Genomic DNA, 56159 nt, shown 5'->3' with positions numbered 1-56159 from the left:
CGATTCGCATGACCCGGCAGAATCAATGAGAACGTGGAGCGCAGATATGTCTGAACAATATTTCCAGCCCCTCGGGGGCAATGTCATGCCGCGCTGCGGCGGTATCGCGACGATGATGCGCCTGCCGCAGGTAGCGAACGCCAAGGGTCTCGACGCCTGCTTCGTGGGCGTGCCGTTCGATCTGGGCACCTCGAACCGCACGGGCGCGCGCTTCGGTCCGCGCCAGGTCCGCACCGAGTCGGTGCTGCTGCGCCCCTATAACATGGCGACGCGTGCGGCGCCGTTCGACTCGCTGCAAGTGGCCGACATCGGCGACGTGGCGATCAATCCCTACAACCTCGCCGATTCGATCACGCGCATCGAACACGCGTACGACGCCATTCTCGAATACGACTGCCGGCCGATCACGCTCGGCGGCGACCACACCATCACGTTGCCGATCCTGCGCGCGATCCATCGCAAGCATGGCCCCGTGGGCCTGATTCACGTGGACGCGCATGCGGACGTGAACGACACGATGTTCGGCGAGAAGATCGCCCACGGCACGCCGTTTCGCCGCGCCGTCGAAGAAGGGCTGCTCGATTGCAACCGTGTGGTGCAGATCGGTCTGCGCGGCACGGGCTACGAGGCCGAGGACTTCGACTGGTGCCGTCAGCAAGGCTTCCGCGTCGTGCAGGCCGAGGAATGCTGGAACCAGTCGCTCGCGCCGCTGATGGAAGAAGTGCGCGCGCGCGTGCAGGGCGGCCCGGTCTACCTGAGCTTCGATATCGACGGCATCGACCCGGCCTACGCGCCAGGCACCGGCACGCCCGAAATCGCGGGCCTGACCGTGCCGCAGGCGCTCGAAATCATTCGCGGCACCTGGGGCATCGACATTGTGGGCGCGGACCTCGTGGAAGTCGCGCCGCCGTATGACCCGTTCGGCACCACGGCGCTTTTGGGCGCGAATCTCGCGTTCGAAATGCTTTGCGTGCTGCCGGGCGTGAAGCGCCGCGCGTGAGCGGGCAGCAGGGAAGCCGCAGCGAGACAGAAGCGAAGCAGAAGCGAAGCAGCAGCAGAGCAGAATCATCAGGAGACTTGTTGTATGACACCACACGAGCATGCCGGGTACGCGGCGACCGGGGACGAGGGCATCGAGATCGAAAGCCATTCGATCGACTACATCCCCGAAAGCGAACGCCACGCGAAACTCGGTAGCCAGGGGCCGTTCTGGTTCCTCGGCAACTTCCACTTCTTCACGATCTCGATCGGCTTCGTGGGCCCGAGCATGGGGCTCTCGGCTGGCTGGACCACGCTTGGCGGCGCGCTCGGCATCATGTTCGGCACCACCTTCATGGCGTTTCACGGCTCGCAGGGGCCGGAAATGGGTCTGCCGCAGATGATCCAGTCGCGCGCTCAGTTCGGCTATCGCGGCGTGGCGCTCGCGCTGCTCGCAACGCTTTTCGTGTTCGTGGGCTTTAACGTCGTCAATGTTTCGCTGATCATGAGCGGGCTGAAAGAGGTGTTCGGGCTGAGCCCGGCGCTGGTGGCGGTGGTCGCGGCGGTTGCGGGCGGGCTGCTCGCGGTCTTCGGGCACGACGTCATGCACAAGGCGTTCAAATGGGCGCTGATCGCGACGCTGCCGCTCTATGCGCTCGTGACGCTGGCGCTGCTGTTCGGCGTGGGCAAGGGCGGTGACGGCGCGGCGAGTGCTGCAAGCGCGGTGAGCGCGGCTAGCGCGCATGCGGGCTTCAACTGGGTGGCGTTCATCACGCAGTTCGCCATCGGCGCGAGCTATAACATCTCGTATGCGCCGTACGTGTCCGACTACTCGCGCTATCTGCCGAAGCACACGAGCCGAGCGAAGCTGATCTCGGCGATTTTCCTGGGCGCGTCGCTCTCGGGCGCGTGGATGATTGGCCTGGGCGCGTGGCTCGCGCAGCAACTGCGGGCAACGGATGCTCTCGTCGCGCTCAACCAGGTGGGTGCGAAGCTGTTCCCGGGCTGCGGCGCGATCCTCGTGGTGGTGTCGGTGGCGGGCTTCCTGCCCATCATCGCGCTGAACACCTATAGCGCGATGCTCACGCTCCTGACTGGCGTGGACTCGTTTCGCAAGATCCAGCCCACGCGCCGCGCGCGCGTTGGCGCGGTGCTCGCGATCAGCGCGATCGTGCTCGTGTGCACGCTCTCGATTCCGGGCAACGGCGTGGCGCTGCTCAACACGTTCCTCGTGCTGATGCTGTATTTCCTCGTGCCCTGGACCGCGGTGAATCTGGTCGACTATTTCTTCGTGCGCAAGGGCCGCTACGCGATCACGCACTTCTTTACGCCGAACGGTATTTACGGCGCGTGGCAGGCGCGCGGGATTGCAGCGTACCTGGTGGGCTTCGCGGCGATGATCCCGTTCTTCTCCATCGTCGACAACGAGTCGGGCAAGGAGATTTTCGCGGGTTACTTCGCGCACCAGATGAGCGGCATCGATCTGGCCTGGCTCGTCGGTCTGATAGTTGCGGGAGCAACCTATTACATGCTCAGCCGATCGCTCGACCTCGCAGCCGAGGAAAAAGTGATCCGCACGATCGGCGAACGTGACATCCTGGCGATGGCGCGTCAGTTGGCGGAGCATTGAACGTTCGAAGCCGGCTTTTGCGCGAACCGTGAAGGAACCGCGGTGATATGCTCGCCGCGTTTTTTATGTGCGCCCGGCATGGGCGCATTCCAAACGGCATCGCGGCGACCCCGCCACCAAAAAAGCGGAAAAATTGTTGCATCGGCGGTCGACAGTGGTGCCAAAAAACGCGCACCGTTCAATTTCGGCGCGCGTTTCATGGCGGAGCTGCAATGCAGCCCGCTAAAGGAACGGCTCAAGACTCGTCACTCAAGCCGCCACAGCCAAACGCCGCGCACGCGCCATGTTGATCGCCGTATCTTCGATCATGTCCTCCTGCCCCCCCACGAGGCGCTGGCGGCCCAACTCGACGAGGATGTCACGGGCAGGCACGCCGTACTTCGCCTCGGCGCGTTTCGTGAACAACAGGAACGACGAATAAACGCCGGCATAACCGAGCGTAAGCGCGTCGCGGTCCACGCGGATGGGCGTGTCCATGATCGGCAGCACGAGGTCTTCGGCCACGTCGGAGATCGCGAACACGTCCACGCCGGTCTTGATGCCCATGCGCTCGCACACGGCCACGAACACTTCCATGGGCGTATTGCCTGCACCCGCGCCCAGCCCGGCCGCTGCGGCGTCGATTCGGCGCGCGCCAGCCTCGATGGCCGCGAGCGAGTTCGCAATGCCCATGGCGAGATTGTGGTGGCCGTGAAAGCCCAGTTCGGTCTCGGGGCGCAGTGCGTCGCGCACGGGCTTGAGCCGCGCGGTCACATCGTGCGGGAGCATGTAGCCCGCGGAGTCGGTGACGTAGATGCAGTTCGCGCCGTATGATTCCATCAGCTTCGCCTGCTCGACCAGCAATTCTGGCGGGGCCATGTGCGCCATCATCAGGAATCCTGCCGTGTCCATGCCGAGCTCGCGCGCGAGGCCGATATGCTGGCCGGAAACGTCGGCTTCCGTGCAGTGCGTGGCCACACGGATCGTGTTTACGCCAAGCGAATACGCCATGCGCAGATGGTCGACGGTGCCGATGCCGGGCAGCAGCAGTGCCGAAACTTTTGCCTGCTTCAGTTCGCCGATCACGGCTTCGAGGTAGGCTTCGTCGCTATGCGCGGGAAAGCCGTAGTTGACCGATTCGCCGCCCAGGCCGTCGCCGTGCGTGACTTCGATAAGCGGCACGCCCGCGGCGTCGAGTCCGCGTGCGATGCTGCGCATCTGGTCCAGCGAGATCTGGTGGCGCTTCGGGTGCATGCCGTCGCGCAGCGTCATGTCGTGCACGGTGATGTGCGTGCCCGCGAGCGGGTGCAGGGGGGCGGCGTTGCTTGCTGCGTTGGTGGTTTGCATCGTGACTCCCATCGTGTTGGTTTCAGGCGGTCGTGGCGGCGAGCATCTGCTCGGCGAACACTTCGCCGGTGCGGGCGGCGGCGGCCGTCATGATGTCGAGGTTGCCGGCGTAGCGCGGCAGGTAATCGCCCAGGCCCGCCACTTCCATGAATACGGAAACGCGCTTGCCGTCGAATACCGGACCGTTCTTGAGCGTGTAGCCCGGCACGTAGCGGCGCACTTCTTCCACCATCTTGAGCACCGAGGCGGTGATGGCTTCGACATTGGGTTCGTCCTCAGTGAGGCAGTGGATCGTGTCGCGCATGATGAGTGGCGGCTCGGCCGGATTGATCACGATAATCGCCTTGCCGCGCTTCGCGCCGCCGACGATTTCGATCGCGCGCGCCGTGGTGCGCGTGAATTCGTCGATGTTCTTGCGCGTGCCGGGGCCGACTGAGCGCGAGGACACCGTCGCGACGATCTCGCCGTAGGCTACGGGCTGCACGCGCGCGACCGCGTGCACGATGGGGATGGTGGCCTGGCCGCCGCAAGTGACCATGTTGACATTGAGCGTGTCGCCCAGGCGCTCGCCCAGATTCACGGGCGGCACGCAGAACGGACCGATGGCGGCGGGCGTGAGGTCGATCACGCGCACGCCGCGTGCGGTCAGTTTGTCGGAGTGCTCGCGGTGCGCGTAGGCCGAGGTCGCGTCGAAGGCGATGCGGATCCCATCGGCTTCCAGGTGATGCAGCAGACCGTCGATGCCTTCGGACGTTGTCTTCAGGCCCAGTGCCTGGGCGCGCGCGAGTCCCTCGGAGGTCGGGTCGACGCCGACCATCCAGACCGGTTCGAGCACGGCGCTGCGGCGCAGCTTGTAGAGCAGATCGGTGCCGATGTTGCCGGGGCCGATCAGCGCGCATTGAATTTTGCTCATGGATTTTTCCTTGTTCATGGGGTCTTCAAAGCAATTCGGATTCCAGATGATTGACGCTTCGTTCAAACGAAGCACACCTTGCAGCCGCCAATGCCTTCGATACGCATCGAGAGCCGGTCGCCCGCACCCACCGGAATCAGCGCGGCCAGCGCGCCCGAGAGCACGACTTCGCCCGCGAGCAGCGGCATGCCGAGTTCGCCGAGCGTGTTGGCGAGCCAGGCCACGGCGTCGGCGGGGTGGCCGAGCGCGGCCGCACCCACGCCAACGCCTGCGTTGACGCCGTTTTTCTCGATGCACATGCGGCACGCGTCGAGGTCGACGTCATGCGGTGCAACGCGTTCGGAGCCGAGCACGTAGACGCCGCTCGAGGCGTTATCGGCCACGGTGTCGCCGATGCGGATTGCCCAGTCGCGGATGCGCGAATCGACGATCTCGAAGCACGCGCCCACGGCTTCGGTTGCTTCGAGCACCGCTGCGCGGTCCACGCCCGGGCCGCGCAGATCGCGGCGCAGGTAGAACGCGATCTCGCCTTCGGCGCGCGGCTGGATCAGCGTGTTGGCCGGAATCGCCGCACCGCTTGCGTACTGCATGTCGGAGAGCAGCATGCCGAAGTCGGGCTGGCGCACGTCGAGCATGTCCTGCACGGCCTTGCTGGTGACGCCGATCTTCTTGCCGACCACGGCAGCGCCCGCTGCCATGCGGCGCGCGATGTAGTGCTGCTGGATGCGGTAAGCGTCGGCGAGCGCGAGTTCGGGCAGGCGCGAGGTGAGCGGCGCGATCGGCCTGCGTTCGAGCCAGGCCTCATAAAGCGCGTCGCCTGACGCGGCGTGTTGGGCAGGGGTCATGTCGGTGGCGTTCATCGTGAATGAGGAAAAAAAGCCCGCATACGCTCAGGCATGGGCTTGAGGCATGCGGGCAAGCTCGCGAAAGGAACGCTTCAGACGCCGTCGCCGCGGATCGCGTCCGGCGAGTAGTAGGCTTCGTTCGTCTGCGTGGTGGGTGTGAGGACCGGCATTGGCTCCTGGTTCGACAAGCGGTCGGCGTAATAGGCGCCAGAGATCAGGTCGTGATAGAACACCGAGGTCGAATAGAAGGTCTTGGCGTCGAAGGCGTAGACCGTGGGCGCGAAGTTGGTGCGCCACAAGGTGCCGCGCGCGTCATAGTTGTCGGCGGCCACGGCAGCCCAGGTGTCCTCGTCCAGATAGATCACGCGCTTGGCGTACTGGTGGCGGAAGCCCGGTTTCAGCGTGGCCTGGAGCACCCATGCGCGGTGCAACTCGAAGCGCATGTACTGCATGTCTTCATGGCCCTTCGTGAGCAGCGCCGCGTACTTGACCGACGGATCCATCAGCTTGTAGTTGTCGTACGGTACGTAGACTTCGCGCTTGCCGACGATCTTCCAGTCGTAGCGCTCGCCCGAGCCGTTGAAGAGACGGTCGTCGTCCACGGTGCGGAAGCCGCCCGGCCCCTGGGGCTGGTCGAAGCCGAACTCCGGCGACTGGCGCACGCGCCGCGTGCCCGGGTTATAGGTCCATGTGCGGCGAGTGTCCGAGCCGGTCTGGTCCCACATTTCGTAACCCGTAATGATCGTGCCGCGGTCGGAAAGCGGCAGTGCAACGGTCATGCGGAAGAAGCTCTTGCCATTGAGATTGCTTTTGGGATCGTATGGCTCGCCTGCGCGCGGGCCATAGATCGAATACTTCACCTTGCCCCATGCGATATTGCCGTCCGGGTAGACCACGGCCTGGTCGTAGGTCGCGTTCTCCGACTCGATCATCGAGGAGAAGCGCAGATTCCACATGGCCTCCACGCCGTTCTTCGGCACCGGGAAGGGCGCCCCGGGCGGGAAGTCCTTCAGGCCGTTCTGGTCTTTCGTCATCGTGGTGTTGGGCGCGTATTCCTTGATCGCCTTGTACGTGGACTCGGGCGCGCCGAAGTCGCGGTGACTCGGGTAGACGGTGATCTTGAACGTATCCGGGTACTTCCTGAAGAGCGCCTTTTCGCCGTCGGTAAGTCGCGCTGCGTACTGATCCATGTTTTGCGCAGTGATCGTGAAGAGCGGCTTGTCGCTCGCGTACGGGTCGGGGTAGCGCTCGCCCGGCTTGTAGTTCACGCTCGACGGCGCGCCGACCCACTTGCCTGTCCAGGCCGGGATCGTGCCGTCCGCGTTGCCGGCGCGCTCGGCGCCGAACGGCGTGAGCGTGGTGTCGAGCTTGGCGATGTCTTCGGCGCTCGTCTTCGCGAACGAGACGGTGGCAAGCGCGACGCCTGCGGCGATGGCGCAGGCTTGCATGGCGTAGTGAAAAGTGCGACTCATATCCATTCCTCTTGCAGTAAAGATACGGCTGGATCAAACACCTCGAAAGCGGGCGCCGAACCGTACGGCGCCATGGCTTCAGAAGGAGTACGTAGCGGTAGCGAGAACGTAATCGCGATCGGCTAGCTGACGCATGTTGGGGTCGGGCTTGCCCAGAAACTTCGCGTAGACCAGCCCGATCTTGAGGTTCGAGAGGCGCGTGAAGTTCACGCCCACCGTGACGCGGTGGTCGCCCACGCCGGTAAGCGAACCGAGTGCGCCCGCGAGCGCGGAGGTGCCCGTGAAATCGTCGGAGTAGGTGAGCGGGACGTCGAGATCCCAGCCATTGAAGACGTTCTTGTAGCTGAGCGTCCAGGCCACTTCGAAGGCCGCTGCGTTGCGCGAGTTTGCGAGCGTGGTCGAGCCGTACACGGGCGTGACGTTGCCGGTATGCATGTACGACACTTCGGCAACCAGCGTTTGCGAGGCCGCGAGCCACGTCGGCCCGATCGCATAGATCGCGGAAAGGTTCGACTGCCAGACGTCGCCGCGCGTGGCCGTCGGGCCCGTGGGCGCATTCACGAGCACGGCCGCGCCCTGTCGGTACGAGGTTTCGCCGGCGATGTTCGCGCCGGCCAGGTCTGTCGAGAAGCTCAGGCCGGTCAGCTTGATGTGATCGAAGTACTTTTGCTGGTACTGGATCGTCGGGTAGTAGCTGAACACGACACTCGGGTTCATGTCGTTGTAGTGCAGGTAGTACGCGCCGATCTCGCTGGAGCCGGCCACGCGCCAGCGCGCACCCACGCCCCACTGGTCGTAGTTGCTCGGCTTGATGTCGCCGCCGCGCGGAATGATCATCCCGCCCGGCCCGATCAGGAACTGCGCGCCTGGCCCCACGATGTCCGAGTAGCTGAAGTAGCTGCCCGGCGCGGTGAGCTGGTTGTGCTGGAACGCGAACTGCCAGTAGGCCATCACGCTGAAGTCGGGGGTGATCTGCCATTGCGAGGAGATCTGCGGAACCGGCAGCAGGATGTCCTTCACTTCGGCGCCTGCCACGTACGACTTGGTGGCGTCGGCGGGGCCTTGCGCGCCCGCGATGTTCGGGAAGAACACGCTTTCGCCCCACGCCAGCACCTGGTCGCCCACCTTCACATTGAGGTTGGTCTGGCCGATATGGAAGGTGTTGTACACGTAGGCCGCGAGCAGTTGCGGCCGCGCGCCGGCCCAGTAGCTCGTGTCGCCCGTGAACTGGTTGTAGGTGCCGGAATGGTTGACCGTGAACGGCGCGTCGTTGTAGTTCGGACGGTGATAGACCTGGTCGTAGAACGCATCCGCGCGCACGAACACGCCCCAGTCGTCGTGCTTGAGGTTGACCTCGCCCAGGATGTTGACCTGGTTCTCCATCAGCTTGCCGGCCTTCTGGAAGTTGCGGTCGCCGTCGTCGCCGTTGATGTTGGTCGGGCCGAGCAGATCGCCGCTGGCTGCGCGCGTGCGCATGCCGAGCCCGTAGCCGAGCGTGAAGTTGTAGTCGAGCGTGGTGTTGTTGCCGAAGTCGATCTGGTCACCCGCCCACGCGCTCGTTGCGGCGCTCACGCACGCGGCTGCAAGGGCGAGCCGGCAGGCGGCGGTGATCGGTCGTAACGCACGCGGTGTGTCGATTCTCATTGTGTCTCCTCTGTTGGCTCCGTGATGGCGCTGTGCTGGCTCTTTCGTGGCTCGTGCGTGGCTCTAATGGCGTTGAAATGTTCTGCCGCGGCGCTTCGAAGGTTCGTCCCTGAGGCCGTCTTGCGAACCGGGGGCTTTGTTGTCGACAGAGGTTAGGGCGCTTGTGCGTGGTGAGAATCGTCAATACGGACTAGTTGGTTCCCCTCAGTGTCGGGAACGTGGCCGCGCCGCGTGCGCTTACCGGTGCTTATGCCTGACCGAGCGCCTTGCCAGCTTCGGTGCCCGCGAGAAAGGCGGGCACCTCGCCGCCGCCTTCGAGCACGAGATTCGATCCCGATGCATACGACGCATGCGCGGAAGCGAGAAAGAGGCAGGCATTGGCCACGTCCGTGGGCGTGGCGAGGCGCCCTGCGGGCACGGTGGCCGCCGCTGCGTGCAAACCCGCTTCGCCTACGTGGTCCGCTGTGGCGGCATCGGTGTGCACGAGGCTCGGGCTCACCGCCGCCACGCGCACCTTGGGCGCCCATTCGACGGCGAGCGAGCGCACGGCGTTGATCACGCCGGCTTTCGCGGCCCCATAGGCGGCTGTGCCGGGCGAAGGCCGCAGGCCGCTCACGCTGCCCACGAAAAGCAGCACGCCGCCTTCGGCCTGACGCTGCATCACGGCGTTGGCGCGCTGTGCGAGCCACAGCGGCGCAATCAGGTTCAGCCGGATCACCGACTCCGTGAAGCGCGGCGACGCCTGCGCGGCGAGCGCGAACGGCGCGCCGCCCGCGTTGCTCACGACCACGTCGAGCCGGCCGGTCTCGGCCTCGATGCGCGCGATGAGCGCGTCGATGGCGTCGATGTCGCGCACGTCGGCGGCGAGCGCGCGCAGCGGCGGCGTAGTGGGGGTATCGGCGTCCGTGCTGTCGTCGGTGAGGTGGTTTGTGTGGGCGTCCGCGTTTTCCGCCACGCTGCGTCCGCAGACGTAGACGGTCGCGCCCGCGCGCTGGAACGCCTGCGCGATCGCCGCTCCGATGCCCCGCGTGCCGCCTGTCACGAGCACGGTCTTGCTGCTGAAATCAAAGGGTGCCATGGGCCTCGTCTCCTGAATGCGCCGATCGGCGCCGATATGGGCGGGTAAGTGTCGAGGCGATGGTAGGGGAAATGCCGGGGCGTTTCTTAGTCTGAAAAGACGATGCGGCGCACGTTCGCGCCCCCGATGATCGGCATGAGAACTGGAGACAAGCGCATGACGACAACGCCGAACATCGCTCTACCCGCCGGCACCATCGGATCTTTCACCGATGTGCCGAGCGGCCTGAGGCTGCATCATTTCGAAGCCGGCAGCGGCGAGCCCGTGGTGTTCATCCACGGCAGCGGCCCCGGCGCGAGCGGCCTTAGCAACTTTCGCCATAATTACGCGCCCATCGCGGCGGCGGGCCACCGCGTCATCGTGGTCGACCTGCCGGGCTACGGCGCGTCGTCAAAGCCCGCCGACGCCGAATACACGCTCGACTTCTTCGTCGCGGCGCTGCGCGAGCAACTCGTGGCGCTGGGCGCGGGCCGCGCCACGCTGCTCGGCAATTCGCTGGGCGGCGCGATTGCGCTGAAATACGCGCTCGATTATCCGGACGACGTGAAGGCGCTCATCATGATGGCGCCCGGCGGCGTGGAGGAGCGCGAGACCTACTTTCGCATGGAAGGCATCCAGAAGATGGTGTCGCTCTTCACCAATCGTCAGATGAACCGGCAGACCATGCGTTATCTGCTGGAACTGCTGGTGCACGATCGCGCGCTCGTGACGGACGCGCTCGTGGAAGAGCGCCTGAAGGTCTGCGAAACGCAGCCGCCCGAAGTGCTTTCGACCATGCGCGTGCCCAACCTCACGGAGCGCCTCGTGGAATTGCGCTGCCCGGTGCTGGGTTTCTGGGGCACGCAGGACCGCTTCAATCCCGTGAGCGGCGCGATGCAGTTTCTCGAGCAATGCGAGGACGCGCGCTTCGTGCTGATGAATCGCTGCGGGCATTGGGTGATGGTGGAGCACCGCGAATATTTCAACCGCGAATGCGTGGATTTTCTCGCCGATCTGCGCAAGGGCGCCGGTCACGCGGAACGCACGAGCAAGACACGAGACAAGGAGACGACATGAGCAACACGCTCGCACAGCAACTCTTCGACCTCAGCGGCAAGGTCGCCGCGATCACGGGTTCCGCGCGCGGCATTGGCGCGCAGACCGCACGCACGCTCGCCTCGGCGGGTGCGGCCATTGCGGTGCTCGATGTGTTGCCGGAAGGCGAGGCGCTTGCGGCCGAGATCGTCGCGGCGGGCGGCAAGGCCCATTTCTGGCGGCTCGACGTGACGCAGGAAGCGGACGTGCAGCGCGTGTTCGGCGAGATCGTCGCGCGCTTCGGCCGGCTCGATGCGCTGGTGAACAATGCGGGCATCGAAGGCGCGAACGTGCCCACGCACGAGATCACGCTCGAGCAGTGGCGTCAGGTGATGGACGTGAATGTGACGGGTGTATTCCTGTGCACCAAGTACGCGATTCCAGCCATGCAGCAGGCGGGCGGCGGCTCGATCGTGAATGTCTCGTCGATGTACGGGCTCGTGGGCGGGCCGGACGTGCCTGCGTATCACGCCTCGAAGGGCGCCGTGCGCCTGATGGCGAAGACCGACGCGATGCTTTACGCCGCGAAGAACATTCGCGCGAATTCGGTGCATCCGGGTTACATTCGCACGCCGCTGCTCGAAGAGGCGTTCCGGAAGATCGGTGACCCCGACCAGATTTTCGGGCAATTGGCGCAGGCCGTGCCGCTCGCGAAGATCGGCGACCCGCAGGACATCGCGTCGGGCATCCTGTATCTCGTCTCGCCGGCGGGCCGTTATGTGACCGGCGCGGAACTCGTGATCGACGGCGGCTATACCGCGCGCTAGGAGGCTGCACGATGAGCGACACCGAACACATGAAGGCGCGCCTGCGCGAATACGTGGAGGCGTTCAACGCGAACGACGCGGCGCGCGTCACTGCGCTGTTCGCCGACAACGCCACGGTCGAAGACCCCGTGGGCTTGCCGCTCAAGCGCGGGCGCGCGGAGATCGACGCATTCTATGGCCACGCCACCACGGTGGGCGCGCGGCTCGAACTGGTTGCGCCGCCGCGCGGCTCGCATGCGAACGCGGCCACCATCACGTTCAAGGTGCATATCGCGGGCCCGGATGGCCCGGCGCATATCGACGTGACCGATGTGATGGAGTTCGATGCGCACGGCAAGATCGTGAGCATGCGCGCCTACTGGGGCGCGGATGACTATCACCGCGCGAGCGCGCCTTGAGTTCGTTCTGAGCAGGTGAACGGCGGCGCGCGCAGGAGATCTGCGGTCCGCCCGTTCCGCCCGCTTACTCTTCCATCAAGCGCGCGCGCACCTTCTTGCCCTTCAACTTCCCCGCGTTGAGCTTGCTCACCGCCTTGCGCGCGATGCTGCGCTCGACGGCCACGTAGGTCGAAAAATCCGTGACGTTGATCTTGCCGATCTGCGCGCCGCTGAAGCCGGCTTCGCCGGTGAGCGCGCCCAGCACGTCGCCGGGGCGGATCTTGTCCTTGCGTCCGCCGAGAATCTGCACGGTTTCCATCGGCGGCAGCAAGGGCGCGTCGCTGGCGGGCGTGAGCGACGCGAGCGGCTGCCATTCGACTTCGCGCTTGAGCGCCTGCTCGATGCCGCCCACGCGGCCCATTTCGTTCATGCTCGCGAGGCTCAGCGCCCAGCCGTCCTGGTCCGCGCGCCCCGTGCGGCCGATGCGGTGCACGTAGACCTCGGGGTCGGGCGTGACATCGACGTTGATCACGGCTTCGAGCTGCGCAATGTCCAGACCGCGCGCCGCCACGTCGGTGGCCACGAGCACCGAGCAACTGCGGTTCGCGAACTGGATCAGCACCTGGTCGCGCTCGCGCTGATCGAGCTCGCCGTGCAGCGCGAGCGCATGAAAGCCCTGCGCACGCAGCACATCGAGCAGATCGCGGCATTGCTGCTTGGTGTTGCAGAACGCGATCGTGCTCACGGGGCGGTAGTGATTCAACAGCATGCCTACTGCGTGCAGGCGCTCGTCGTCGCTGACTTCATAGAAGCGCTGGCGGATCTTGCTGTCGTCGTGGTGCTCTTCGAGCTTCACTTCCTTGGGATTGCGAAGGAATTGCTGGCTCAGCTTCGCGATGCCTTCGGGGTAGGTGGCCGAGAACAGCAGCGTCTGGCGCTCCTTGGGGCATTGGCGCGCGACCTTGGCGATGTCGTCGAAGAAACCCATGTCGAGCATGCGGTCCGCTTCGTCGAGCACGAGCGTGTTGAGCGCGTCGAGCGAGAGGATGCCGCGCTCGAGGTGATCCATGATGCGCCCCGGCGTGCCGACGATGATGTGCGCGCCGTGCTCGAGGCTCGCCGTCTGCGGCTTCATGGGCGTGCCGCCGCACAGCGTGAGCACCTTGATGTTTTCTTCGGCGCGCGCGAGCCGGCGGATCTCCTGCGCGACCTGATCGGCCAGCTCGCGCGTGGGGCAGAGGATCATCGCCTGCACGTCGAGCCGGCGCGCATCGAGCTTCGCGAGCAGCGCGAGCGAAAAGGCGGCGGTCTTGCCGCTGCCCGTCTTGGCCTGGGCGATGAGGTCGTGGCCCGCGAGCGCGATCGGCAGGCTGGCGGCCTGGATGGGCGTCATCTCGACATAGCCGAGCCGCGTGAGGTTCTCGAGCGCGGCGGGCGCGAGCGCAAGCGCGCTGAAGGGCGTGGCGGTGGGTGTGTTCGTCATTCGTGGTCTCGCCCCCGGGGGCAGATGCGGCGCGGCGCTAGCCCGAGGGGCGCGCCGCGGCGGGGATGGATCGGGCTGCGATGGCGGCATCGCGCGTGGCGCAATTCTAGCCGATGCGTGCGGGCGCGCGTTTCGTTTGTGGAAGGTCAAGGGGATGGCGCTTTCTCGCGTGCTTATGCGCGGCGAATCGGTGTGCCAGCCGAATTTAGGAATTTTCGTGTTCCAGGATATATATAGCTTATAGAGGATAGATGCCGGGTAACTTGTACAAGGCATCGGCATGACCATTCCCACCAAACGGTTCCTCACACTCGGCCTGCGCGGGCGCGCCGTACCCGAACGCATGCGCGTCGACCGCGGCGGAAACATCCTGTACGAGTCCGTCTTCACGCCCCGGCGCGTGCGCGGTCATGAGGCCATCGGGCAGCTGTTCGAATACCGCATCGAAGCGGTGACGACCCACCCGGCCGCATTGCGCATGGCGGCGGGCGGCAACGACGAACGGATCAGACTGGACGACGGGCAGCTTGTCGAGGGCGTGTCCAGCGAGCACGGGGAAACATCGCTGGTGCTGAGTCAGGATATGCAGGTCGCGGAAGTTCATTTGCTGCGAAACGATGGTTCGGTCATCGCGACGTATCAGCCGATGTTGACAAGAGTGACGGATACAGCCTTCAAGTCTCAAGGGAGTACATCATCGTAAGCAGTGAACGTAGTGCAGATAGTGACGACGTGCAGAAGGTTGGTCCATACATCCTGAGGAAGGTAAAGCCGGGATTGACCTCGGCGGGCATTGAACCGACCTATGCCACGTACACGCCTGACAGGTGGGGCTTACGCTATTCGGATCTCGACCCGGATCGAAAAGGACAGCTAATGTATCCGCTTGCGCGTGAGTACGCACGTGCGATGCAGGATCTGTTGCTCGATCGGATTCAATGGGGGGATGCGTATTTCGGGGACGAGGGGTTGACGCCTGTGCTTCGGTTGACATGGCCGATCGATAAAGGTCAATTCAAGCTGTTTGCCGAATTGCTCAAGCCTGTCATGAAAACTCCGTTGGCGAGTCCTGCCGGTGGATTCGGAGCGCCTCTTGAGATTGTGCCAACGCTCGTTCCATATGAGCCGAAGAATAGCCTTGAACAAGGAGCATTTGCGCCGACCTCATGGCAAATGAAAATTAACCTGTCCTGCATGGAATCAGTATTTCATATCAAGAAGGTTGCAAAGCGTGGTGACCCCGAGCGTCATGGGCAGACTACACCTCTTCAGCAGTTCGCCGACACGATCTACCATGAGTCCCGGCATTGCCAGCAAAACTTCTGGATCTATGTGTTGATCTTCAAGCATCTAGATAATTTTTCAGAAACACCAAACATTTCCTATTGGCCAGAACTGGCTAGTGGTCGAAAAAAACTACGCGAGCTTAGGATCTATCGCGACTACCTCTTTCCCGACGAGCTTAAACAGCGCAACGATGCCAGGCGCGGTTGGCATGCCAATCCAGGAGCGGTGCGATGACAAACCACTTCGAACACACCGTCGCACAGATCAGCCATGTTTCATCGGCCACTGGCTACGAAACCGTTGCACAGTGTGGCGCACGATCCCGGCCCAACGCAGGAAAGCGGTGCGATCCCACGGGTAGCGTCGACAATCACAAAACAAAATTGACCCGCACATGGACCACGCAAGAGATTGCGCTGCTCGGGACCATGTCCGACGCCCAGGTCGCGAGGCAAATCGGCGGCGTTTCATTTTCGACGGTGCAAAAGAAACGGCGGGAACTGGGTATTTCTCCAGCCGCGCCCGCGCATCTCCCATGGCCGCGGGAGCATATCGCCTTGCTCGGTGTAATGGCCGATAGTGAATTGGCGCGGCTCACTGGCCGCTCGACACGAGCCGTCAATCAAAAGCGCAACAAGCTCGGCATTCCCCCGGCGCTCGCATCGGCTTGAGCGCTTGCCTCACCCGCGCGAATGTTGCGCGCCCACCTCTTCGAGATCGAGGTCGCGCTCGATCATATGCAGCATCGCATCGTCGATGAGCCCCGCGCGGTGCAGGCGCAACACTTCCGCGCGGCCCGCGCTCACGGCGGCAAGCACGACGTCGTAATGCGCGGTGCGCACATCGTTCGGCAGTGCGGGTGCGCTCTCGAACGTGCGCGAGAGATTGGCCCGATACGTGTACTGCTCCAGCAGACGCGGGTGAATCACGCTGCCGTCCGGCCCGTGCACGAGCGGCTGGATGGCTTCAAGCTGCACTGCGAGCAGCTTTGCCCATGCTTGCGGCTCGGTGAGGTAGCGGGCGTTGGCGTCTTCGTCCTGCAGCGGTTTGACGAGCCGGATCAGCGGGCCAATGGTGAGGCCTTGCAGCAGCACCGTGAAGAGAATCACCGCGAACGCCGCGAACAGGATGAGATCGCGCCCGGGCAAGGATTCGGGCAGCGTGAGCGCGATGGCCAGCGTGACCACGCCGCGCATGCCGGCCCAGCTCACTACGGCGGCCGAGCGCAAATCGGCGGCCGCGATGCGGCGTGGCGCAAAGCGATGCACCAGCACGCGGATCGTCTCCAGCCCGAACGCCCACACGCAGCGCGACAGCACGACCGCCGCAACGATGGCGAGCGCGGCCGGGCCGAGTTGCGCGAACGCCTCGCCCGCGCCGCCGAGCCGGTGGATCACGCCGCGCAGCGATAGGCCGATCAGCACGAACACCAGCGCTTCGAGCACGAACACGAGCACCTCCCAGAACGCCGTGCCGCGCATGCGCACGCGCGCGGAGAACACCTCGTGCTGATGCCAGCCCAGATACATGCCGCACGTGACGGTGGCGATCACGCTCGATACGCCGGCCATTTCGCCGGCGATGTAGCTGAACCACGCGGCGCTGACGCTGGCGGTAATGATCAGATAGTCGTCGTCGAGCAGCCGCAGCAGGTTGATGGTGAGATAGCCGACGAACCACCCGATGGCGATGCCGCCTAGCGCGAGTCCCGAGAAGCTCAGCACGGCGCCCGACGTGCTGAACGCGCCCGTGAGCGCAGCGGCCACGGCGAGGCGGAACAGCACGAGGCCCGCCGCGTCGTTGAGCAGGCTTTCGCCTTCGAGCAGCACCATCAGGCGGCGCGGCAGCGCGAGGCGTTCGAGCACGGCTTTCGCGGCCACGGCGTCGGGCGGCGAGACCACTGCGCCCAGCGCGAAGCACACGGCCCACGGCAGCCCGGGCGCCATCCAGTGCGCGACGAGGCCGACAGCCCAGGTGGTGAACGCCACGGCGCCAATCGCGTACAGCAGGATGGGCGTGATATGCCGCTTGAAGTCGGCCCAGACGAAAAAATAGGCGCCGTTCATCAGGAGCGGCGGCAGGAACACGATGAGGACGAGGTCGGGATCGATGACGACGGGCGGCAGCCCCGGTGCGAACGCCATCGCTGCGCCGCCCACCAGCAGCGCCGCGGCGGGCGGCAGGCGCAGGCGTTTGGCAAGCAGCTCCAGCGCGATGATGGCGATGAGCGAAAGCAGCACGAGCTTGAATGCCGAGACTGCCGACATGGTGTCCCCTGTGAAATGCCGGATCGATTCGATCGATTCAATGGATCGGCGAGGCGGCTTCAGCCTTCGGCAAGCACCTGCTTGATGGCGTTCTCGAATGTTTCGACGGGCTGGCCGCCGCTCACCAGATACTTCTGGTTGAGGATGATGGCCGGCACCGACTGGATGCCCATCGCCTGCGCGTGCTGTTCTTCCGCGCGCACTTCGTCGGCATAGGCGCCGCTTTGCAGCACGGTGCGCGCCTCGTCGGCGTCCAGTCCCACCGATTGCGCGGCCTGAACCAGCATGTCGTGGTCGCTCGTGTCCTTGCCTTCGCCGTGATAGGCGCGCAGCAGCGCGAGCTTGAGCGGCAACTGCTTGCCCCGAAGGCTGGCCCAATGCAGCAGGCGATGCGCGTCGAAAGTGTTGTAGACGCGCGTGCGCGGCCCGAACGTGAAGCCCACGCTGGCGCCGCGCTCGCGAATCGCCTCCTGCGTTTGCGCGATTTGCTCCGGCGTGCGGCCGTATTTCTTGCCGAGGTAATCGACGATGGTTTCGCCGCCCGGCCCCATATCAGGATTCAGTTCGAAGGGGTGGACGGCGAGCGTGGCGTCGACGGTGTCGTGCAGATTCTTCAGCGCCTGGAGCAGCGAGGACAGGCCGATCGCGCACCAGGGGCAGGCGATATCGGAGACAAAGTCGATTTGCAGCGCTTGTTTCATGGCGTTTCCGAGGGAGGGGAGGACGTATGCCCAGGATTCTCGCACGTCCTCGCCGACCATGATGCAAGCCGCGCCGCTCGCGCGAGCGCCTAAGCGTTCACATCGACGACGAGCCTGCCGCGCACGCGCCCTTCGAGCAAATCGCTCGCGGCCGGAATGGCGTCGGCCAGACCGATCTCGCGCGTGATGGTGTCGAGCGCGTTCAGATCGAGCGTTTCGGCCAGCGCCTGCCACGCTTGCTGGCGCTCGGCGAAGGGCCGCGTCACGCTGTTGATGCCGATGAGGCTCACGCCGCGCAGGATGAACGGCGCAACCGTGGCGGGCAAGTCCATGCCTTGCGCGAGGCCGCAGGCCGCCACGGCGCCATCGGCGCGCAGGCTCGCGCACACGTTCGCGAGCGTATGGCCGCCGACCGAATCGACGGCCGCTGCCCAGCGTTCCTTTTGCAGCGGCTTGCCCGGCTCGGCAAGCGTCGCGCGGTCGATGACCTCGGCCGCGCCCAACTGCTGCAGATACGCGGCTTCCTGAAGCTTGCCGGTCGAGGCCACCACGCGATAGCCGCGTCGTGCCAGCAGCGTAATCGCGAAGCTGCCGACGCCGCCGCTCGCGCCGGTCACGAGCACGTCGCCATGGTCCGGGGCGATCCCGTAGCGTTCGAGCGCGAGAATGCAAAGCATCGCAGTATAGCCCGCCGTGCCGATCGCCATGGTCTGGCGCGCGCTCAGGCCACGCGGCAGCGGAATCAGCCAGTCGCCTCGCACGCGGGCCTTTTGCGCAAGACCGCCCCAGTGCTGCTCGCCCACGCCCCAGCCGTTGAGCACGACCGTATCGCCCACGGCATAGCGCGGGTCGGCGCTTTGCGCGACGGTGCCGGCGAAATCGATGCCCGGGACCATGGGAAAGCTGCGCACGACCGGGCTCTTGCCGGTGATCGCGAGCCCGTCCTTGTAGTTAAGCGTGCTGTATTGCACGTCGACGAGAACATCCGCGTCGGGCAGGCGCGATTCGTCGAGTTCGGCAACGCGCGCCGCGTATGATCCGGATTCCTTATCAACCAGAATGGCTTTGAACATGAGGGCCTCGGTGATGAAATGAAAGAGAAAAAGGGCGCGTGGCGAAGCGTTTCGTTGATCCGCTACCGCGTGGCATTGAGTCCGGCGATGAAACCCCGGAAAAACGTATCGAGCGGCGCGGCGTTGCGCACGAGTCGCGCGCGCAGCACCGCACCTTCCCAGCCGATCCAGAAGAATGCGGCCTGGGCGTCGAGATCGGTCGGCTTCGGAATCGCGCCTTCGCGCCGCGCCTCGCGCAGGCACGCGACCACGCGCGCCTGCCAGCCTTGCAGCACGCCTTCCAGGCGCTCGCGAAAGTCTTCGGGAAGCACGTCGACCTCCACCCCCAGGTTCCCGACGAGGCAGCCTCGCGTGAAGTCATGACGCGCCATGCCCGACTTCGCGTCTTCAACGAATGCGCCGAGCCGCTCCAGCGCGGGACGCGTTGCATCGAGCAGCCAGTGGTCGAGCTTCGCGCAGAAGTAGCGATCGTAAGCGGCCATGAGGTCGCGGCCGAAAGCTTCCTTGCTCTCGAAGTAGTGATAGAACGAGCCCTTCGGAACGCCGGCGCGCTTGAGCATGGCGTCGAGCCCGGTGGCGGCGAAGCTTTGCCCGGTCAGCATTTCCAGGCCCGCGCGAATCAGCAGATCGCGCGTGTCGGCATGAGCGCGCGGGTCTTTCGGCGGGCGGCCGCGGCGCGGCTTGACGGTCGGAGCATTCACGAACGCGATATTAGACCGATCGTCTCAAAAATTCAATGCCTGCGTTTCAGGGCGTCCACCTGTGCACCACAACACTGCTGCCGTTGTAATTGTCCTTCGTAATCACGTACTGGCCCGTCGAAGTCAAATACGCACGCAGGCCATACATCGAATCCACGTCGTTGCCCACATCCATGGCGCCGGGATTTGCATTGATCAGCGTGGTGACCTGCTGGCCTGTCGTGAGATCGAACACGTCGACATTCGGCACGGTATGCACATAGCCGACGAACAGATAATTGCCCGCTGCCGCCATCGACTTGGGATTGGCGCTGGTGAGGTTGATGACCGGTCCCGGCGTGCGATTGCCCGCACCCCAGCCGTGATACACCTCAATATGGCCGTTCATGGCGGTCCAGTCCCAGCTTCCGGCCAGCCCTTGCGCGAGGATCATCGTGTCGCTTTCCGGCTGATAGACGATGCGCGTGATCGGCCGCGCGCTCACGGGCGTCGAAATGGTGATGGCGGGACCCCATGAGGGTTTGCCAGTGCCGTCGAAACCGGTGAGCGGGTAACGGTAAATGTGGTTCGTGCGGTCGAGCCCGGCCCACACGTCGCCCTTGCTGTCGATGCAGAAGCCGCCCGTGACGGAGATCGTCGTCTTGAACAGCGGGCCGGGCAATGAACCGTCGGGAATCGCGATGTAGCCGCTTGCGGGATTGAAGTGGAAGAAGTAGAAGATCGCGGGATTCTGCCCCGACGCCACGAGAATGCGGTTGCCGCCCACCGAGACGAGCTGGCCGAAGTGCTCGTCGCGTTGCGTGTCGTTCATGTTCAGGCGCGGATCGTTCGGGTAGGTGAGCGGATCCACCGTATTGGCGACGAAGGTGCCGCCCGCCGTGCCCGTGAAGATCGCCGTGCCGGTGTAGAACAGCGCGGCGTCGGTGGCCGGATCGGGCGCGGCCACGCCTTCGAAGTTCAGCGCCTGGAGCTTCCAGAGCAGATTGCTGTTGGGATCGTAGGCGTGAATGTCGGTGCCGCCGTTGCGGCCGAGGTCCCATGCGCCGCCCCACGGATTGTTGAGCACATAAAGGTTGCCGGCCGTGTCCTTGCCAATGCCCGTGATGCGCGTGAAGCGTTTGGCGCCTACCTGTCCCTTGGTGCCAGTCGTGGTGTCGAGGTAGCCGCCCGTCACACCGAAGATGCCCGTGAGCGTGGGCGTGCCCGCGAGGCTATAGAGCTTGATGTTCATGTCGGGGCCTTCGTCGCCCACCATCAGCAGTCCTGTGGATGCATCGAAGTAGAGCGCGGAGGGCTGCGCGCCCGCCGGCATCTGGATCGTCTGCAATTGCGAGCCCGCGGGGCTGAATTCAACGATCGTTCCCGCGCCCTTCTGCGCGACCCAGACGTTGCCCGCGCTGTCGAGCGCGAGCGCGCCCGGGCTCGCGATGGGGATGTCGCGCTGCCATGCGCCATCGGTCGTGAAGATGCGCACGCGGTTGCCGGGGAAGTCGCTCGCGTAGAGCAGCGCGTTTTGCGTGGCCAGGCCTGTGATGACATCGGCGCGGCTGACCGATGTCGATGCGCTCACGCTGATGGTGAGGTCGCGCTGGCCGCTCGCGCGGTTGTAGCGTCCGACCGTGCCGCTGCCGTAGGCGGTGCCGGCCTGCATGGCCGCGAAGATCGAGGTGGCGTTGCCGGTGATGGCGCCGCCCTGGAATTCGTTATGCAGGCCGATCGAGCCGATGCTCTTGCCGTTCTGATAGATGGCCATGCCGCCTTCGTTCTCGTCCCAGAACGATGCGGTGTAAATGACGCCTTCGGGCGCGACCCACATCGAGCGTGCGCCATTGCCCACATGTGCCGCGAGTGTGCCGTAGGTGTTGGCGAGCCAGTCGGTGGTGTATTGCTGCGCCTGTGCGTCAGGGGCGAGCGCGGCGGCGAATACGGCAAAAATGGCGGCCGACAGCAGCGCGCCAAGGTGCTTTTTGTTCTTCTTCATGAAAAAAACTCCGGATACAACGAGTTCGAATGTCGTCGACGGGCTGGGCTTGCCGGCTGCGACAGGGCAATGCGCGATGCATGTTGCTTAACGAAATCAGCGGCACTGGCTCATGTTTCTAAATATTCGTGTCACTGGTTTTAATCGGCGGCTGGATTTTTTTTCCTTTAATCGATCGGAGCGGCGACAGGGTGCGTAAGCAATTGACGTGCCCGGGCCGAAGGCAAAACCAGGAAAGGCATGCGGCCCGACGTAGGGTATATTCCGGGGTTATCAACGGGATTTAACTCATTGGACATGCGCGGATTTTCTATTGCATTTCGTTTACGCCAATTTTTCGCGTGAAGAAATGTTGGCGGACCGATGCTCCGGCGCGGGCCGTTTCGATGCAAAATGCTTGCTTTTGGCAGGTCCGGCCATAGGTATGGAATCCATGTCTGAAAACAGGGACAGCAAGCCAGTGAAAACGGAATTCGTCGAAGCGAGCAGCGCCCGCCCGGACCTGCTTTGCTACCTTGTGGCCATCGCCGCGTCGTCTTACGCGTTGACTCAGGAATGGCGCGTCGATCACGTCGTCTCGTGCTGCCGCGAATGGCTGCAAAAGGGCGGCCTGACGATGCATTGGCTCGATCGCGTTCGCCTTGGCCAGCTGGCGCTCAAGATCGCAAGCCGCGATCTGCTTGGCGCGGGTATTGCCGTGCGGCTTTCCAGCGTCTCGGTGCTGTTTACGAATGAGTTGGAGCTCAACGAGGCGTCGACCATGGTGCAGCGCATGATGTCGCTGTGCCAGGCCCAGCTCTGAATTTGTGGCTTTCGCAAAACGCCACGTCCCGCGAAACAGCAGCAAGCCGCCATAACCCGCCTACTCGACGCTCAAGCGCGCCCCGATCCGCCCGGCGGCGGCCCGAAGATCGTCCAGATGGCGCGCGGCCATATCCTCGACCTTGAAAAGCCGTTCGAACCAGACGATATTGACGCAGCCAGCAATCGAACCATCGGGCGCTTCGATCGGCACGGCAAGCGCAGACAAGCCGTCGTTGTATTGCGCCCGCGACTGGGTATACGACCCGCCAAAATTGCGCTCACGCGATCCATACCCGCGCCGCCGCGTTTCGTTGACCAACTGCCGGACATAACGCCCGTCATGCGCCCGCTCGTCGCCTGGCCGCTGGCCCGAGCGCAACGCTTCGAGCAGCGATTCGCGCTCCGCATCCGGGCAAAACGCCAGATACGCGCGTCCGACTGCCGAGCGCAACATGTTGATCTCATAGCCGAGCTTGTCGCGGTTGACGAGAAAGTACGAGCGTGTGCGGTTCGACTCGCACAGCGCCATCGTCGTGCCGCGCCGCACGGCGAGATCCGATGGCCAGAGAATGCGGCTCTGCAACCGGTCCAACTCCGGCGCCGCGCATTCGATCAAATGATCCACGCGATCGATGCGCCGCGCGCGCGCCTGCAACGTGTAGCTCGGGCGAAACAGCCCGTCGGCCAGCCGCTGCCAGATCAGCCCCTGCCGTTCCAACGTCAGAAGAATGCGCAGCAGCGTGGCCTTCGGAATGCCTGTGTGCAGATGCAAATCGTGCAGGCTCGCGGCCTGCAACTCTTGCAGGGTCTTGAGCGTGATGAGGCCTCGTTCGAGCGCGTCGATCGTCTTGACTTTCGGGGACCACATGGCTGAATCCGTTGCGTTTCACTGGGTGAAATCATCTCAGAAATTGCTGGGTTGCGCATCCGGGCTGTTCTACGCTTGCCTTAACTCAAGGAGACAAGCGATGGAGACAGTCAAGAACATCTTGTTCATCATGTGCGACCAGCTGCGCTGGGATTACTTGTCCTGCTACGGCCACCCGACGCTGCAAACGCCCAATATCGATGCGCTTGCGCGGCGCGGCGTGCGCTTCGAGCGCGCCTACGTGCAAAGCCCGGTTTGCGGGCCGTCGCGCATGTCGTACTACACGGGCCGCTACGTGGCGAGCCACCGCGCGTACTGGAATTTCGTGCCGCTGCCCGTTGGCGAGCTGACGCTCGGTGACTACCTGCGCACGCGCGGCATGCGTGTCGCGCTGGCGGGCAAGACGCACATGGTTGCCGACAAGGCCGGCATGCAGCGCCTCGGCATGACCCATGAATCGCCGGGCGCGGTGCTCGTGGAGGAGTGCGGCTTCGAGCCGTTCGATCGCGACGACGGCATTCACCCCGGCCTCTTCGGTGCTCGCGTCGAAACGCCGTATTGCGATTACCTGCGCCGCAAAGGCTACGAGGGCGACAATCCCTGGCATGACTATGCAAATTCGGCGCAGGGAGAGGACGGCGAGATCCTGAGCGGCTGGAAGATGCGTCACGCGTCCAAACCGGCGCGCGTGAGCGAGGAGCACTCGGAAACACCCTATATGATCGACCGGGCGATGGCGTTCATCCGCGAGCAGGGCGACGCGCCCTGGTGCCTGCACCTGAGTCTGATCAAGCCGCATTGGCCGTACATGGCGCCCGCGCCGTACAACGATATGTATGGCCCCGAGGACGTGAAGCCCGCCACGCGCACACTGGACGAGCGCGAGCATCCGCATCCGGTGTTCGGCGCGTTCATGCAGCACGACGAGAGCGTGAGCTTCGCGCGCGACGAGGTGCGCGAGACGGTCATCCCGACCTACATGGGGCTCGTGAAGCAGATCGACGACCACCTCGGCCGCCTGTTCGCGTTCCTGCGCGAAACCGGCCGCGACCAGGACACCATGATCGTATTCACGAGCGACCATGGCGATTACCTGGGCGATCACTGGCTCGGCGAGAAGGAGCTCTTTCACGATGCGTCGTCGCGCGTGCCGCTCATTGTCGTCGATCCGCGCCCCGAGGCCGACGCCACGCGCGGCACGGTCGAGCGGCGGCTCGTCGAGGCCATCGACCTGCTGCCCACGTTCCTCGATGCGGCGGGCGTGGAGATTCCCGGTCATATCGTCGAAGGGCGCTCGCTGCAGCCGCTGCTGCATGGCACAACCGGCGTGACGTGGCGCGATGCCGTTTTCAGCGAGTTCGACTATTCGTTCCGTTCGCGCACGCGCACGCTGCTGGGCCGCGATCTCGACGGCTGCCGCTGCTTCATGGTGTTCGACGGCCGCTGGAAATACATCCATTACGATGGCTTTGCGCCGCAACTGTTCGACCTCGCGGCAGACCCCGACGAGCTGAACGACTTGGGCCGCGATGCACAACACGCGGGCGTGCGCGCCGAGATGCACGAGCGTCTGTTCGACTGGCTGCGCCACCGCACCTTGCGGCAGACCGCGCCCGCGCGCTTCGTCGAGCGCTGGACGGAAGTGTCCGAGAAGGGCGGCATTCTGCTCGGCGACTGGTAGCGGCGGACGGTGGCAGGAAGGGGCGCCGCGCCCCTCTCAGCGGTAGAGCAGGTAAAAACTATTCGTACATGCAGGAGACATCATGTATCGCCTTATCGCAGCCCATCTCGTGGCGCTGGCGATGGCGTTGCCGGTCATGGCGCATGCCGCCACGACGCTGGTCGTCAACGCCTTTTTGCCGCCACAGCATATCTTCAACGTCGAGGTCATGAGGCCGTGGGCCGAGGACGTCGAGCGCGTCACCCAGGGGCGCGTGAAGATTGTCTTTCCGCCCACCAGCATCGGCTCGCCGCAACAGCAATGGGACGTCGTGCGCAAGCGCATCGTGGATGGCGCCTACATTTTCAACGGCCTCATCCAGAATAAGGCAAGCCTCGTGCAGCTCGCGCATCTGCCGCTCGGCTCCTCGTCCGCCGAGGGCATGTCGGTCGCGCTCTGGCGGACTTACGAAAAGTACTTCGAGCAGGCCGGCGAGTATCGCGACGTGCATCTGCTCGCGCTCGTGGTGTTTCCGGCGGGCGAGATCTATAGCCTCAAGCAGCCCGTCACGTCGCTTCAGGCGATACATGGCGTGAAATACTGGGCACTGCCAGGGGTTGCCTCGACGCTGATGGATCGCGGCGGCGCGGGCGTGGTGGCCACCCCCGCCGCGAAAATGAGCGAGCTGGTGGCGGGCGGCACCGTTGACGGCTTCGTCGGCATCCCCGAGATGGACGCTGCGCGCTTCAACGTGGTCCGCTATGCGCGCTATGAAACGACCGTGCCGGGCGGCATCACCGCGCCGAGCTTTTCGCTCTTCGTGAACCGGCAGGTGTGGGCGTCGATCTCGCCGGCCGACCGCGCGGCCATCACCGCGCTTTCGGGCGAGGCGTTCGCGCGCCGCATGGCCGTGATCGACGCGTCCAATGCGCTTGCCCGCAAGGAGGCCGTCGCGAACGGGCTCAAGCTGATCTCGCCGTCACCGGACTTCGTCGGCGCGCTCCGTGCGCTGGCGCAGCCCATGGACGCGCAATGGATCACCCGCGCGGACCGGCTGCACGTGGACGGCGCGGCCGCGCTCGCCTACTACCGCAACGAAGCAAAGCAGGAGGCAAAATGAGCCTCAGTCAACCTTCCGATGTTTTGCACCCGTCCGTAGCGATCGTCCCGGACGCACGCGAGAGCCTTGTCTCGCGCTGGCTGCGGCGCGTGCTCGGCAGCGTGGTCGCGCTCGTGCTGCTCTCGATCATGGGGCTCACGTTCTGCGATGTGTTCATGCGGTACTGGTTCTCCGCGCCCATCCGCGGCGCCTCCGAGATCGTGCGCTTTGCCATGGCGATCCTCATTTTCTCGGCGTTTCCGCTCGTCACGCTGAGCCAGCAGCACATCACGGTGAACCTGCTGCACGGGCGCTTCGGGCGCCTCGGCAACTGGCTGCAACATCTGTTCGTGCTGCTCGTGAGCGTGACCGCGGTGGGCATCATGACCTGGCAGCTCGCAAGCGATGGCGCCGATCTCGCGAACAACCGCATCACCACGACCGTGCTGGAGTGGCCGCTCGCGCCGCTCAGCTACTACATGAGCGCACTTTCCGGCGTCACGCTGATCGTGCTGCTCGCGCTTACCGTCGATCACTTCGCCGCGCTCGGCCGCAAGGAAACGCCATGACACTCGCACTTTCAGGCTTCGCCGCCGTTTTGCTGTTCGCGTTCGTGGGCGTGCCGCTCGGCTTTGCGATGCTCGGCATCGGTGTGGGCGCTTTCGCACTGATCCGCGGCTGGGAGCCCGCGCTCGCGATGGCCGGCATGACGATCGCCGACCTCGCCGCCAACGAGAATCTCTCCGTGCTGCCGATGTTCATCCTGATGGGCACGTTCATCTACAAGGCCGATCTGGCCGAGGAGCTCTACGACGCGGCTAACGCCTGGATCGGCCATTTCAAGGGCGGCCTCGCGCACGCCACGGTGCTGGCCTGCGCCGGCTTCGCCTCGATGTCGGGCAGCTCGATCGCCACGGCGGCCACCATGACCAAGGTGGCGATGCCGCCGATGCGCCGCCACCGCTACGCGGACAGCCTGGCCGCGGGCTGCGTGAGTTCGGGCGGCACGCTGGGCGCGCTGATTCCGCCGAGCTTTCCCTTGCTCATCTATGGCGTCCTGACCGATCAGGATATCGGCAAGCTGTTTATCGCAGGGATCGGCCCGGGATTGCTGCTGGGCTCGCTGTTTCTGCTCTCGATCTGGTGGACGGTGCGGCGCGATCCCGCCAAAGGTCCGCGCGGCGAGCGCGTGGACTGGCCTACGCGCTTCGCCAAGCTCGGCAAGATCTGGGGCGTGCTCGCGCTGTTCCTGATCGTGGTGGGCGGCCTGTATGGCGGCATCTTCACGGCCACCGAGGCATCCAGCGTAGGCGCGACCGGCGCGCTCGTGTTCGCAGGACTGCGCCGCAAGCTGAGCTGGGCGCTGTTGTTCGAGTCGCTCGTGGAAGCGGGCAAGACCACCGCGATGATCTTCGCCATCGCCTTCGGCGGCATGGTGTTCGCCAACTTCATCACGCTCTCTGGCCTCACCGCCACGCTGGTTGCCTGGATTCACGCGCTGCATTTGCCGCTTATCGGCGTGATTGCGGTCATCACCTGCATCTACATCGTGCTCGGCTCGCTCATGGAAGCGCTCGCGATGATGCTGCTCACCATCCCCGTGTTCGCGGCGGTGGTGCAGCCGCTCGGCGCGAACATGATCTGGTTCGGCATTTACGTGGCGATGATGATGGAGATCGGCATGATTCATCCGCCCGTTGGCATGAATGTGTTCATGGTGAAGACCATGCTGCCGGAATTGTCGATTCGCACCATTTTCCGCGGCACCGTGCCGTTTCTCTGCGCGAACATCGTCGCGCTCGTGGTGGTCATTCTCGTGCCGGGCGTGGCGCTCGGGCTGGTTCATCTCATGCGTTGAAGGCTCACCGCCAGGCGCGCGCCCGGCCGTCTACCCGTAGTTGTCCTGGGGTGGGCGCGCCGCGCCCGCACGGGCCGCGCGCTGCGCTCGCGGTGCCGCGGCTGCCGTGCGCGGCGGCCGGCCGGACCCGATTGTTTGCGATTCGCGAATGACGTATTCGGACCTTATCCGGTACTGATTTCGGGTGGCTTGCGACTATCTTTGCGACGTCGATGTCGAGCGCGTCCAGGTTAATGGCGCACCTCGCGTCGGCCACCGCTTTCGAACATGACCGATGGTTCGGCGCCCGGCCGGCCCAAGGAGACAGAGATGAAATCGAACACATGGGACACGGCTTACGAGCGCCGTGCCGTGACATTGCTGGCGCTAGGCTTCGGCCTCGTGGGCCTCGACCGCTGGCTGATCGCGCCGCTGTTCCCGTCCATCATGCAGGACCTGAACCTGAACGCCCAGGACGTGGGCAACTGCATCGGCATACTCGGCCTTTCGTGGGGCGTGTTCGCGGCGGTCATGGGCGGCATGTCCGACAAGGTGGGCCGGCGCAAGGTGCTGATTCCGGCGATCATCGCTTTCTCGCTGCTTTCGGGCTTTTCCGGCCTTGCGGGCGGCTTCGCGAGCCTGCTGGCCGTGCGCGCGCTGATGGGCGTGGCGGAAGGCTCGTTCTGCCCGACGAGCTTCGCGGCCACGGCCGATGCCTCGCACCCCAAGCGCCGCGGCTTCAATCTCGGGCTGCAGCAAAGCGGCTTCGCCTTGTTCGGGCTCGCGCTCTCGCCGATCATCGCCACGCAGTTGCTGGGCGTGATGAGTTGGCGCTGGGTGTTCGCGCTCGTCTCGGTGCCGGGGCTCATTCTTGGCCTGCTGATGTACCGCGTGATTCGCGAACCGAAGGCCATCGCGACGCCTGAATCCGGGGAGCTCGCGCGCGGCCACTGGCGCGACGTGATCCGCAGCCGCAACATTCCCGTGGCGATGGTGGCGCTATTCTGCGCGATGACGGGCGTGTTCGTGCTCGGCGCGATGCTGCCGCTCTACCTCACGCAGTACCTCAAGCTCGACACGCAGCACATGGGCGTGGTGGCATCCGCCATCGGCTTTGGCGGTTTCGTCGGACAGTTCGGCTTGCCGGGGCTCTCCGATCTGCTGGGCCGGCGCCTCGCCAGCGTCATCGGCTTTGTGGGCACGGCCGTCATGCTGATCGTGTTTCGCGGCCTCGGCGCGCAGCCGCTGGAACTCTTCGCGGTGCTGTTCGCGGCGTCGTTCTTCACGCTGGGTCTGGTTTCGCTGCTTTCCGGGCCGGTTGCCACCGAGGCCGCGCCGCTCGGCATGGTCTCGACCTCGATCGGCCTCGTCGTGGGCGCGGGCGAAATCTTCGGCGGTGGCGTGGCGCCTGCGCTGGCCGGCTTCGTGGCGGCGCATTTCGGTATCCAGAACATCTTGTGGCTGCCGACTGGCGCAGTCGTGCTGGGTGTGCTGGTGAGCCTGCTGCTCAAGGAAACGGCGCCGGCCGCGCTGCGCCGCGGCTTGGCAGCGACTGCTGCCGCACCCATCCCGGCTGCCGGCCAAGCCGAGTAGTAGCGGGGGGCCATCCACGTCGTCCTCTCTAGCCGCGCCGCCGATGCCGCAGCGGCGTGGCGCAATGGAGCCGGGCCCTATACTTGGATGGCCCGAACCGATAAAGAAGAGAGGAGCATGGACCGATTCTTGAGTATCGAAGCGTTTGTACGCGTGGCGGAAACGAGCAGTTTTGCTGAAGCGGCCCGGCAGATCGGCGTGACCAGTTCGGTCGTGACGAATCGCATCCAGCAACTGGAGAAGTTCGTCAACGCGCCGCTCTTTCATCGCAGCACGCGACATGTGCGCCTCTCCGAAGTCGGAGAGGCGTTTTATCGCGAATGCGCGGAGGTAGTGGGGCGCGTGAACGAGCTGACCGACCAGATGCGCGAGCTGCGCGCCACGCCCACGGGGCGGCTGCGCATCCAGATACTGCCGGGTTTCGCGCTGGGTCATTTCGGTGCGCCGCTTGCCGAGTTCAATCGGCGTTACCCGGGCATCCAGCTCGATGTGATCGTCAACGACCGCGTGGTGGATCCGATCGAAGAAGGCTTCGATGTGGCGTTCCAGATCTTTCCGCCAATTTCCGAGTCGCTGATCGAGCGCCGCCTCTTTACGGTGCGGCGGCTCTTTGTCGCCACGCCCGCTTACGTGGCGGAGCACGGCGCGCCTGAACATCCGCGTGAATTGCTGCAGCACACCACGGCGCTTTATTCGGGCTATCCGTCGCGCAATCGCTGGACGATGACGCGTGACGATGAGGTCGTGGAGCTGGAGTTACCCGGCATGATCCGCTCGAATTCGGTGCATTTGTTGCGCGATTACGCGCTTACGGGCGGTGGAGTGGTGTGCCTGCCCACGCTGGTGGCAAGCGCCGCGCTGCTCGATGGCTCGCTCGTGCCGATCCTCACCGATTACCACCTTTCCTCGTTGAGCTTCGCGGCCGTGTATCCGTCCACGCAGCGCCAGGCGCTGAAGGTGAAGGCGCTGGTGGAGTTCCTGGCGGAGTATCTGGGCCCGGAGCCCGCGTGGGACGTGCCGCTGATCGAGCGCGGCTGGGTGCGTTAGCCGCATTCGCGATTATTTGCGAAACGCGAATGCCGTAGTCGGCCGGGCGCTGGTTGTTGTCCGTGCGCAGCGCTCCTAAAGTTGAACGCAACGATACCTTCCAAAACAGGAACAGGAGACAGCCATGACCGATACGTCATTTCACACCGTCTTCGGCTCGCTCGAGCAATACCGCAAAGGCGAGATCGAAATCACGAGCGGCGACGCCCGCCACTATGTTTTCTCGAACGTCTTCGAAGTTGCCGCGCAGTCGGCGCCCTACGAGAAGGTCGTGGTCGGCAAGAACCTCGAGTATGTGATCGAGGTGCTGCGCGCGGAAGGTCAATCGCGCTGGTTCGCCTGCGCTCACGATGAGTTCGTCATCCTGATGGACGGCGAAGTGCGCATCGACTTCATCAAGCTCGATAACCCGCCGAAGGCCGGCACGGGAACGGTCGCGGCAGGCGAGGCGCCCGCGGGCCGCAAGATGGGCCATGTGGTGCTGCGCCGTGGCCACCAGGCCCTGTTGCCGGCCGGTTGCGCCTACCGCTTCAGCGCGAGCAAGAGCGGCGTGGCGCTCGTGCAGACCATGGTCGGCGCGCTCTCCGTGCAGAAGTGGGCGGATATCTGCCTGCACTGAATCCGCACACACGAACCGATCATCGCAAGGAGACACAGACATGGCCAGCCTCGACAACCACGATCACATCGCAAGCTTCGCCGCCGACACCGTATGCGCGAGCGAGCCCGACGCCGTGACCGGCTACTGCCGCTTCAAGCTCGGCGCCTTTGAATTCACGCGCGACGAATATTTCGTCAAGGTGCTGTGGCCCGCGAAAGGCCAGACCCGCACCCACGCCATTCCCGCCGACGCCTTCCTGCGCGCGATGATGCGCGATGTGGCATGGGGCTTCTTCTACGGCTGGGTGAACTTCGACCACGTGTTCGGCACGCGCAACCACTACGGCAAGGTGGACGTGTACGCGGGTTCGTTCAACGGCATCATGAAGGAAGCTGGCGTGGACTATATCGAGACCTTCGAGACGCCCACGATCATGGCGACCTTCAAGGCGATCCTGCACGACTGGACCAACGAAGGCTTCGACCCGTTCGCCGCGCCCGAGGAAACCGGCACCGCGTTCGGCCGCAAGCACGGCGACAACGATGCCGCTATCGAGCGCACGCGCATTGCTACGCGCCGCATGCCGGGCCTCGAAGGCGACTCGCCGCTGCGCGACGACCTGCCCGTGAACCGCGCTTTCGCCGATGTGCCCCAGGACGATCCCGAAGTGCATGTCGAGCCGGGCTTCGAAGGCGAGCTGCACGCGTTCAACCTCTTCAAGTACCTCTCGCGCTCGGACGTCACGTGGAATCCCTCCGTGACTTCGGTGTGCGGCCAGAGCCTGTTCTGCCCGACCACGGAGGAGTACATCCTGCCGGTTTTCCACGGCAACGACCGCGTCGAATGGTTCCTGCAGCTCTCGGACGAAATCGTCTGGGACATCGGCGACAAGAACACGGGTGCGCCGCGTGCGCGTATCACGATGCGCGCCGGCGATATCTGCGCGATGCCCGCCGACATTCGCCACCAGGGCTACTCGACCAAGCGCTCGATGCTGCTTGTGTGGGAGAACGCCACCGCCGACTTGCCCAAGCGCTACGAGAGCGGCGATCTCAAGCCCTATCCGGTCGAGTTCTGAGCGCGTTGTGACGTTATCCAGCATGCCAAAGCATCAATCGAGGATTTAAATCATGCAAACGCAATTGTTCATCGACGGCCGTTTCGTTGATGCCGTCGAAGGCGGCACCATCGACGTGCTCAATCCGCACGACGGCTCGCTGATCACGAAGATCGCCGCGGCCACCGCCGCCGATGTCGATCTGGCCGTGGCCGCCGCCACGCGCGCGTTCCCGAAGTGGGCGGCGCTGCCCGCCGCCGAGCGCGGCCGCCTGCTGCTGCGTCTGGCCGACGCCATCGAAGCGAACGCCGAAGAGCTCGCGCAACTCGAATCGCTCGACACCGGGCACCCGATTCGCGATTCGCGTGCACTCGACGTGCCGCGCACGGCCGGGTGCTTTCGCTACTTCGGCGGCATGGCCGACAAGCTGCAAGGCTCGGTGATTCCCGTCGAAACGGGCTTTCTCAACTACGTGCAGCGCGCGCCCATCGGCGTGGTCGGTCAGATCGTGCCGTGGAATTTCCCGCTCATGTTCACGAGCTGGAAGATGGGGCCGGCGCTCGCGGCCGGCAACACGGTCGTGCTGAAGCCTTCGGAAATCACGCCGCTCTCCACGCTGCGCATTGTCGAGCTGATGGCGGAAGTGGGCTTTCCCGCAGGCGTGGTCAATATCGTGCCGGGCTATGGCCACACGGCCGGGCAACGGCTCGCGGAACATCCCGGTGTGGGCAAGATCGCCTTCACGGGGTCGACGGCAACGGGGCGGCGCATCGTCGAGGCCTCGCAGGGCAACTTGAAGCGCGTGCAGCTCGAACTGGGCGGCAAGGGCGCGAACATCGTGTTCGACGACGCCAATCTCGACGCTGCCATCAACGGCGCGGCCTGGGCGATCTTCCACAACCAGGGGCAGGCCTGCATCGCGGGCTCGCGCCTCGTGCTGCACGAGCGCATCGCCGATCAGTTTCTCGAACGCTTCGTCGACCTCGCGTCGTCGATTCGAGTGGGGAATCCTTTGGATTCCGAAACGGAGATGGGGCCGCTTACGTCGCTGCAGCATCTGGAGCGCGTGAAAGCCTATGTGGACGTGGCGCGCGAGCAGGGCGGGCGCGTGCTCACGGGCGGCAGCGCACCGCAGCACCCGGCGCTTGCGAACGGCTACTACGTGCGCCCCACGGTGATCGAGGCGAAGACGCCGAAAGATCGCATCGCTCAGGAAGAGGTGTTCGGCCCGTTCGTGACCGTGCTGCGCTTCAAGTCCGACGAAGAGGCGCTCGCCATCGCCAACGGCACCGAGTACGGTCTCGGCAGCGGCCTGTGGACGCGCGATCTTTCGCGTGCGCACAGCCTCGCGGGCAAGATCAACGCGGGCATGTGCTGGATTAACTGCTACAAGCGCGTGAACCCGGGCAGCCCGTTCGGCGGCGTCGGCCAGTCGGGCTATGGGCGCGAGATGGGCTTCGAGGCGATGCACGACTACACGGAGGCCCGCTCGGTATGGGTCAACGTGGACGCCCAGGTGCCGCCGCACTTCAAGCGCTGAGGCACATATGGATCGCTTCGTCTATCAAGGCTTGCCGTCGCGCGTGGTGTTCGGCTGGGGCAACCTCGCGCGGCTGCCCGAGGAAGTGGACCGTCTCGGCGCGCGCCGCGCGCTGATTCTCTCGACGCCCGAGCAGCGTCCGCTCGCCGAGCAAGTCGCGCGTCTGCTCGGCGAGCGCGCCGCAGGGATTCACGCCGAGGCGGTCATGCACGTGCCCGTGGAAGTCGCGCGGGCCGCCTGCGAAAAGGCGGCGGCGCTCGATGCGCAATGCTGCGTGGCCGTGGGCGGCGGCTCGACCATTGGCCTTGGCAAGGCCATCGCGCTCGAATCGTCGCTGCCGATCGTCGCGGTGCCCACCACCTACGCAGGCTCGGAGATGACGCCGATCTACGGGCTCACCGAAGGGCGCCTGAAGAAGACCGGGCGCGATTTTCGCGTGCTGCCGCGCACGGTGATCTACGATCCGTCGCTGACCGTGTCGCTGCCCGCGGGCATTTCTGCGGCCTCGGGCATCAACGCGATGGCGCACGCGGTGGAGGCGCTCTACGCGGAAGATGCCAATCCCGTGATCAGCCTGATGGCCGAGGAATCGATTCGCGCATTGGGCGAGTCGCTGCCGGCTGTCGTGCAGCGTCCCGACGATGCGGCGATGCGCAGCCGCGCGCTCTACGGCGCGTGGCTCGCGGGCAGTTGCCTCGGCGCGGTGAGCATGGCACTGCATCACAAGCTTTGCCACACGCTCGGCGGCACGTTCAATCTGCCGCACGCGCAAACGCATGCAATCATGCTGCCGCATACGGCGCACTACAATCGCGCGGCCGCGCCGCGGGCGCTCGAACGCGTGGCGCGCGCGATCGGTGCGGAGCATGCGGCACAGGCGGGGCCGCGGCTGTATGAATTGAACGCGTCGCTGGGCATTGCGACTGCGCTCAAGGACATTGGCATGCCCGAAACCGGCCTCGACGAAGCGGCCGATCTGGCGTGTACCAATGCGTATCCCAATCCGCGCGAGCTGGAGCGCGAGGCGATCCGCGCGCTGCTGCAGCGCGCGTGGGAAGGGGCCGCGCCCCAATAGCCGGACCAGGCTGTGCGCGCGGCGCGCGAGGACAACGAAAGGAGACAACCATGTCGATACATGGAAACGAGGCCGAGCGGGCTTTGACGGAACAGGTCGTGGCACGCTTTGCGAACACGCCCGACGCGCGCCTGCGCACCCTGATGCAAAGTCTCGTGCGGCATCTGCACGCTTTCGTGAGTGAAGTGGAGTTGACCGAGGCAGAGTGGTTCGCGGCCATCCGCTTTCTCACCGAGACGGGCCAGATGTGCGACGGCGTCGTGCGTCAGGAGTTCATTCTGCTGTCCGACACGCTGGGTGTGTCGATGCTGGTCGACGCGATCAACCATCGCTACGAGACGGGCGCGACCGACACGACCGTGTTCGGCCCGTTCTATATCGAAGGCATGCCCGAGCGCGCTTACGGCGAGAACATGGCGTTCACGCCGGGCGTGCCCGCGCTCGTGCACGGCCGCGTGCTGTCGACCGAAGGCGAGCCCGTGGCGAACGCGCTGCTCGACGTGTGGCAAACGGCGGACAACGGCATGTACTCGGGGCAGGACACCGAGCAGCCGCATGGCAACCTGCGCGGCCGTTACCGCACCGACGCCGAAGGCCGCTACGCGATTCGCACCATCGTGCCCGTGTGCTACCCGATTCCAACCGACGGCCCGGTGGGCCGCATGCTCCAGGCGACGGGGCGGCACCCGTGGCGGCCCGCGCATCTGCACTTCATGATCACGGCGCCCGGTCACAGCACGCTCGTGACGCACCTGTTCAACCAGAACGACCCGTATCTCGACTCGGACGCCGTATTCGGCGTGAAGCCGTCGCTGCTAGTGGACTATTGCGAGCGCGCGGCAGACGACGCGAAAGGCCGGCAGTTCGGCTTCGAGGGCGGCTTTCGCGAGGCCTGCTACGACTTCGTGCTGGAGCGCGCATGAGACCGTTGACGCGCTACTACGCGGTGTTCGCCACCGACAAGCCGGGCATGCGCGAGGTGCGGGATCGAATACGCGCGGTGCATCGCATCTATCTGCGCTCGGCGCCGCAACACGGCGTGTTCGTGAGGCTCGGCGGGTCGACGTTCGCGCCACGGTGCGATGGGCACAACGGCACCCTGCTCGTGGTCGAGGCCGAAGCTTACGACGATGTGATGCGCTTCATGCGCGACGATCCGTATACATTGGCGGGCGTGTTCGAGCGTGTCGAGATCCGGCCGTGGGACTGGAATGTTGGCAATCCTGAGCAAAGGGTTTGAGTGATGAGCGATCGCTTTCTGTGCTGCGTCGACGACGTGCCGGACGGCGGTGCACGCGTCGTAGACGGCGCGCCCGGAGACGGTGCGGTTGTCGTCGTGCGGCGCGGCGCATCGGTGTGGGCCTACGTCAATCGCTGCCCGCATTTCTCGGTGCGGCTCGATTTCGAGCCGGGCGAGGTCTGCACGTACAGATCGAAAGTGCTGATGTGCGCCCATCACAGCGCGCTGTTTGCGTTCGAGGATGGCCGCTGCATCGAGGGGCCGTGCCGGGGCGCCGCGCTGACACCCGTTCCGGTGCGCGTCGTTGGGGGCGATGTGTGGTCCGGCGCAGCTGGGTGAGCGGGGTCAGCGAAGCGTTCGAGCCATGCCCACGGGAAAATGCCGCGGTCGTGGCCGTCGCTAAAGACGAGTTGGAGGCCATAGCCCATTGAAACCATGCCGGTCAGCGTGAGATTGTCATGGGCCGTCTCGCCAGAGCTTGCGCGCAGCGGTTCATGTGCGTTTCCACTCATGCGAGCGCGGCGGCATCCCGCGCAGGGACATGCGCGCCGCAGGCTCGCGAGCGGGAGGCGCTGGCGCAGGCCGCCCCGCCATACGAGGACGAGCGCGCCCGTTTCGTCATGCATTTCGATGGGCACGTTCATGAGACGCCGCCTTCGAACTGCGCCGTGAGTTGCTGCAAGGCGATCCGCACGGCCTTGCGCACTTCGGGGTCGCGGTCGTCGAGTGCTGCCTGCAATGGCGCAAGGCTCGATGCCGAGGGCAGTTCGCCCAGTGCAAGCGCGGCCTCCTTGCGCAGGTTGCTGATCGGATGCGCAAGCAGCGCGCTCACGGCGGGCGCGGCGTGCACATCGCCGATGCGCCCCAACGCGCGCGCCGCGCGCAGGCGCACCTGCCAGTAGTCGTCGTCGAGCGCGTGGATGAGCGCGTCGCGGGCGGCGGGCAGGCGCAGTTTCCCCAACGTGGTGGCGGCTTCCTCGCGGACTTGCCAGTCGGCATCGGCGAGCGCGTGCAGCAGCGCCGTGCCCGCAGCGGTCTCGTTCACAGCGGCGAAGCCGAGCGCGCCCACGGCAGCGCGCCGCACTGCGCCGTGGGCGTCGGCGGCCGCGAGCGCCGCTAGCGGCGCGACAGCGCGCTTGTCCTTGAGCCAGCCCAGCACGGCCACGGCTTCGAGGCGGACCTCGGCATCGGCGTCGGCGAGCGCGGCGTGTGCGGGTTCGAAGGCCGCCGCGTCGCGCAATTCGCGCAGGCCGCGCAACGCCGCGCGTCGAGCGAACGGTTCGGGCCGCGCCGCCCAGCGCCGCAGCACCCGCGCCGAGCCGGGCGCCCTGAGTTCGGCGAGCGCTTGCTGGGCCGCTTCGCGCACGCCCGGGTCGGCGTCCAGCAGCGTGGCGCAGAGCGCCTCCACCACGTCCTCCTGTTCCCACGATGCCAGTACGAACGCGGCTTCGCGGCGAACCTCGGGCGCGGGGTCGTCGCGCAGCGCCGCTATGAGCGGCGCAAGCAGCGCGCTGTGTTCCAGCTCGGCGAGATCGAGCACGGCGATGCGTCTCACGGCGGCGTCGGCAGCGGCGAGACGCGTGAGCGCGCCGGCCGCTTCGGGCGGCGGCATCGCAGGCAATTGAATAGAATCGGTCATGGCTGTTTTTCGATATGGAATCCGAAATTAATGCGGGAGATAGAGTCAAAACATAATCGCGCCGCAGCTACCGCAGCAGGTACGGGATCTCCACCTTCACCGCGCCCGTGGGGCAGTCGCGCTCGCAGGGCATGCAGTACCAGCATTCGTCGAATTGCATATAGGCCTTGCCCTTCGTCATGTCGATGGCCAGCAGGTCCAGCGGGCAGACGTCGACGCATACCGTGCAGCCTTTGTCGGCGATGCAGCGCGATTCGTCGATCGTGACCGGCGCGCTGCTGCGCTGGAAGATGTCGTGGGGCGCGTAACTCATGAGTTTTTCCTCACTGCATTCGTTCAAGAATGGGCCCGAAGCGGCGCTCAAAGCGCTTGAGCCGGCTCGCGCTCGCGCTGGATGCGCATGCGGCTGTATGCGCCAAGATCGGCGGCGTCGACGGGCACGATATAAGGGGCGACGGTGCGCTTCTCGCAGGTCATGCGGCCGCTGGCGTCCTTGCGCAGATCGGTGTGGCAGAACCAGTTGGCGTCGTCGCGCTGCGGGTAGTCGACGCGGTGGTGATAGAGCCCCCAGCGACTCTCGGTGCGAAACAGCGACGCGCGCGCGGCCATTTCCGCGCAATCGCGAATCGCGCGCACTTCCGCCGCGCGCATGAGTTCGTGCGGGTTATGGGCCTGGATCGTGCCGATGTCCTCGCCGATCTCGTCGAAGCGCTGCAAGCCGATCTCCATCTTGCGCGTGACCTTGGGCGGCTGGAGATAGTCGTTCACCATGCGCCGCAATTTGTATTCGACCAGTGCGGGGGCGAGACCGTGCTCGCGCTCGAGCGGTGCGTAAATGCGCGCGCGCTCGGCGTCGATCTGCGCGTGATCGAGCGGCGCGTGCCCGCGTTCCGCCACATAGCCGGCGGCGTCGTGTCCCGCGAATCCGCCGTAGGTGAACGCGCCAAGCATGTAGTTGTGCGGCACGGCGGCCATGTCGCCCGCGGCGTAGAGGCCGCGCACCGTGGTTCGCGCGCGCGCGTCCACATACACGCCCGATGCGCTATGGCCGCTGCAAAAGCCGATTTCGGAAATGTGCATCTCGATCATCTGCGTGCGGTAATCGTTGCCGCGTCCCGCATGAAAGCGCCCGCGGCTCGGGCGCTCGTTGGTGTGCAAAATCTGCTCGATGGTCTGAATGGTTTCCTCGGCCAGGTGGTCGAGCTTCAGGAACACCGGGCCGTTGCCGCTTTGCAGTTCCTGATGGAACTCCCACATCATCTGGCCGCTCCAGTAATCGCATTCGATGAAGCGTTCGCCCTTGCCGTTCGCGGTGAAGCCGCCGAGCGGACCGGTCACGTAGGCGCAAGCCGGGCCGTTATAGTCCTTGATGAGCGGATTGATCTGGAAGCACTCCAGATTGGTGAGCGCCGCGCCGGCGTGGTACGCCATCGCATAGCCGTCGCCCGCGTTGGTGGGATTCTCGTAGGTGCCCATCAGGTAGCCCGACGCGGGCAGGCCCAGACGTCCCGCCGCGCCGCAGCACAGGATCACGGCCTTTGCGCGCACCACCACGCACTGGGCCGTGCGGCAGTCGAAGCCCATGACGCCGCACGCGGCGCCCTGGGCATCGGTGAGCACACGTGTGGTCACGACGCGGTTGGTGATGGCCACGCGCGCGCGCTTGAGCTGGCGGTAGAGCACCTTCTTGATGTCGTGCCCTTCGGGCATGGGCAAAACATAAGCGCCCATGTGATGAACCTTCTTCACTGCGTAGTCGCCGTTGCCGTCCTTTTCGAACTTCACGCCCCAGCGGTCGAGTTGTTCGATGGTCGCGAAGCTGTGCCGCGCGTAAGCGTACACGGTCTCCTGATCGACGATGCCATCGTTCGCAATGGTGATCTCGCGCGTGTATTGCTCGGGCGTCGCGTGGCCGGGAATCACGGCATTGTTCAGGCCGTCCATGCCCATCGAAATCGCGCCGCTGCGCTTCACGTTGGCTTTTTCGAGCAGCAGCACCTTCAGCTCGGGATTGCATGCTTTCGCCTTGATCGCAGCCATGGGCCCAGCCGTGCCGCCGCCTACGACCACAATGTCGTATTCGAGTATTTCGGTGTTCATTGCATGTTCCTCAGGTAGTTTCGCAGGCAGGGGCTTTTTCGCGGTCGACGCGCAGGCGGTACTGGAAGGCGTCGCCGCGAAAGTAGAGGTATTCGAAATCGATCGGCGTGCCTTGCCCGTCGTGCGTGGTGCGCTCGATGCGCAGCACCGGGCTGCCTTCCTGCACACGCAGCGCGTGAGCGATCTCGTCGTTGGCGAGCATCGCGTCGATCGACACGTCGGCGTGGCCGAGCGGCACGCCGCAGTCGTTTTCGAGGATCAGGAAAATATCGCGTGTGACAAGGTCGGCGTTGGCGAGGCGCTTGCCGAGCGGCTCCGGCAGCCAGGTCAGTTCGAGGGAGATGGGCGCGCGGTCCAGCAGGCGCGCGCGATGGATTTCGGCTACGCGCGCGCCTTCCCGAAGAGCGAGTTTATGCGCGATGTAGCGATTGGCCGCGACGATGCGAAAGGCCAGCAGCGTATTGACGATCTCATGCCCCATCGGCGACATCGCTTGCGCGAAGCCTTGCAACGAGGTCATGTTCTGGAATGCCTTGGGCTTCGAGACGAAGGTGCCCTTGCCGTGCAGGCGAAACACGAGCCCCTCGTTCTGCAGATCGCCGAGCGCCTGGCGCACGGTAATGCGGCTCACGCCGAACAGGGCGCACAGCGCGTATTCGGATGGCATCTGGCTGCTCGGGGCGTAGGTGCCGTCGAGAATGCGCGTGCGCAGGGTGTCCCTGATGCGCGTGTGGAGCGGCGGCGCTGCGGCCGCCAGGGGATTCGTGTTGGGCATGATCCACTTGTCATGACAAGATGGATCGCAGTGTAATCAGGCCGGTTACCGCCACCAACGAAGCATTTCTGCTATCTATTTTCTTGGGCGTTCCCAGGCGTTCTCGGGCGCCACACGGCATGAAGACCATGCGGCGCGAGGCATCGCATTGCGCGATGGCACGCGGGCAGCCGCGGGGCTCGACGTGACCGAGCCGGAGCCGCTGCCGCCCATGCACGACTTGTAGCGCGCTATCAGACCTCGGAGACGGCAGGCAGCGCTTCGAGCTCGGCGAGCTTTTCGCGTTCGTCGAGGTATTGCGAGCGATAACCCGAGTTGACGCCCCAGTAGTAAAAGCCGAGCGAGATGATCGCGACCACCAGCATGTCCCAGCCGTAGGGAATGAGGTCGTGACCGCCGAACTGCTTGCTGCCGATCAGCGACAGGACCGCCATCGTCGGCAGGTATGCGCACAGCCACCATGCGGCCTTCAGATCCTGGCCCCAGCCGTCGAAGCCCGTCTTGCCCTGGAAGTAGAAGTACACCGGCAGCGCGACGACCATCAGCAGGATGATTTCGCCGGTCAGCGGCCACTTCGCCCAGTACAGGATCATCGACGCGCACACGAACGCGAACGGCGCGATGACCTTCATGAACGGCACCGAGAGCGGGCGCTCCAGATCGGTTGCCGCGCGCTTGAGCGCCATCAGGCTGATCGGGCCGGTGAGGTACGAAATGACGGTCGCCACCGAGATCACCGCCGCGAGCGAGCTCCAGCCGCGGAAGAAGAACATGAAGATGAACGAGACGAGCAGGTTGAACCACATCGCCTGACGCGGCACGCCGTAGAACGGGTGCACGTTGCCGAACATCCTGGGCATCGTGTTGTTGCGCTCCATCGCGTAGATCATGCGCGAGGTCGTGGCCATGTAGGTCGTGCCGGTGCCGCTCGGGCTCACGAACGCGTCCACGTAGAGCAGGATCGCGAGCCAGTTCAGGTTCAGCGCAATCGCGAGTTCAGCGAACGGCGACTTGAAGTTGAAGGTGTCCCAGCCTTTCATCACGTCCGTCGGCGAGACAGCACCGATGTACGCAACCTGCAGCAGCACATAGATCACGAGCGCGCAGAGGATCGAGCCGATCACCGCGAACGGCACGCTCTTCGAAGGGTTGCGTGCCTCACCGGCGAGGTTGATCGGGCTCTGAAAGCCGTTGAACGCGAACACGATGCCGCTGGTTGCCACGGCCGTGAACACTGCCGACCAGCCATACGGCGCGAAGTCGGTCGCCTGGCCGAAGTTCTCGTGGTGGAAGCCGGTCGCCATCAGGCCAGCGATCGTGAGACCCGGAATGATGAACTTGAAGATCGTAATGGCGCTGTTGGCGCGCGCGAAGAGCTTCACGCCCCAGTAGTTGAGCATGAAGTAAATGATCACGAGCAGCGCCGAGAGGAACAAGCCCGATGAGGTCAGCTCACCGTTCACGAACAGCGCGTGCGCCCATGGATAGGGCCAGGTGCTCATGTACTGGATCGAGGCCTCGGCTTCGATTGGAATCACCGAGACAATGGCGATCCAGTTGGCCCAGGCGCTGATGAAGCCCACCAGCGCGCCGTGCGAGTAGCGCGCGTAGCGCACCATGCCGCCCGATTCGGGGAACATCGCGCCAAGCTCGGCGTAGGTGAGTGCAATCGCCAGAATGACCACGGCGCCGATGATCCAGGCACAAATGGCGGCGGGACCGGCAATCTTGGCTGCCTTCCACGCGCCGAACAGCCAGCCCGAACCGATGATCGACCCGAGGCCGGTAAACATCAGCGCGAACGGCCCGATATGTCTTTTAACAGAACTACTCACATCGTCTCCTTATCTCCAGATCGCAAGGAATCGTCGCGACTTCCGTCCGATTCTTGTTCTCGTCACACGCATTTTTTTGCTGCGTCTTCAAGGCTTGTATGGGCATTGAAAGGCCGAATGCGGCCGCGCAGCAATAAATGTTGAAGGCGGATACTCGTGCGACTTCCCTGGTGCGTCCAATGCTGATTGCACATAGCATTATGCGAAATTTGCATGATGGTAATAACAGCCGCTATATAAAGGGGATTCGCAGCGCCCGGCATGCATGGCGTAGCGTCGAACCTATGCATATTCATCTATTTGGTTCGCATGTTCGAGATGCTTTCAAGACGATCAGGCAAAAGATGCGGATTATTCGGCATGGTCTGTCGCGCAACCCATGCATACACTCGTCCAATTGTCCATCTGTCCGTGCACCTGAGCCGGACATCGCCGCCCTCGTAACAGAAAAGGTCGAACAACATGGTACAGATCGTGGTGAATGGAAAGCGCCATCAATTCGATGGCGATCCCGGGATGCCCTTGCTCTGGTATCTGCGCGACGAACTCGGGCTCACGGGCACGAAGTTCGGCTGCGGCATGGCGCTGTGCGGCGCATGCACGGTGCATCTCGATGGTCAGCCCACACGCGCCTGCGTGACGCCGGTCGGCTCGCTGGAAGGCCGCAGCATCACGACCATCGAGGCCATTCACGAGCAGAAAGTCGGCGCCGCCGTGCAGGCCGCGTGGATCGAGGCGCAGGCGCCGCAATGCGGCTATTGCCAGTCGGGCCAGGTGATGTCGGCGGTCGCGCTGCTCGCGTCCAAGCCCAATCCCACCGACGCCGACATCAACGACGCGATGAGCGGCAACATCTGTCGCTGTGCGACCTATCAGCGGATTCGCGCCGCGATTCATCATGCATCGGAGGAGCTCAAGCATGCGTGATCCGGTTCTTCGCGATGAGGCCGCGCAGGGCGGCGCAGAGTCCCGCGCGACGCTCACGCGCCGCCAGTTTCTGGCCGGCATGTCGGCATTGACGCTTGCGGTCGGCTTTCGCGGCGGCCTTGCGGTGGCGGCATCGCTCGATCCCGCGAAGCTGCCGTTCGAGCCGAATGCGTTCATTCGCGTAAATGCGGACGGCACGGTCACGGTCGTCTCCGAGTATCTGGAGATGGGCCAGGGCACCTTTACGGGGCTGGCCACGCTGGCCGCCGACGAGCTCGACGTGGCGCTCGACAAGGTGAAGGTCGTGCCCGCGCGGGCCGACGTGAAGCAATACGCGAACCCCATGTTCGCCTCGTTTGGCTGGACGGTGCAGGGCACGGGCGGCAGCACGGCGATGGCGGGGGCATGGAAGCAGATGCGCGAAGCCGCTGCGGCCGCGCGCATGATGCTGGTCGCCACCGCCGCGAAGGCCTGGAAGGTCGATGCGAACACACTGCGCGTAGAAGACGGCGTGATCGTGCACGCGCCATCGGGCCGCCGCGCGGGATATGGCCAGTTCGTTGCCGCCGCCGCGCACGAAAGCGTTCCGGCGCACGTGGTGCTCAAGCAGCCCGGCGACTTCAAGCTGATTGGCAGCGATAAAACCCGCCGCGTCGACCTGCCGGCGAAGGTGAACGGTTCCGCGATTTACACGCAGGACGTCAAGGTGCCGGGCATGCTGGTGGCCGTGATTTCGCATCCGCCTCGTCTGGGCGGCAAGGTCCAGCACGTGGACGCGAGCAAGGCCAAGGCGATCAAGGGCGTGGTCGCCGTGGTCGAGGTGCCGGGCGACGGCGAAGTGCAGGGCGGAGTGGCGGTGCTCGCTCACAACACCTGGATAGCCCGCCAGGGCCGCGACGCGTTACAGATCACGTGGGACGACAGCCACGCGTTCGCCCTGAGTTCCGACGACATCTACAAGCAGTTCCGCGCGCTGGCGGACCAGCCCGGCGTGGTGGCGGAAAAGCGCGGCACGGTACTGAGCGCCGCTCCCGAGGGAGGCAAGTATCTGGAAGCCGTTTATGAGCAGCCCTATCTTTCCCACGCGCCGATGGAGCCGCTGAACTGCCTCGTGCATGTGCAGGGCAGCCGCTGCGAGATCTGGAACGGCGAGCAGTGGGCCACGGCCGACCAGGCGATGGCCGCGAAGGAGCTCGGGCTCAAGCCCGAGCAGGTCGTCATTCATCAACTCTATGCGGGCGGCAGCTTTGGCCGCCGCGCGAATCCGCAATCGGACTATGTGCGCGAAGCGTGCCGCATCGTGCGTGCGGCGCACGCGCAAGGCGTCGACGCGCCCATCAAGCTCGTGTGGATGCGCGAAGACGATATGCGCGCGGGCTATTACCGGCCGCTCACGGTTCACAAGGTGCGGGTCGCGCTCGACCAGGCCGGCAACCTGGTGTCGTGGAATCACGATGTGGTAGGGCAGAGCTTCCTGCGGCTGCCCAAGCCGGATTCGATCGATCCGGTGCTGGTCGAGGGCACCGCGGACATTCCCTACGACATTCCCAACTTCAAGGCCACGCAGCACGCGCCGAAGCTGGCGGTGCAGACCCAGTGGCTGCGCTCGGTCGGGCACACCCACGCCGCCTTCGTGGGCGAAACCATGATGGACGAAGCCGCGCGCGCAGCAGGTAAGGATCCCTATGCATTTCGCCATGCGCTGCTGGCGAGCAAGCCAAGGCATCGCGGCGTGCTCGATCTTGCGGCGCAAAAGGCGGGCTGGTCGAAGCCGCTGGCGGCGGGCGCGCAGGGCACGAAGCGTGGCAGGGGCATCGCGCTGCAGTTCGCGTTCGGTACCTATGTCGCGCAGGTGGCCGAGGTGACGGTGCAGCAAGATGGTTCGTTTACGGTCGACCGGGTGGTCTGCGCGGTCGATTGCGGCACGGTGATCAACCCCGATATCGTCGCGGCGCAGGTGGAAGGCGGGATCGGCTTTGGCCTCGCGTTCCTGCATACGGGCATCACGTTCGACAAGGGGCAGGTCAAGGAGGGCAACTTCAACGACTACCCGGTGCTGCGCATGAGCGGCATGCCCGTGGTCGAGGTGCATATCGTGGCGTCGAAGGAGCCGCCGACCGGCATCGGCGAGCCCGGCGTGCCGCCGGCCGCGCCCGCGGTCGCGAACGCGCTGGCCGCCGCGACTGGCGTGACCATCCGCGCGCTGCCGCTCGGCGACACGCTGCGTTCTGCCTGATGGGGGATTGGGTCCCGGCTCTGCCGGGCGTCATCGAGTGGCTTCAGGGCCTGCCCGCCTCTAACCGAATGGGCGAGCGCGGCCTCGATTAGCCGCGCACGCTCAGCAGATTGGCATCGCGCGCGAGACGCCACTGGCCGTCGGCCCCCTTGCGCAGCAGCGTGAGGGTGTAGCCCGCGCGGCGCACGGTGCCCCCGCCCGGCGGCGTGATGGCGATGTCAATGTGATTGCGGATGAATGCCCAGTCGCCGAGGATTTTCAGTTCGACGATCTCGCTGGTGCCATCGAACTTCATGCCTTCCATGCCCTTCGAGGCGGCAGCGAACGCTTCCTTGCCGAACGGCTCCTGTCCCGGAACCATGAAGATGACGTCGTCCGTCATCAGGCTGAGAACGGTTGCGGTATCGCCGCGCTTGTTGGCGGCCATCCAGGTTTCCACGACTTGCCGGATGCCACGTTCGTCGTCGTTCATGGCGTGTTCCTCCAATTCATTCGGCCCTGCATTGTTCGGCACGGTAGGGATGCAAATCGGAATTATCCACTGTCTGCGTGCCCAGCAGGTCCGGCACGCGCTGTTTCAGGATATCCGCGACTGTGCGCACCTGCGCCGGCGGCGGCCGCTGGGCAATCAGCAGATGCAGCTGCTGGGATGGCACCCCGTGTTGCGGCAGCAGTGGCACGAGCTCTCCGCGGGCGATCGCGTCGACGCACGCAACGGCCTCGACCACGCCGATCGCCAGTCCGCCCCTGATCATTTGATACATTGCCCTCCAGTGATTCGTCGTGATGGAGGTCCGGATGGGGACGTTATCGTGCCTGGCGGACTCATCGACGAGCGGAAGGTGACCGGTGCCGAACATCGACTTGATGCGCACGAACGCGTGCTCGGCCAGATCGCGGGGTTCCCCTATCGGCGCATGCCGCGCGAGATAGTCCGGCGAAGCAACAAGAATGCGTTGGACCTGGCCGAGGCAGAACGCATGGAACGGGCCATCACCCAGCGGCCCTTGATGAAGCGAGAGGTCGACGCCTTCCGTGCAGCGTTCGACGGTTCCATCATTGAGCGCGAGGTCGATGTCCAGCTGCGGGCAGGTTTCGCGCACGAATCGCAGCGCGCAGGGCAGGAGCAATTCGCCAATGCAATGCGGCGCAGCGATGCGAATGGTTTCCTTGAGCGTATGGCGATCGCTTCGGACTTCGGCAATGGCCTGTTCGGCGTCGGCCAGGATTTTCTTGCTGTGCGCATAGAAAATTTTGCCCTCCGGCGTGCACTTGAAGGTGCGCGCGTTGCGCAGCAGGAGGCGGCAGCCGAGATATTTTTCGAGCCGCTCGATCCGTTCGCTCGCTGCGGGCTGGCCGATGTTGGCGTCGCCTGCCGCACCGGAGATGCTGCCCCGTTCCACCGCGAGAATGAAAATGCGCATGGCCTCCAGAACATTCACAGGCGGCCTCCGCGATCCGGGCGATTAGTTGATGTCGCCATTCAGGCCATGCGCATACCGCACGCTAGCCGGCATTCGGCCCCGACTCTTTTTCGCTGCGCTTTTTGCGCCCCTTCATGGCGGCGGCTGCGGCGACGCCAGAAGGTCCGGTCTTGCTGGCTTCTATTCCGGAGTCCTTGACGTTGCCTTTGCGCGGTTCGGGCGCGGCGGGAGGCGGCATATTGTTGAACTTCACGTCCTTGTTTTTCTTGTCATAGTCCACTTCCACGCTATCGCCGGATTTGAGCGCGTCGCCGAGTATTTCCTTCGCAAGGCGGGTTTCCACTTCCTGGCGGATTTGCCGTTTCAGTTCGCGAGCGCCGAATTCCGGTTGATAGCCGGCTTCGGCCAGATGGTCGATCAGCGACTCGCCCAGCTTCAGCGTGATGTCTTGCGCGGCTGCAGCGCGAACGACGCGATCGAGCTGAATCTGCACGATCGAGCGGATATTCTCCTTCGACAGGGCGTGGAACACGATGATGTCATCGATCCGGTTGAGGAACTCAGGCCGGAAGTGGCCCTTGAGCACCTTTATCAACGCCTCGCGCACGTCCTTTTCGCTCTTGCGCTGAGCCTCCGGTTGCTCGAGGTTCTCCATGATGATCGACGCGCCCAGATTGCTCGTGGCGATGATGATCGTGTTGCTGAAATCGACCACGCGGCCCTTGCCGTCGGTAAGACGTCCGTCGTCGAACACTTGCAGCAGCACGTTATAGACATCAGGGTGCGCTTTCTCGATCTCGTCGAGCAGGATCACGCTATACGGGCGCCGCCGCACGCGCTCGGTGAGCTGTCCGCCTTCGTCGTAACCCACGTATCCCGGCGGCGCACCGATCAGCCGCGCGACGGCATGGCGTTCCATGTACTCGCTCATGTCGATGCGGATGATCGCCTGTTCGTCTCCAAAGACGCTTTCCGCGAGCGCCTTCGCGAGTTCCGTCTTGCCCACGCCCGTTGGCCCGAGGAACAGGAAATTCGCAATGGGCCGGTGCTCCTGGCCGAGGCCCGCGCGCGACAGGCGCACCGCATCGCTCACCGCGACAACCGCATCGTCCTGGCCGACCACGCGCGCTCGCAGCGTGTCCTCCATCTTCAGCAGTTTTTTGCGTTCCTCCCGCGTGAGCTCGGTAACCGGAATGCCGGTGAGGCGCGATACCACCTCGGCGACGGATGCCACCGTCACCCCCAGCGTTTCCGTGCCGGTCTTGCGCTGCCATGCCTCCATCTGCTCTTCGAGCTGTTTTTCCTTCTCGTTGATGCGCTCTTCAAAGCTCTTCGCTTCGTCGTAACGCTTGCGCGAGGACGCGTAGTCCTGTTCGCGCTTGAGCTGGACGACTTCGGCCTCCAGCTCCTGAATGTCGGCTGGCCGCGACGTGGCGCCGATGCGCACGCGCGCGGCAGCCTGGTCGATCAGGTCGATGGCCTTGTCCGGAAGAAAGCGCGAAGTGATATAGCGGTCGGCGAATTCCGCCGCGGCGACGAATGCATCATCGGAGAACGTGACCTGATGGTGCGCTTCGAGTTTGTCGCGCAAACCGCGCAGGATAACGATGGTTTGCTCGACGCTCGGCTCGGGAACGAGCACGGGCTGAAAACGGCGTTCGAGCGCCGCGTCCTTCTCGATGTACTTCTGATACTCGTTCAGTGTCGTCGCGCCGATGAGGCTCACCTCGCCGCGTGCGAGTGCGGGTTTCAGCACGTTGGCGATGTCGAGGCCGCCTTCGCCGCCGCCTTGGCCGGCGCCGACGATCGTATGCAGTTCGTCGATGAACAGAATGAGTTCGTCCTGCTTGGCCGTCACCTCGTCGATCAATTGCTTCGCGCGCTCTTCAAATTCGCCACGGTACTTCGCGCCGGCGACCATCGAGTTGATATTGACTTCGACCAGACGTTTGCCGCGCAGCACCTCGGGGACATCGCCGTTGACCATGCGCTGCGCGAGTCCTTCGACAATCGCGGTCTTGCCGACACCCGGTTCGCCGATGAGCACCGGGTTGTTCTTCTTGCGGCGCGCCAGTACCTCGATCGTGCTTTCGATTTCCTGCGCGCGGCCGAGCACCGGGTCGAGCTTGCCCTGACGCGCGAGCGCCGTGAGGTCGCGGCCGAACTTGTCGAGGTTCGGCGTACCCGTGGGCGTTTCGATGCGCCCGTCCTCCGCGCCCTTGCCGACCACCTTGACTACTTTCTGGCGCAGCGCCTCGGGCGTCACGCCATACTTTTTCAGCAGCGTGCCGGCCAGGCTTTCCGGCACGGCGGCAAGGCCGATCAGCAGGTGCTCGGGGCCAACGTATGAATGCCCGAGATCGCGCGAGGCCTGGAAGGCAAATTGAAACGCCTTCTTCAGACGCGGCGACACGGTCATTCTTTCGAGCGATTCATCGTCGCTGGCCGCGCCATGCTTCGCGTGTTCGTCGATGTAGCTCCTGATGTCCTGAGGCGAGAGCTTCAACTCTTTGAGCAGCGCCGCGCACACGTCCGTATCGGCGAGCACGTATAGCAGATGCTCCGTATCGAGTTCGTTGCGATGCAACTCGTGCGCTTTTTCGGCGGCGCGTTGCAGCAGCTCCATGGTTTGTTCGCTGAACGCGTCGGTGGCGTCGACGGACTCGCGAGGCACGCTCGCGCCCACGGCGGAATCGTCGCCGAATTCGCCTGGCATACCTGAAAGATCTCCGCCGCCGCCGAGCAGCGAGTCGAACGGATTGAGCATGCTTTGATGGCGCATCAGCTGTCGATAGTGATAATCGCAGATCGACAGCGACTTGCGCTCGCCGTTCTCGGTCACAACGACGCGCGCAATGGCGGGGCGCGCGTGGCAGATATCGCAGAGTGTAGGCATGATCGGAGTTCCTGTTCGCAAGCACCCCGGCCATCGGACGAGAGCGCGATGAAAACCAGAAGGGACAATTTGACGATTGAATTCTATTGGCGGACTCAGCCGGTGTGAACCTGCGGTCATCCGATACTTTATATCGGTGGGATGTCGGTCGATGTCCCTGCTCGATAGCAGGTATCGGTTGGACAAAAAGCAACCCATAATTTCGCATGGTGCGTTTGGAGGTACGATTTCCCTGGCGTGGAGACAGATGCACCGTAACGATTGGGGCGCAATGATGAAAATTGACAACGCAGCGAGTGCGCGTGGAGAAGAGCGCAAGAAGGCCGGGCCGCATCTCACTTCGCACGAGCACGTCGGGCTGAATGGCAAGATTGCCGTCGCGATCACCAATGTCGTCGGAACGATGTGGTGTGCCTACGCGTTTGCAGCGATTGCGCTGGTGAGCTTGCCGTCGGCGATTCAAAGCGGCGTTTCAGCGCTCGTTGCGTGGCTCGCCCAGACATTTTTACAGCTTGTCCTGCTTTCGGTCATCATGGTCGGTCAAAAGGTGGCGGCCGCGGCATCGGATAAGCAGGCGCTGCAAACTTACAAGGACGCCGAGGTGCTCCTGAAACTGCAGGACGAAATGCGCAGGCTCATTGAAATCAACAATGCACTCACGGAAGCTATTCATCGTGCAGTGCTGGAAATTCGAACCTCCACGGCCGGACAGCCGTCCGCGGCGGGGAAATCACGACCGCAACCTGAATGACGATGGAGACGGCGAATGGCACGAATCGAATGTACGACGTACGAGGGGTTTCAGATAACGGCGCAATCGCGGGACAACGAGCGAGGCGGCTGGGTCGCGCATGTGGAGATTCGACACGATGGCCGCTTGTTTGCTACCTGTAGCCCTGACACCGTGCAACCGGAATGGTTGACGGAGGCGGAGGCCAATCGTGACGGTCTGGAGCGAGGCTGCAAACTCGTCCACCATATAATGAATATTCGTGAGGATCGCTCATGGGTCGCCCTTCGCGAGCACGCCGAGCGCTGGTTTTTCAGGGTGGAATCTTCGCAGGAAGCCGAGCAGATCGTGCGCGATCTCAATGCCCGTTGATTTGGCTGATATGTGACTGATTCGTGGATGTGAACCATGCGATCCACCGCGATCGCATGGTTCCGGGTTTGCTATCGGGACAGGGTCCCAGCGATATAACTCCTGAGCGTGTCGACAACTTTACGGACCCGCAAAGAAATGGGCCGTTGCGGCTGGATCAGCAGGTTTAGCGCAAGCGCAGGCATCTCGTACTGCGGGAGCACCCGCACCAGGCGGCCCGCTTCGAGCGCGTCCTTGACGGCCGGCGCGTCAAGCACACCGAGCCCGAGTCCCGACAACACCATTTCATACATCGGGCGCCAATGCGTGGTCTTGACGATCGTCCGGATCGGGACGCTATCGACGAGCGTGCCATCTCGCGAGACGGGCAGCAGGTCCGCCTCGAAAGTTCCTTTCACGCGAATCAGGTTGTGCCCTGCCAGCTCCGCCACATCGTCGATTGCGGCGTGCCGCTGCAGATAATCCGGCGAAGCAACCAGCACGCGCTCGATGTCCCCGAGCGGCCAGGCAATGTACGCACCATCGGCCAGCTGCCCGAGACGAAACGAGATGTCCACGCCCTCGGTGACCAGATCGGCGATCTTGTCGTTGAGCACGAGTTCGATGTCGATGAGCGGATAGCTTTCACGGATACGCTTGATGCCTTCCGGCAGCAGGGTTTCCCCGAAACAGTGCGGCGCTGCAATACGAATCGAGCCTTTCACGGCTTGTTCGTCGTTCGAAACCTCGGCCACGGCTTGCTCCACGGCGCCCAGAACAGCCTTGCTGCGCTCGTGAAAAATCGTGCCTTCGGGCGTGCATTTGAAGGCGCGAGCGTTGCGTTGCAGCAACCGGCACCCGAGGAATTTTTCGAGCCGCTCGATGCGCTCGCTCACGGCCGGCTGACCGATGTCCAGATCTCTTGCTGCGCCCGAAATGCTCCCTCTTTCTACCACTCTTACGTAAATGCGCATGGCCTCCAGCAAGTTCACATTACGTTCCCTACCGTGGCTGGCGATATTCGCGGTGCGTCCTTCAGCAAATGGCGTTGACATGAGATCCCTCGCATCGTTTAGCTCCAATTCTTGCTTGGCGTCCCTGAATGGCGACGCGTCGATGGTGTAAGCGTATGAGGGATCACTCATGCGCTGAGCGCACAAATCGCGCTCATTAAATAGAGTACAGTTTTAATGAAGTGGGCACTGCGTGAGCACAGAGATAACAGTTGGCGCTCAGGTCAGCTGATAGGGGCGAACGGGCTCGACCGGAGCAGGAACGGGGCACCCGCACAGTTCGAGAACGGAGCGCTCGATGTTGCGCGACATGGCGTCCAGGGCGAGCGCGTTGGGCGCCACGCTGAACGGATCGGCCACTTCACTTGCAATCGCTTCGAGCGCAATCAGCGTATAGGCAATGAACACGCATAGCAGCGGCGTAAAAAACTCCGTCGAATCGACCAGCCCGAACGGCAGCAAAACGCAATAGGCGTAGACGGTGCGATGCAGCAGCACGTTATACGCGAACGGGATGGGCGTCGAGGCAATCCGCTCGCACCCGCCCAGCACTTTGCCCATCTCGCCGATTTGTGCGTCGAGCATCCACAGCTTCGTATCGGATGATTGAACGCGATGCTTCGGGTTCGAGAGCTCGTGTCGTATTTCGTTGAGAATGGACACCGGTCTATAGATCTGGCCGCGCACCTTCTCGGCCTGTTCGTGGCCAAGAAGACGCTCCAGATCCATCGCGGGATCGGTGCCGCGCAACTCGTGCTTGATCGCGTAAGCGAAGCCGATAACCTGGTGCGCGATGCGCAGGGTATCCGCGCGTTCCGGAAGGTAGCAAAGCATCTGCGAAGTCAGCGTGCGCGAAGCGATCAGCAAAGTGCCCCAGAGATGTCGCGCTTCGTTGAAGCGCTCATAACTGGCGTTGTTTCGAAACGCGAGGAAGATCGCCAACGCAACGCCGAACAGCGTGAAGGGCGCGGTGTTGAGCGGAATCTTTTCGCCAAATACGCGCCCGTGCGTGAAGACCGCGAGCGTACTCACCACGGCCATGAAGCACAGTTGGGGAATGATTGAAGACAGAACCGATCCGTTCCAGACGAACAGCAAACGGAACCAGTTTTCTCGGGGCCGGACGATCATGATGGCCTTTTACTCATTCTCACGCGTTTGAACTTCAGTGATAGCCGTGGTCGCCTTCGCGCACCTTGCCCCGGAACACGCGATATTGCATGGCGTTATAGACGAGAATGACCGGCAGCACGATGACCGTTCCCACGAGCGCGAAGAGCTGGCTCGAATGGCTTGACGAGGCGTCCCAGATCGTGAGCGAGGGCGGAATGATATACGGCCAGATGCTGATGACCAGCCCGGTATAGCCGAGAAAGCAGATCGCCAGCGAGAGCAGGAAGGGCATCGCTTCGTGGCGCCGGTTCAGCGAACGGTAGATGCCCAATGCGCACAGCACCACGAGAATCGGCACGGGCAGGAACCAGCCGAGATTGCCGCTGAGGAACCAGCGTTGCCGCACGGCGGGCAGGCCGAGCACGGTCCAGAGGCTAACGGTGGCAATCGCGAGGAGCAGCACGGCAAGGAGCGGGCGCATCACCGCGCGCATCTTGCGTTGCAGCTCGCCGTCGGTCTTCAGGATCAGCCAGCCGCAGCCGAGCGTCGCATAGGTGAGCAACACGCCGAAACCGCAGAACACGCTAAACGGCGAGAACCAGTCGAACGGATCGCCCGCGAACTTGTCGTCGACGATCTTGATGCCCTGCAGGAGCGAGCCGAGCGTGATGCCCTGGCACATGGCGGCAAGCGCTGACCCGCCGATAAACGCGAGATCCCACGCATGCTGCGTGCGCGTGGCTTTCGCGCGCAACTCGAAGGCCGCGCCGCGAAAGATCAGGCCCACCACCATGAGAATCAGCGGCATGTAGTTGGCGGGCAGCAGCGTCGAGTAGACCACCGGAAACGCGCCATAAAGGCCCGCGCCACCGAGCACGAGGAAGGTCTCGTTGCCGTCCCAAACCGGCGCGACCGTATTGAGCATCACCTCGCGTTCACCTTTTCCTTCGAAGAACGGAAACAGCAGGCCGATGCCCAGATCGAATCCGTCGAGCATCACATAAATGAAAACGCCGAGTCCGATGATGGCGGCCCAGATCACAGGAAGATCGATTTGCATGGCCTCAGTCCCCCACCACAGCGTCGAGTGCACGATTGTGCAGTCCCGGATACTTGAGCGATTCGACGCTTTCGATGCCGGTAGCCGGTCCCTTCTTCATCATCTTGAGCATGTAATAGACGCCTGTTCCGAAGACGAGAAAATAGACAATCACGAAGATCAGCAATGAGACGCCGGCTTGTTGCGCGCCGATGGGCGACACCGAGTCCACGGTGCGCACGACGCCATACACGGTCCACGGCTGCCTGCCCACTTCAGTCGTGATCCAGCCGGCCAGCAGGGCCAGGATGCCCGATGGCCCCATGCAGAACACGAACCACTGGAACCAGCGTGCTTCGTAAAGGCGGCCGCCGCCACGAAGCAGAAGCCCGACCACGGCGGTCAATAGCATCAGCATGCCGAGCCCCGCCATGATCCGGAATGTCCAGAACACGATAGGCGAGTACGGACGGTCCTCGGGCGGAAACTCTTTGAGTCCGCGAATTTCGCCGTCCCAGCTGTGGGTGAGAATCAGGCTGCCGAGATGCGGCACCTTGATCGCATAGCGCGTCACTTCCGCATTCATGTCGGGAAAGCCGATCAGGTTGAGCGCGGTGCCGCCGTGCTCGGTTTCCCAGAGTCCTTCAATGGCGGCGATCTTCGCCGGCTGATACTCACGCGTGTTGAGACCGTGCGCGTCGCCAACCAGAATCTGAATGGGCGCGAGAAGGAGCAGGATCCACAGCGCCATCGAAAAACTGCGCTTTACCGGCACGTCGCGCCGCCCCTGGAGCAAATGCCAGGCGCCGCAAGCAGCCACGATAAAGGCGGCGACGATAAAGGCCGCGATGGTCATGTGCGCGAGACGGAATGGGAACGAGGGATTGAAGATCACCTTGAACCAGTCCACGGGCACGATGCGGCCGTTCTGAATCGCATAGCCCTGCGGCGTTTGCATGAAGCTGTTCGACGAGAGAATCCAGAAGGTCGAAATGAGCGTGCCGACCGCGACCATGAGCGTGGCGAAGAAATGGGCTTTCGGGCTCACGCGATTCCAGCCGAACAGCATGACGCCGAGAAAACCCGCTTCCAGGAAGAACGCGGTCAAGACTTCATAGGTCAGCAGCGGCCCCGTGATATTGCCCGCAATGGTCGAAAATCCGCTCCAGTTGGTCCCGAACTCGTAAGCCATCACGACGCCCGAGACCACGCCCATGCCGAATCCCACCGCGAAAATCTTCGACCAGAAGCGGTACATGTCCTTGTAAGCCGCATCGCCCGTGAGCAGAAGGCGCCATTCGAGCACGGCAAGAAAGCTCGCCATGCCGATGCTGATCGCCGGAAAGACGATGTGAAACGAGACCGTAAATGCGAACTGCAGCCTGGCGAGATGAAATGCGTCGAAGATGTCCATGATTCTTTTGCGCTCCAGGTGACGGCTGTATTCACACGCCACAGACATTCCGGCCGGGACAACACAACCAGGCGGCGTGCCCGGCCGGACACCGCAACTGCCTGAGACTACCCTGCCGCGCGCAACACGCGCACGGGCACGGACTTGTACGAGGGCGTTCCACTCTCCTTGTCGATATAGTCGAGCGGAACCAGCACGTTGGCTTCCGGGTAGTAGGCGGCGACTGAACCGCGTGCGATGCTGTACACGATGGCGGTAATGTCTTTCAGGCGCAGCGTACGGCCCGGCGTGACCGTTTCGATATCGACGAGATCGCCGTGCTCGATGCCATACGCCGCCATGTCGTCGCCGTTCATGAAGAGCACGTCGCGCCGGCCAAACACGCCGCGGTAGCGGTCGTCCATCGCGTAGATCGTCGTGTTGTACTGGTCGTGGCTGCGTATCGTGATCAACCGCAGCACGTTCTCCGCGGCCAGCACGTCGGCGTCTTCCTTCACGCCCCCATAGACGGAGAACTCGGCCTTGCCCGATGGCGTGTGCCACTGGCGCTCGGTGGGCGGTAGCGGCAAGCGGAACCCGCCAGGCACGCGAATGCGCCGGTTGAAGTCCTCGAAGCCGGGGACCGTCTGCTCGATCAGGTCGCGGATCT

53 protein-coding genes and 1 pseudogene (1 of these 54 cut by a window edge) are annotated in these 56159 nt (G+C 64.2%); 26 read left to right on the top strand and 28 right to left on the bottom strand.

The genetic code is table 11. The features are described 5' to 3' along the window. Positions 1-46 precede the first annotated feature (46 nt). A complete protein-coding gene (speB, locus tag PWP93_RS31535; protein WP_421047509.1) occupies positions 47-1000 on the top strand; it encodes an agmatinase in 954 nt (317 codons plus the stop codon). 84 nt (positions 1001-1084) lie between these two features. Then, positions 1085-2608: a purine-cytosine permease family protein gene (locus tag PWP93_RS31530; RefSeq protein ID WP_421047508.1), complete on the top strand. Its 1524-nt coding sequence runs from the start codon at positions 1085-1087 to the stop codon at positions 2606-2608. Here PWP93_RS31530 and PWP93_RS31525 read toward each other — a convergent pair. The 7 genes from PWP93_RS31525 to PWP93_RS31495 form a co-directional block, all read right to left on the bottom strand. After that, entirely contained in the window at positions 2590-2808 is a 219-nt protein-coding gene (locus PWP93_RS31525) for a hypothetical protein (protein WP_421047507.1), read from the bottom strand. The genes PWP93_RS31530 and PWP93_RS31525 overlap by 19 nt on opposite strands. A gap of 49 nt (positions 2809-2857) precedes the next feature. Then, positions 2858-3934, bottom strand: a complete 1077-nt coding sequence (gene dmpG, locus PWP93_RS31520) for a 4-hydroxy-2-oxovalerate aldolase (RefSeq protein WP_421047506.1) — start codon at positions 3932-3934, stop codon at positions 2858-2860. Positions 3935-3956: 22 nt separating this feature from the next. Then, a complete protein-coding gene (locus tag PWP93_RS31515; RefSeq protein WP_421047505.1) occupies positions 3957-4847 on the bottom strand; it encodes an acetaldehyde dehydrogenase (acetylating) in 891 nt (296 codons plus the stop codon). A 62-nt stretch (positions 4848-4909) separates the two neighbouring features. Beyond that, positions 4910-5692, bottom strand: coding sequence for a fumarylacetoacetate hydrolase family protein (locus PWP93_RS31510; RefSeq protein ID WP_421047504.1), 783 nt, complete (start codon positions 5690-5692; stop codon positions 4910-4912). 92 nt (positions 5693-5784) lie between these two features. Further along, the gene (locus PWP93_RS31505; RefSeq protein WP_421047503.1) at positions 5785-7164 is read right to left on the bottom strand and encodes a DUF1329 domain-containing protein; all 1380 of its coding nucleotides are present in this window, start codon (positions 7162-7164) and stop codon (positions 5785-5787) included. A 78-nt stretch (positions 7165-7242) separates the two neighbouring features. Continuing rightward, positions 7243-8808, bottom strand: a complete 1566-nt coding sequence (locus PWP93_RS31500; RefSeq protein ID WP_421047502.1) for a DUF1302 domain-containing protein — start codon at positions 8806-8808, stop codon at positions 7243-7245. Between the two features lie 247 nt (positions 8809-9055). Further along, positions 9056-9886 carry an SDR family oxidoreductase gene (locus PWP93_RS31495; protein ID WP_421047501.1) on the bottom strand — a complete coding sequence of 277 codons (831 nt, stop codon included), beginning with the start codon at positions 9884-9886 and terminating at the stop codon, positions 9056-9058. A gap of 156 nt (positions 9887-10042) precedes the next feature. On the opposite strand from PWP93_RS31495, the gene PWP93_RS31490 reads away from it, so the two are divergent. The 3 genes from PWP93_RS31490 to PWP93_RS31480 are packed head-to-tail and all read left to right on the top strand — an operon-like array spanning position 10043 to position 12125. Continuing rightward, positions 10043-10942: an alpha/beta fold hydrolase gene (locus PWP93_RS31490; protein WP_421047500.1), complete on the top strand. Its 900-nt coding sequence runs from the start codon at positions 10043-10045 to the stop codon at positions 10940-10942. Beyond that, positions 10939-11727 (top strand): SDR family NAD(P)-dependent oxidoreductase, encoded by a 789-nt coding sequence (locus PWP93_RS31485; RefSeq protein ID WP_421047499.1) that lies wholly within the window; start codon positions 10939-10941, stop codon positions 11725-11727. The genes PWP93_RS31490 and PWP93_RS31485 overlap by 4 nt, the downstream gene beginning before the upstream one ends. An 11-nt stretch (positions 11728-11738) precedes the next feature. Further along, a complete protein-coding gene (locus tag PWP93_RS31480; RefSeq protein WP_421047498.1) occupies positions 11739-12125 on the top strand; it encodes a nuclear transport factor 2 family protein in 387 nt (128 codons plus the stop codon). A gap of 64 nt (positions 12126-12189) precedes the next feature. On the opposite strand, the gene dbpA is transcribed toward PWP93_RS31480, so the two are convergent. Next, complete coding sequence (gene dbpA, locus PWP93_RS31475; RefSeq protein ID WP_421028082.1) at positions 12190-13587, bottom strand: ATP-dependent RNA helicase DbpA; 1398 nt, start codon at positions 13585-13587, stop codon at positions 12190-12192. Positions 13588-13867: 280 nt separating this feature from the next. Between dbpA and PWP93_RS31470 the strand changes: the two genes are divergently transcribed. The 3 genes from PWP93_RS31470 to PWP93_RS31460 all read left to right on the top strand — a co-directional run bounded on the left by PWP93_RS31470 (position 13868) and on the right by PWP93_RS31460 (position 15545). Then, the gene (locus PWP93_RS31470; RefSeq protein WP_421047497.1) at positions 13868-14290 is read left to right on the top strand and encodes a hypothetical protein; all 423 of its coding nucleotides are present in this window, start codon (positions 13868-13870) and stop codon (positions 14288-14290) included. Positions 14291-14463: 173 nt separating this feature from the next. After that, positions 14464-15108, top strand: coding sequence for a hypothetical protein (locus PWP93_RS31465; protein ID WP_421047496.1), 645 nt, complete (start codon positions 14464-14466; stop codon positions 15106-15108). Further along, entirely contained in the window at positions 15105-15545 is a 441-nt protein-coding gene (locus tag PWP93_RS31460) for a hypothetical protein (protein WP_421047495.1), read from the top strand. Before PWP93_RS31465 ends, PWP93_RS31460 begins: the two co-directional genes overlap by 4 nt. Positions 15546-15554: 9 nt before the next feature. Here PWP93_RS31460 and PWP93_RS31455 read toward each other — a convergent pair whose 3' ends face one another. The 5 genes from PWP93_RS31455 to PWP93_RS31435 all read right to left on the bottom strand — a co-directional run bounded on the left by PWP93_RS31455 (position 15555) and on the right by PWP93_RS31435 (position 21597). Beyond that, complete coding sequence (locus tag PWP93_RS31455) at positions 15555-17141, bottom strand: Na+/H+ antiporter (RefSeq protein ID WP_421047494.1); 1587 nt, start codon at positions 17139-17141, stop codon at positions 15555-15557. A 59-nt stretch (positions 17142-17200) separates the two neighbouring features. Continuing rightward, positions 17201-17842, bottom strand: coding sequence for a DsbA family oxidoreductase (locus PWP93_RS31450; RefSeq protein ID WP_421047493.1), 642 nt, complete (start codon positions 17840-17842; stop codon positions 17201-17203). Positions 17843-17931: 89 nt separating this feature from the next. Next, on the bottom strand, positions 17932-18915 hold the full coding sequence (locus tag PWP93_RS31445; RefSeq protein ID WP_421047492.1) for an MDR family oxidoreductase: 984 nt from the start codon (positions 18913-18915) through the stop codon (positions 17932-17934). A 62-nt stretch (positions 18916-18977) separates the two neighbouring features. Further along, entirely contained in the window at positions 18978-19616 is a 639-nt protein-coding gene (locus tag PWP93_RS31440) for a TetR/AcrR family transcriptional regulator (RefSeq protein WP_421047491.1), read from the bottom strand. Positions 19617-19662: 46 nt separating this feature from the next. Continuing rightward, a complete protein-coding gene (locus PWP93_RS31435) occupies positions 19663-21597 on the bottom strand; it encodes an SMP-30/gluconolactonase/LRE family protein (protein WP_421047490.1) in 1935 nt (644 codons plus the stop codon). A gap of 433 nt (positions 21598-22030) precedes the next feature. Here PWP93_RS31435 and PWP93_RS31430 point away from each other — a divergent pair, with 433 nt between their 5' ends. Continuing rightward, positions 22031-22399, top strand: coding sequence for a hypothetical protein (locus PWP93_RS31430; RefSeq protein ID WP_421047721.1), 369 nt, complete (start codon positions 22031-22033; stop codon positions 22397-22399). A gap of 60 nt (positions 22400-22459) precedes the next feature. On the opposite strand, the gene PWP93_RS31425 is transcribed toward PWP93_RS31430, so the two are convergent. After that, the gene (locus tag PWP93_RS31425) at positions 22460-23269 is read right to left on the bottom strand and encodes an IclR family transcriptional regulator domain-containing protein (RefSeq protein ID WP_421047489.1); all 810 of its coding nucleotides are present in this window, start codon (positions 23267-23269) and stop codon (positions 22460-22462) included. 100 nt (positions 23270-23369) lie between these two features. Here PWP93_RS31425 and PWP93_RS31420 point away from each other — a divergent pair, with 100 nt between their 5' ends. The 13 genes from PWP93_RS31420 to PWP93_RS31360 all read left to right on the top strand — a co-directional run bounded on the left by PWP93_RS31420 (position 23370) and on the right by PWP93_RS31360 (position 36357). Further along, entirely contained in the window at positions 23370-24950 is a 1581-nt protein-coding gene (locus tag PWP93_RS31420; RefSeq protein ID WP_421047488.1) for an alkaline phosphatase family protein, read from the top strand. Between the two features lie 82 nt (positions 24951-25032). Continuing rightward, on the top strand, positions 25033-26049 hold the full coding sequence (dctP, locus tag PWP93_RS31415) for a TRAP transporter substrate-binding protein DctP (protein ID WP_421047487.1): 1017 nt from the start codon (positions 25033-25035) through the stop codon (positions 26047-26049). Beyond that, positions 26046-26597: a TRAP transporter small permease gene (locus PWP93_RS31410; RefSeq protein WP_421047486.1), complete on the top strand. Its 552-nt coding sequence runs from the start codon at positions 26046-26048 to the stop codon at positions 26595-26597. Before dctP ends, PWP93_RS31410 begins: the two co-directional genes overlap by 4 nt. Next, positions 26594-27886, top strand: a complete 1293-nt coding sequence (locus tag PWP93_RS31405; protein ID WP_421028071.1) for a TRAP transporter large permease — start codon at positions 26594-26596, stop codon at positions 27884-27886. The genes PWP93_RS31410 and PWP93_RS31405 overlap by 4 nt, the downstream gene beginning before the upstream one ends. Positions 27887-28195: 309 nt before the next feature. After that, complete coding sequence (locus tag PWP93_RS31400) at positions 28196-29458, top strand: MFS transporter (protein WP_421047485.1); 1263 nt, start codon at positions 28196-28198, stop codon at positions 29456-29458. A gap of 117 nt (positions 29459-29575) precedes the next feature. Further along, positions 29576-30505 carry a LysR substrate-binding domain-containing protein gene (locus tag PWP93_RS31395; RefSeq protein WP_421047484.1) on the top strand — a complete coding sequence of 310 codons (930 nt, stop codon included), beginning with the start codon at positions 29576-29578 and terminating at the stop codon, positions 30503-30505. A gap of 124 nt (positions 30506-30629) precedes the next feature. Next, on the top strand, positions 30630-31124 hold the full coding sequence (locus PWP93_RS31390; RefSeq protein WP_421047483.1) for a hydroxyquinol 1,2-dioxygenase: 495 nt from the start codon (positions 30630-30632) through the stop codon (positions 31122-31124). Positions 31125-31164: 40 nt separating this feature from the next. Beyond that, positions 31165-32184 carry a hydroxyquinol 1,2-dioxygenase gene (locus PWP93_RS31385; RefSeq protein WP_421047482.1) on the top strand — a complete coding sequence of 340 codons (1020 nt, stop codon included), beginning with the start codon at positions 31165-31167 and terminating at the stop codon, positions 32182-32184. A 52-nt stretch (positions 32185-32236) separates the two neighbouring features. Then, positions 32237-33703 carry an aldehyde dehydrogenase family protein gene (locus tag PWP93_RS31380; protein ID WP_421047481.1) on the top strand — a complete coding sequence of 489 codons (1467 nt, stop codon included), beginning with the start codon at positions 32237-32239 and terminating at the stop codon, positions 33701-33703. A 7-nt stretch (positions 33704-33710) separates the two neighbouring features. Further along, positions 33711-34778 carry a maleylacetate reductase gene (locus PWP93_RS31375; RefSeq protein ID WP_421047480.1) on the top strand — a complete coding sequence of 356 codons (1068 nt, stop codon included), beginning with the start codon at positions 33711-33713 and terminating at the stop codon, positions 34776-34778. A gap of 50 nt (positions 34779-34828) precedes the next feature. Continuing rightward, entirely contained in the window at positions 34829-35701 is an 873-nt protein-coding gene (locus PWP93_RS31370) for an intradiol ring-cleavage dioxygenase (RefSeq protein ID WP_421047479.1), read from the top strand. A gap of 5 nt (positions 35702-35706) precedes the next feature. Further along, a complete protein-coding gene (locus tag PWP93_RS31365) occupies positions 35707-36018 on the top strand; it encodes a YciI family protein (RefSeq protein WP_421047720.1) in 312 nt (103 codons plus the stop codon). Positions 36019-36021: 3 nt separating this feature from the next. Further along, positions 36022-36357, top strand: a complete 336-nt coding sequence (locus PWP93_RS31360) for a Rieske (2Fe-2S) protein (RefSeq protein ID WP_421047478.1) — start codon at positions 36022-36024, stop codon at positions 36355-36357. A 32-nt stretch (positions 36358-36389) separates the two neighbouring features. Here PWP93_RS31360 and PWP93_RS31355 read toward each other — a convergent pair. The 6 genes and pseudogenes from PWP93_RS31355 to PWP93_RS31330 form a co-directional block, all read right to left on the bottom strand. Next, a pseudogene (locus PWP93_RS31355) lies at positions 36390-36644 on the bottom strand (DUF971 domain-containing protein); the annotation flags it as partial. Between the two features lie 14 nt (positions 36645-36658). Beyond that, on the bottom strand, positions 36659-37657 hold the full coding sequence (locus PWP93_RS31350; protein WP_421047477.1) for a HEAT repeat domain-containing protein: 999 nt from the start codon (positions 37655-37657) through the stop codon (positions 36659-36661). A gap of 67 nt (positions 37658-37724) precedes the next feature. Beyond that, positions 37725-37970, bottom strand: coding sequence for a 4Fe-4S dicluster domain-containing protein (locus tag PWP93_RS31345; RefSeq protein ID WP_421047476.1), 246 nt, complete (start codon positions 37968-37970; stop codon positions 37725-37727). 47 nt (positions 37971-38017) lie between these two features. Beyond that, positions 38018-39757, bottom strand: coding sequence for a fumarate reductase/succinate dehydrogenase flavoprotein subunit (locus PWP93_RS31340; RefSeq protein WP_421047475.1), 1740 nt, complete (start codon positions 39755-39757; stop codon positions 38018-38020). 10 nt (positions 39758-39767) lie between these two features. After that, positions 39768-40532: a GntR family transcriptional regulator gene (locus tag PWP93_RS31335; protein ID WP_421047474.1), complete on the bottom strand. Its 765-nt coding sequence runs from the start codon at positions 40530-40532 to the stop codon at positions 39768-39770. A 233-nt stretch (positions 40533-40765) separates the two neighbouring features. After that, the gene (locus PWP93_RS31330; protein WP_421047473.1) at positions 40766-42367 is read right to left on the bottom strand and encodes an APC family permease; all 1602 of its coding nucleotides are present in this window, start codon (positions 42365-42367) and stop codon (positions 40766-40768) included. A 462-nt stretch (positions 42368-42829) separates the two neighbouring features. Here PWP93_RS31330 and PWP93_RS31325 point away from each other — a divergent pair, with 462 nt between their 5' ends. Beyond that, positions 42830-43294, top strand: a complete 465-nt coding sequence (locus PWP93_RS31325) for a (2Fe-2S)-binding protein (RefSeq protein WP_421028750.1) — start codon at positions 42830-42832, stop codon at positions 43292-43294. Beyond that, positions 43287-45530 carry a molybdopterin cofactor-binding domain-containing protein gene (locus PWP93_RS31320; RefSeq protein WP_421047472.1) on the top strand — a complete coding sequence of 748 codons (2244 nt, stop codon included), beginning with the start codon at positions 43287-43289 and terminating at the stop codon, positions 45528-45530. The genes PWP93_RS31325 and PWP93_RS31320 overlap by 8 nt, the downstream gene beginning before the upstream one ends. Before the next feature lie 88 nt (positions 45531-45618). Here PWP93_RS31320 and PWP93_RS31315 read toward each other — a convergent pair whose 3' ends face one another. The 3 genes from PWP93_RS31315 to PWP93_RS31305 all read right to left on the bottom strand — a co-directional run bounded on the left by PWP93_RS31315 (position 45619) and on the right by PWP93_RS31305 (position 49850). Beyond that, a complete protein-coding gene (locus PWP93_RS31315; protein ID WP_421047471.1) occupies positions 45619-46002 on the bottom strand; it encodes a YybH family protein in 384 nt (127 codons plus the stop codon). 16 nt (positions 46003-46018) lie between these two features. After that, positions 46019-46954, bottom strand: a complete 936-nt coding sequence (locus PWP93_RS31310) for a LysR family transcriptional regulator (RefSeq protein ID WP_421047470.1) — start codon at positions 46952-46954, stop codon at positions 46019-46021. Between the two features lie 82 nt (positions 46955-47036). Beyond that, positions 47037-49850, bottom strand: coding sequence for an ATP-dependent Clp protease ATP-binding subunit (locus PWP93_RS31305; RefSeq protein ID WP_421047469.1), 2814 nt, complete (start codon positions 49848-49850; stop codon positions 47037-47039). Positions 49851-50121: 271 nt separating this feature from the next. On the opposite strand from PWP93_RS31305, the gene PWP93_RS31300 reads away from it, so the two are divergent. Both PWP93_RS31300 and PWP93_RS31295 read left to right on the top strand, forming a co-directional pair. After that, positions 50122-50601 carry a hypothetical protein gene (locus PWP93_RS31300; protein WP_421047468.1) on the top strand — a complete coding sequence of 160 codons (480 nt, stop codon included), beginning with the start codon at positions 50122-50124 and terminating at the stop codon, positions 50599-50601. 15 nt (positions 50602-50616) lie between these two features. Next, positions 50617-50952 (top strand): DUF6566 family protein, encoded by a 336-nt coding sequence (locus tag PWP93_RS31295; RefSeq protein WP_421047467.1) that lies wholly within the window; start codon positions 50617-50619, stop codon positions 50950-50952. A gap of 71 nt (positions 50953-51023) precedes the next feature. Here PWP93_RS31295 and PWP93_RS31290 read toward each other — a convergent pair whose 3' ends face one another. The 5 genes from PWP93_RS31290 to PWP93_RS31270 all read right to left on the bottom strand — a co-directional run. After that, positions 51024-51923 carry a LysR family transcriptional regulator gene (locus tag PWP93_RS31290; RefSeq protein ID WP_421047719.1) on the bottom strand — a complete coding sequence of 300 codons (900 nt, stop codon included), beginning with the start codon at positions 51921-51923 and terminating at the stop codon, positions 51024-51026. Between the two features lie 240 nt (positions 51924-52163). Then, positions 52164-53075 (bottom strand): bestrophin family protein, encoded by a 912-nt coding sequence (locus tag PWP93_RS31285; protein WP_421047466.1) that lies wholly within the window; start codon positions 53073-53075, stop codon positions 52164-52166. A gap of 34 nt (positions 53076-53109) precedes the next feature. After that, positions 53110-54117: a cytochrome d ubiquinol oxidase subunit II gene (gene cydB, locus PWP93_RS31280; RefSeq protein ID WP_421047465.1), complete on the bottom strand. Its 1008-nt coding sequence runs from the start codon at positions 54115-54117 to the stop codon at positions 53110-53112. A gap of 4 nt (positions 54118-54121) precedes the next feature. Next, positions 54122-55510 (bottom strand): cytochrome ubiquinol oxidase subunit I, encoded by a 1389-nt coding sequence (locus PWP93_RS31275; RefSeq protein WP_421047464.1) that lies wholly within the window; start codon positions 55508-55510, stop codon positions 54122-54124. Positions 55511-55617: 107 nt separating this feature from the next. Next, positions 55618-56159, bottom strand: partial view of an FdhF/YdeP family oxidoreductase gene (locus PWP93_RS31270; RefSeq protein WP_421047463.1) — the end only. It continues 1732 nt past the right edge of the window; only the last 542 of its 2274 coding nucleotides appear in the window; its start codon lies off the right edge, out of view; the stop codon is at positions 55618-55620.

Origin of the sequence: Paraburkholderia sp. A1RI-2L (genome assembly GCF_048957375.1) — a bacterium.
Classification (GTDB): domain Bacteria; phylum Pseudomonadota; class Gammaproteobacteria; order Burkholderiales; family Burkholderiaceae; genus Paraburkholderia.
This window is presented reverse-complemented; position numbering and strand designations above follow the sequence as displayed.

Bases quoted from the DNA above. Each gene is read 5' to 3' on its own strand.
- speB (WP_421047509.1), top strand. From the start codon at position 47: ATGTCTGAACAATATTTCCAGCCCCTCGGGGGCAATGTCATGCCGCGC.
- PWP93_RS31530 (WP_421047508.1), top strand. From the start codon at position 1,085: ATGACACCACACGAGCATGCCGGGTACGCGGCGACCGGGGACGAGGGC.
- PWP93_RS31525 (WP_421047507.1), bottom strand. From the start codon at position 2,808: ATGAAACGCGCGCCGAAATTGAACGGTGCGCGTTTTTTGGCACCACTG.
- dmpG (WP_421047506.1), bottom strand. From the start codon at position 3,934: ATGCAAACCACCAACGCAGCAAGCAACGCCGCCCCCCTGCACCCGCTC.
- PWP93_RS31515 (WP_421047505.1), bottom strand. From the start codon at position 4,847: ATGAGCAAAATTCAATGCGCGCTGATCGGCCCCGGCAACATCGGCACC.
- PWP93_RS31510 (WP_421047504.1), bottom strand. From the start codon at position 5,692: ATGACCCCTGCCCAACACGCCGCGTCAGGCGACGCGCTTTATGAGGCC.
- PWP93_RS31505 (WP_421047503.1), bottom strand. From the start codon at position 7,164: ATGAGTCGCACTTTTCACTACGCCATGCAAGCCTGCGCCATCGCCGCA.
- PWP93_RS31500 (WP_421047502.1), bottom strand. From the start codon at position 8,808: ATGAGAATCGACACACCGCGTGCGTTACGACCGATCACCGCCGCCTGC.
- PWP93_RS31495 (WP_421047501.1), bottom strand. From the start codon at position 9,886: ATGGCACCCTTTGATTTCAGCAGCAAGACCGTGCTCGTGACAGGCGGC.
- PWP93_RS31490 (WP_421047500.1), top strand. From the start codon at position 10,043: ATGACGACAACGCCGAACATCGCTCTACCCGCCGGCACCATCGGATCT.
- PWP93_RS31485 (WP_421047499.1), top strand. From the start codon at position 10,939: ATGAGCAACACGCTCGCACAGCAACTCTTCGACCTCAGCGGCAAGGTC.
- PWP93_RS31480 (WP_421047498.1), top strand. From the start codon at position 11,739: ATGAGCGACACCGAACACATGAAGGCGCGCCTGCGCGAATACGTGGAG.
- dbpA (WP_421028082.1), bottom strand. From the start codon at position 13,587: ATGACGAACACACCCACCGCCACGCCCTTCAGCGCGCTTGCGCTCGCG.
- PWP93_RS31470 (WP_421047497.1), top strand. From the start codon at position 13,868: ATGACCATTCCCACCAAACGGTTCCTCACACTCGGCCTGCGCGGGCGC.
- PWP93_RS31465 (WP_421047496.1), top strand. From the start codon at position 14,464: ATGTATCCGCTTGCGCGTGAGTACGCACGTGCGATGCAGGATCTGTTG.
- PWP93_RS31460 (WP_421047495.1), top strand. From the start codon at position 15,105: ATGACAAACCACTTCGAACACACCGTCGCACAGATCAGCCATGTTTCA.
- PWP93_RS31455 (WP_421047494.1), bottom strand. From the start codon at position 17,141: ATGTCGGCAGTCTCGGCATTCAAGCTCGTGCTGCTTTCGCTCATCGCC.
- PWP93_RS31450 (WP_421047493.1), bottom strand. From the start codon at position 17,842: ATGAAACAAGCGCTGCAAATCGACTTTGTCTCCGATATCGCCTGCCCC.
- PWP93_RS31445 (WP_421047492.1), bottom strand. From the start codon at position 18,915: ATGTTCAAAGCCATTCTGGTTGATAAGGAATCCGGATCATACGCGGCG.
- PWP93_RS31435 (WP_421047490.1), bottom strand. From the start codon at position 21,597: ATGAAGAAGAACAAAAAGCACCTTGGCGCGCTGCTGTCGGCCGCCATT.
- PWP93_RS31430 (WP_421047721.1), top strand. From the start codon at position 22,031: ATGTCTGAAAACAGGGACAGCAAGCCAGTGAAAACGGAATTCGTCGAA.
- PWP93_RS31425 (WP_421047489.1), bottom strand. From the start codon at position 23,269: ATGTGGTCCCCGAAAGTCAAGACGATCGACGCGCTCGAACGAGGCCTC.
- PWP93_RS31420 (WP_421047488.1), top strand. From the start codon at position 23,370: ATGGAGACAGTCAAGAACATCTTGTTCATCATGTGCGACCAGCTGCGC.
- dctP (WP_421047487.1), top strand. From the start codon at position 25,033: ATGTATCGCCTTATCGCAGCCCATCTCGTGGCGCTGGCGATGGCGTTG.
- PWP93_RS31410 (WP_421047486.1), top strand. From the start codon at position 26,046: ATGAGCCTCAGTCAACCTTCCGATGTTTTGCACCCGTCCGTAGCGATC.
- PWP93_RS31405 (WP_421028071.1), top strand. From the start codon at position 26,594: ATGACACTCGCACTTTCAGGCTTCGCCGCCGTTTTGCTGTTCGCGTTC.
- PWP93_RS31400 (WP_421047485.1), top strand. From the start codon at position 28,196: ATGAAATCGAACACATGGGACACGGCTTACGAGCGCCGTGCCGTGACA.
- PWP93_RS31395 (WP_421047484.1), top strand. From the start codon at position 29,576: ATGGACCGATTCTTGAGTATCGAAGCGTTTGTACGCGTGGCGGAAACG.
- PWP93_RS31390 (WP_421047483.1), top strand. From the start codon at position 30,630: ATGACCGATACGTCATTTCACACCGTCTTCGGCTCGCTCGAGCAATAC.
- PWP93_RS31385 (WP_421047482.1), top strand. From the start codon at position 31,165: ATGGCCAGCCTCGACAACCACGATCACATCGCAAGCTTCGCCGCCGAC.
- PWP93_RS31380 (WP_421047481.1), top strand. From the start codon at position 32,237: ATGCAAACGCAATTGTTCATCGACGGCCGTTTCGTTGATGCCGTCGAA.
- PWP93_RS31375 (WP_421047480.1), top strand. From the start codon at position 33,711: ATGGATCGCTTCGTCTATCAAGGCTTGCCGTCGCGCGTGGTGTTCGGC.
- PWP93_RS31370 (WP_421047479.1), top strand. From the start codon at position 34,829: ATGTCGATACATGGAAACGAGGCCGAGCGGGCTTTGACGGAACAGGTC.
- PWP93_RS31360 (WP_421047478.1), top strand. From the start codon at position 36,022: ATGAGCGATCGCTTTCTGTGCTGCGTCGACGACGTGCCGGACGGCGGT.
- PWP93_RS31350 (WP_421047477.1), bottom strand. From the start codon at position 37,657: ATGACCGATTCTATTCAATTGCCTGCGATGCCGCCGCCCGAAGCGGCC.
- PWP93_RS31345 (WP_421047476.1), bottom strand. From the start codon at position 37,970: ATGAGTTACGCGCCCCACGACATCTTCCAGCGCAGCAGCGCGCCGGTC.
- PWP93_RS31340 (WP_421047475.1), bottom strand. From the start codon at position 39,757: ATGAACACCGAAATACTCGAATACGACATTGTGGTCGTAGGCGGCGGC.
- PWP93_RS31335 (WP_421047474.1), bottom strand. From the start codon at position 40,532: ATGCCCAACACGAATCCCCTGGCGGCCGCAGCGCCGCCGCTCCACACG.
- PWP93_RS31325 (WP_421028750.1), top strand. From the start codon at position 42,830: ATGGTACAGATCGTGGTGAATGGAAAGCGCCATCAATTCGATGGCGAT.
- PWP93_RS31320 (WP_421047472.1), top strand. From the start codon at position 43,287: ATGCGTGATCCGGTTCTTCGCGATGAGGCCGCGCAGGGCGGCGCAGAG.
- PWP93_RS31315 (WP_421047471.1), bottom strand. From the start codon at position 46,002: ATGAACGACGACGAACGTGGCATCCGGCAAGTCGTGGAAACCTGGATG.
- PWP93_RS31310 (WP_421047470.1), bottom strand. From the start codon at position 46,954: ATGCGCATTTTCATTCTCGCGGTGGAACGGGGCAGCATCTCCGGTGCG.
- PWP93_RS31305 (WP_421047469.1), bottom strand. From the start codon at position 49,850: ATGCCTACACTCTGCGATATCTGCCACGCGCGCCCCGCCATTGCGCGC.
- PWP93_RS31300 (WP_421047468.1), top strand. From the start codon at position 50,122: ATGATGAAAATTGACAACGCAGCGAGTGCGCGTGGAGAAGAGCGCAAG.
- PWP93_RS31295 (WP_421047467.1), top strand. From the start codon at position 50,617: ATGGCACGAATCGAATGTACGACGTACGAGGGGTTTCAGATAACGGCG.
- PWP93_RS31285 (WP_421047466.1), bottom strand. From the start codon at position 53,075: ATGATCGTCCGGCCCCGAGAAAACTGGTTCCGTTTGCTGTTCGTCTGG.
- cydB (WP_421047465.1), bottom strand. From the start codon at position 54,117: ATGCAAATCGATCTTCCTGTGATCTGGGCCGCCATCATCGGACTCGGC.
- PWP93_RS31275 (WP_421047464.1), bottom strand. From the start codon at position 55,510: ATGGACATCTTCGACGCATTTCATCTCGCCAGGCTGCAGTTCGCATTT.